At 39.2% G+C, this 41,535-nt stretch carries 39 protein-coding genes, 1 rRNA gene and 2 other annotated features (1 of these 42 cut by a window edge); of the genes, 36 read left to right on the top strand and 4 right to left on the bottom strand.

Translation table 11 applies throughout. The features are described from left to right. Positions 1-8: 8 nt before the first annotated feature. The 35 genes from rrf to AC4PG8_RS06930 all read left to right on the top strand — a co-directional run bounded on the left by rrf (position 9) and on the right by AC4PG8_RS06930 (position 37,089). Positions 9-124: ribosomal RNA gene (gene rrf / locus AC4PG8_RS07100) — 5S ribosomal RNA — on the top strand. Positions 125-269: 145 nt separating this feature from the next. Further along, positions 270-728, top strand: a complete 459-nt coding sequence (locus tag AC4PG8_RS07095; RefSeq protein WP_003760062.1) for a CtsR family transcriptional regulator — start codon at positions 270-272, stop codon at positions 726-728. 12 nt (positions 729-740) lie between these two features. Then, positions 741-1,259, top strand: a complete 519-nt coding sequence (locus AC4PG8_RS07090; RefSeq protein ID WP_160464354.1) for a UvrB/UvrC motif-containing protein — start codon at positions 741-743, stop codon at positions 1,257-1,259. Then, complete coding sequence (locus AC4PG8_RS07085) at positions 1,256-2,278, top strand: protein arginine kinase (RefSeq protein WP_010990301.1); 1,023 nt, start codon at positions 1,256-1,258, stop codon at positions 2,276-2,278. The genes AC4PG8_RS07090 and AC4PG8_RS07085 overlap by 4 nt, the downstream gene beginning before the upstream one ends. Positions 2,279-2,306: 28 nt before the next feature. Then, a complete protein-coding gene (locus AC4PG8_RS07080; RefSeq protein WP_492170199.1) occupies positions 2,307-4,769 on the top strand; it encodes an ATP-dependent Clp protease ATP-binding subunit in 2,463 nt (820 codons plus the stop codon). A 154-nt stretch (positions 4,770-4,923) separates the two neighbouring features. Continuing rightward, positions 4,924-6,297 (top strand): DNA repair protein RadA, encoded by a 1,374-nt coding sequence (radA, locus tag AC4PG8_RS07075; RefSeq protein ID WP_003765058.1) that lies wholly within the window; start codon positions 4,924-4,926, stop codon positions 6,295-6,297. 133 nt (positions 6,298-6,430) lie between these two features. After that, a complete protein-coding gene (locus AC4PG8_RS07070; protein ID WP_003770118.1) occupies positions 6,431-7,504 on the top strand; it encodes a PIN/TRAM domain-containing protein in 1,074 nt (357 codons plus the stop codon). Between the two features lie 19 nt (positions 7,505-7,523). Further along, positions 7,524-8,222, top strand: coding sequence for a 2-C-methyl-D-erythritol 4-phosphate cytidylyltransferase (gene ispD / locus AC4PG8_RS07065; RefSeq protein WP_003760078.1), 699 nt, complete (start codon positions 7,524-7,526; stop codon positions 8,220-8,222). Next, positions 8,215-8,688 carry a 2-C-methyl-D-erythritol 2,4-cyclodiphosphate synthase gene (ispF, locus tag AC4PG8_RS07060; protein WP_003760080.1) on the top strand — a complete coding sequence of 158 codons (474 nt, stop codon included), beginning with the start codon at positions 8,215-8,217 and terminating at the stop codon, positions 8,686-8,688. The genes ispD and ispF overlap by 8 nt, the downstream gene beginning before the upstream one ends. An 18-nt stretch (positions 8,689-8,706) precedes the next feature. Next, positions 8,707-10,182 (top strand): glutamate--tRNA ligase, encoded by a 1,476-nt coding sequence (gene gltX / locus AC4PG8_RS07055; protein ID WP_492170198.1) that lies wholly within the window; start codon positions 8,707-8,709, stop codon positions 10,180-10,182. A 102-nt stretch (positions 10,183-10,284) separates the two neighbouring features. Then, positions 10,285-10,510 (top strand) — a binding site (T-box leader). Between the two features lie 70 nt (positions 10,511-10,580). Beyond that, positions 10,581-11,195, top strand: coding sequence for a serine O-acetyltransferase EpsC (epsC, locus tag AC4PG8_RS07050; RefSeq protein WP_003760085.1), 615 nt, complete (start codon positions 10,581-10,583; stop codon positions 11,193-11,195). Between the two features lie 6 nt (positions 11,196-11,201). Continuing rightward, entirely contained in the window at positions 11,202-12,617 is a 1,416-nt protein-coding gene (gene cysS / locus AC4PG8_RS07045; RefSeq protein WP_010990303.1) for a cysteine--tRNA ligase, read from the top strand. Positions 12,618-12,620: 3 nt separating this feature from the next. Then, positions 12,621-13,031: a Mini-ribonuclease 3 gene (locus AC4PG8_RS07040; protein WP_003760089.1), complete on the top strand. Its 411-nt coding sequence runs from the start codon at positions 12,621-12,623 to the stop codon at positions 13,029-13,031. Next, on the top strand, positions 13,031-13,786 hold the full coding sequence (gene rlmB / locus AC4PG8_RS07035; RefSeq protein WP_003724085.1) for a 23S rRNA (guanosine(2251)-2'-O)-methyltransferase RlmB: 756 nt from the start codon (positions 13,031-13,033) through the stop codon (positions 13,784-13,786). Before AC4PG8_RS07040 ends, rlmB begins: the two co-directional genes overlap by 1 nt. A 2-nt stretch (positions 13,787-13,788) precedes the next feature. Further along, positions 13,789-14,301, top strand: coding sequence for an NYN domain-containing protein (locus tag AC4PG8_RS07030; protein WP_010990304.1), 513 nt, complete (start codon positions 13,789-13,791; stop codon positions 14,299-14,301). Positions 14,302-14,381: 80 nt separating this feature from the next. Next, positions 14,382-14,987, top strand: coding sequence for an RNA polymerase factor sigma-70 (locus AC4PG8_RS07025; RefSeq protein ID WP_185485025.1), 606 nt, complete (start codon positions 14,382-14,384; stop codon positions 14,985-14,987). A gap of 103 nt (positions 14,988-15,090) precedes the next feature. Beyond that, positions 15,091-15,240 carry a 50S ribosomal protein L33 gene (gene rpmG / locus AC4PG8_RS07020; RefSeq protein WP_003728079.1) on the top strand — a complete coding sequence of 50 codons (150 nt, stop codon included), beginning with the start codon at positions 15,091-15,093 and terminating at the stop codon, positions 15,238-15,240. A gap of 19 nt (positions 15,241-15,259) precedes the next feature. After that, positions 15,260-15,439 (top strand): preprotein translocase subunit SecE, encoded by a 180-nt coding sequence (gene secE, locus AC4PG8_RS07015; RefSeq protein ID WP_003765079.1) that lies wholly within the window; start codon positions 15,260-15,262, stop codon positions 15,437-15,439. A gap of 129 nt (positions 15,440-15,568) precedes the next feature. Continuing rightward, complete coding sequence (gene nusG, locus AC4PG8_RS07010) at positions 15,569-16,102, top strand: transcription termination/antitermination protein NusG (RefSeq protein WP_003760101.1); 534 nt, start codon at positions 15,569-15,571, stop codon at positions 16,100-16,102. A gap of 54 nt (positions 16,103-16,156) precedes the next feature. Beyond that, a complete protein-coding gene (locus AC4PG8_RS07005) occupies positions 16,157-16,627 on the top strand; it encodes an Imm63 family immunity protein (protein WP_492170197.1) in 471 nt (156 codons plus the stop codon). 126 nt (positions 16,628-16,753) lie between these two features. Continuing rightward, positions 16,754-17,179 carry a 50S ribosomal protein L11 gene (gene rplK / locus AC4PG8_RS07000; protein ID WP_003718336.1) on the top strand — a complete coding sequence of 142 codons (426 nt, stop codon included), beginning with the start codon at positions 16,754-16,756 and terminating at the stop codon, positions 17,177-17,179. 39 nt (positions 17,180-17,218) lie between these two features. Continuing rightward, positions 17,219-17,908: a 50S ribosomal protein L1 gene (gene rplA, locus AC4PG8_RS06995; protein WP_003726838.1), complete on the top strand. Its 690-nt coding sequence runs from the start codon at positions 17,219-17,221 to the stop codon at positions 17,906-17,908. Positions 17,909-17,956: 48 nt separating this feature from the next. Then, positions 17,957-18,100 (top strand) — a sequence feature (ribosomal protein L10 leader region). 55 nt (positions 18,101-18,155) lie between these two features. Continuing rightward, positions 18,156-18,656, top strand: coding sequence for a 50S ribosomal protein L10 (gene rplJ, locus AC4PG8_RS06990; protein ID WP_003732833.1), 501 nt, complete (start codon positions 18,156-18,158; stop codon positions 18,654-18,656). A 78-nt stretch (positions 18,657-18,734) separates the two neighbouring features. After that, complete coding sequence (gene rplL / locus AC4PG8_RS06985; protein WP_003765087.1) at positions 18,735-19,097, top strand: 50S ribosomal protein L7/L12; 363 nt, start codon at positions 18,735-18,737, stop codon at positions 19,095-19,097. A 142-nt stretch (positions 19,098-19,239) separates the two neighbouring features. Further along, positions 19,240-19,845, top strand: coding sequence for a class I SAM-dependent methyltransferase (locus AC4PG8_RS06980; RefSeq protein ID WP_185505360.1), 606 nt, complete (start codon positions 19,240-19,242; stop codon positions 19,843-19,845). Between the two features lie 569 nt (positions 19,846-20,414). Next, on the top strand, positions 20,415-23,969 hold the full coding sequence (gene rpoB / locus AC4PG8_RS06975; RefSeq protein ID WP_045553271.1) for a DNA-directed RNA polymerase subunit beta: 3,555 nt from the start codon (positions 20,415-20,417) through the stop codon (positions 23,967-23,969). Positions 23,970-24,139: 170 nt separating this feature from the next. Then, the gene (gene rpoC, locus AC4PG8_RS06970) at positions 24,140-27,745 is read left to right on the top strand and encodes a DNA-directed RNA polymerase subunit beta' (protein ID WP_112120231.1); all 3,606 of its coding nucleotides are present in this window, start codon (positions 24,140-24,142) and stop codon (positions 27,743-27,745) included. 75 nt (positions 27,746-27,820) lie between these two features. Next, positions 27,821-28,366, top strand: coding sequence for an HAD family hydrolase (locus AC4PG8_RS06965; protein ID WP_492170196.1), 546 nt, complete (start codon positions 27,821-27,823; stop codon positions 28,364-28,366). A 65-nt stretch (positions 28,367-28,431) separates the two neighbouring features. Further along, positions 28,432-29,892 carry a glycoside hydrolase family 1 protein gene (locus AC4PG8_RS06960; RefSeq protein WP_003770157.1) on the top strand — a complete coding sequence of 487 codons (1,461 nt, stop codon included), beginning with the start codon at positions 28,432-28,434 and terminating at the stop codon, positions 29,890-29,892. 162 nt (positions 29,893-30,054) lie between these two features. Further along, positions 30,055-31,191 carry an ArgE/DapE family deacylase gene (locus AC4PG8_RS06955; protein ID WP_492170195.1) on the top strand — a complete coding sequence of 379 codons (1,137 nt, stop codon included), beginning with the start codon at positions 30,055-30,057 and terminating at the stop codon, positions 31,189-31,191. Positions 31,192-31,458: 267 nt separating this feature from the next. Then, positions 31,459-32,931: a leucine-rich repeat domain-containing protein gene (locus tag AC4PG8_RS06950; RefSeq protein WP_492170194.1), complete on the top strand. Its 1,473-nt coding sequence runs from the start codon at positions 31,459-31,461 to the stop codon at positions 32,929-32,931. A 100-nt stretch (positions 32,932-33,031) separates the two neighbouring features. Continuing rightward, on the top strand, positions 33,032-33,448 hold the full coding sequence (locus AC4PG8_RS06945; RefSeq protein WP_003760140.1) for a MarR family winged helix-turn-helix transcriptional regulator: 417 nt from the start codon (positions 33,032-33,034) through the stop codon (positions 33,446-33,448). Between the two features lie 6 nt (positions 33,449-33,454). Continuing rightward, positions 33,455-34,414: a ring-cleaving dioxygenase gene (locus AC4PG8_RS06940; protein WP_194322588.1), complete on the top strand. Its 960-nt coding sequence runs from the start codon at positions 33,455-33,457 to the stop codon at positions 34,412-34,414. A 70-nt stretch (positions 34,415-34,484) separates the two neighbouring features. Continuing rightward, positions 34,485-35,120, top strand: coding sequence for a histidine phosphatase family protein (locus AC4PG8_RS06935; RefSeq protein ID WP_185325031.1), 636 nt, complete (start codon positions 34,485-34,487; stop codon positions 35,118-35,120). A gap of 82 nt (positions 35,121-35,202) precedes the next feature. Continuing rightward, complete coding sequence (locus AC4PG8_RS06930) at positions 35,203-37,089, top strand: ABC transporter permease subunit (RefSeq protein WP_492170193.1); 1,887 nt, start codon at positions 35,203-35,205, stop codon at positions 37,087-37,089. A 28-nt stretch (positions 37,090-37,117) separates the two neighbouring features. On the opposite strand, the gene AC4PG8_RS06925 is transcribed toward AC4PG8_RS06930, so the two are convergent. The 4 genes from AC4PG8_RS06925 to yidA form a co-directional block, all read right to left on the bottom strand. Continuing rightward, the gene (locus AC4PG8_RS06925; protein WP_185511423.1) at positions 37,118-38,203 is read right to left on the bottom strand and encodes a leucine-rich repeat domain-containing protein; all 1,086 of its coding nucleotides are present in this window, start codon (positions 38,201-38,203) and stop codon (positions 37,118-37,120) included. 134 nt (positions 38,204-38,337) lie between these two features. Then, positions 38,338-38,961, bottom strand: a complete 624-nt coding sequence (locus tag AC4PG8_RS06920; protein ID WP_185511460.1) for an SMI1/KNR4 family protein — start codon at positions 38,959-38,961, stop codon at positions 38,338-38,340. A gap of 3 nt (positions 38,962-38,964) precedes the next feature. Next, positions 38,965-40,401, bottom strand: coding sequence for a glycoside hydrolase family 1 protein (locus tag AC4PG8_RS06915; RefSeq protein ID WP_003729166.1), 1,437 nt, complete (start codon positions 40,399-40,401; stop codon positions 38,965-38,967). Between the two features lie 119 nt (positions 40,402-40,520). Then, a complete protein-coding gene (gene yidA, locus AC4PG8_RS06910) occupies positions 40,521-41,333 on the bottom strand; it encodes a sugar-phosphatase (protein ID WP_003770177.1) in 813 nt (270 codons plus the stop codon). Positions 41,334-41,469: 136 nt separating this feature from the next. Here yidA and AC4PG8_RS06905 point away from each other — a divergent pair, with 136 nt between their 5' ends. Then, positions 41,470-41,535 carry the 5' end (the start) of a GNAT family N-acetyltransferase gene (locus AC4PG8_RS06905; protein ID WP_003760151.1) on the top strand. The gene runs 438 nt beyond the window's last position, so only the first 66 of its 504 coding nucleotides appear in the window; its start codon is at positions 41,470-41,472; the stop codon falls past the right edge of the window.

The raw sequence follows: 41,535 nt of genomic DNA, 5'->3' as shown, positions 1-41,535 counted from the left end.
TCATATTGTCTGGTAGTTATGGCGAGAAGGTCACACCCGTTCCCATCCCGAACACGGTAGTTAAGCTTCTCTGCGCCAATGGTAGTTGGGGGCTTCCCCCTGCGAGAGTAGGTCGCTGCCGGGCAATATTAAAAGTCCTAATTATTTAGGGCTTTTTTTTGTTATAAAAAGATAAATAAATTGCTAAAAGGTACAGGTATCTAGTATAATTAAAGTCAAAAATAGTCAAAGTCAGTGATTTGGAAAATATGGAAAGGAGATTCCTTATAATGAAAAATATTTCTGATATTATAGAAGCTTATTTAAAGCAAGTGCTGGAGTCTAGTGAAGCAGTTGAAATTAAGAGAAGTGAAATTGCGGATAAGTTTGAATGTGTGCCTTCTCAAATCAACTATGTAATCAATACTAGATTTACAATGGAACGCGGGTATATTGTTGAAAGTAAACGCGGTGGCGGCGGATATATTCGGATCATCAAAGTGAAAATGAATGATAAGCTTCAATTATTAGAAGCTATTATATCTATGGTTCATGATAAAAAGGTATCTCAATCTTTTTCTGAAGATGTAATTTTGAGGTTACTTGAAGAAGATGTTATAACGAAGAAAGAAGCAAGACTGATGGTTGCTGCACTTGATCGTGAGGTTTTAATTTTACCTCTGCCAGATAGAGATATTTTGCGTAGTAGGATACTCGAATCAATGTTAGTTGCTTTGAAATATGATTAAGGTGTGATGGCTATGATTTGTCAAAAGTGTGGGGAAAACAAGGCGATAATTGCGCTTCAACAGTTAAATGAAGCTGGGAAAGTGGAGTCGTTATACTTGTGCGAGAATTGTGCTACTAAGGAGGCGCTTGCTTCTGAAAAAGACCTTGTTAAAGCAATGGATACTTTTAGTGAAGTAGCTCTGGATTTTTTGACGTTATTACAAAAAGAAGAATCTGCTCAGAAAAAAGTGGTTTGTGAAAATTGCAATCTAAGCTTTGAGGAGTTTTTACAAACTAATCGGGTTGGTTGTGCGCAGTGTTATTCGGCTTTTGAGGAGCAATTAGTTCCGATTATTGGTCGAGTGCAAAATGGTTATAAAAAGCATGTTGGAAAAGTACCTGTGGAAATTGAACGTGCGGAAGATGTGCAGAATGAGATAAACCGTCTTCAAGATAAGTTGGCTGACTTAGTGAAAAATGAAGAATTTGAGGAAGCTGCAGTTATTCGTGATGAAATAAGGGCTTTGAAAGCTGGGGGTGAGGATAAATGAATGTATTTGAACCTCGGCTCAGTTCTTGGTTAGAAAATGCTGGTGATGACGATGATGTTGTCCTGAGCTCACGTATTAGACTTGCTAGAAATTTAAAAGATGAGCAGTTTCCTATTTATGACCAAAAGGAAGAGGTTGTTGATAATATCGCGGAGGTATTTGATGATAATTTCACTTTAATCAAAATGAATCAGATTTCTAAGTTGCAAAAGGCTCTTTTAGTTGAAAAGCATTTAATTAGTCCTTATATGATGAATAAAAGTGAATATGGTGCAGTTCTCTTAAATGAAGAAGAAAATGTGAGTATTATGTTAAATGAAGAAGATCATTTGCGGATACAATGCATGACACCGGGATTAAGGTTGTTTGATGCTTTAGAGGCAGCATTGCAAATTGATGGATATGTGGAAGAAAAATTAACTTATGCTTTTGATAAACAGTTTGGCTATTTAACGAGTTGTGTGACGAACATTGGAACTGGGATGAGAGCTTCTGTAATGGTACATTTGCCAGGGCTTGTTACTACGAAAAGAATTAAAAGTGTGATTGAAGCGATTAGGAGCCTCGGTTTTGTGGTAAGAGGTATATACGGGGAAGGTAGCATGCCCGCTAGTAGTATTTTTCAAGTTTCTAATCAAGTGACTTTAGGCAAAACTGAGACGGAAATCGTGGAAGATTTAACGCAAGTCATGGAACAAATCATTATGCAAGAACGTGTGGCTAGGACTACTTTGAAGCAAAAGTTTCACATTGCACTTGAAGATAGGGTTTTTAGATCATATGGTTTATTAATGAATTGTCGAATTATATCTATGCAAGAAGCTTCGGATGCTATTTCTGATATTAGACTTGGTGTGGAATTAGGGTTTTTCGAGCATATTTCTCGCCAAAAAATGAATGAATTGGTACTATTCTCGCAACCAGCTTTTTTGAGAAAAGAAGCAGGACGAGATATGGATGAATTAGAAGAGAAAGTAATACGGGCCAAAGTGATTCGCGAGATTTTGGGCGATAAATAATTAGGCTTATGATAAGGAGGAAACAACAATGATGTTTGGACGGTTTACGCAAAGAGCTCAGAAAGTACTCGCGTTGTCACAAGAAGAGGCGATGCGTTTGAATCATAGTAATTTAGGAACGGAACATATACTTCTAGGCCTTGTAAGAGAAGGTGAAGGAATTGCGGCGAAAGCACTCTATGAACTTGGGATTAGTTCTGAAAAAGTGCAGCAAGAGGTGGAAGGCTTAATTGGTCATGGGGAAAAAGCTGTGACAACGATTCAATATACTCCTCGCGCGAAAAAAGTAATTGAACTTTCGATGGATGAGGCTCGGAAACTAGGGCATACTTACGTTGGAACAGAACATATCTTACTTGGGCTTATCCGTGAAGGAGAAGGCGTTGCAGCTCGCGTTTTAAGTAATCTAGGTATTAGTTTAAATAAAGCGCGTCAACAAGTTTTACAGCTTCTTGGTGGCGGAGATGCTACAGGTGCTGGTCGACAAACAAATACGCAGGCGACACCAACTTTAGATAGTTTGGCACGTGATTTAACGGTTATTGCTCGGGAAGAGAATTTGGACCCAGTGATTGGTCGTTCTAAGGAAATTCAACGTGTGATTGAGGTGCTTAGTCGTCGGACAAAAAATAACCCAGTTCTTATTGGTGAACCTGGTGTTGGTAAAACAGCCATTGCAGAAGGTCTAGCACAGCAAATTGTCCGCAATGAAGTACCTGAAACCTTGCGCGGAAAACGTGTTATGACGCTTGATATGGGAACTGTTGTAGCAGGTACAAAATATCGTGGTGAATTTGAAGACCGTTTGAAAAAAGTAATGGATGAAATTCGTCAAGCTGGTAATGTTATTCTATTTATTGACGAACTGCATACGTTAATTGGCGCTGGTGGGGCGGAAGGTGCGATTGATGCATCCAATATTTTGAAGCCACCTCTAGCTCGTGGTGAATTGCAATGTATTGGTGCAACAACCTTAGATGAATATCGCAAATACATTGAAAAAGATGCAGCGCTTGAAAGACGTTTCCAACCGATTAAAGTTGATGAACCGACTGTAGAAGAGTCTATCCAAATTTTACATGGGTTGCGTGATCGTTATGAAGCGCATCACCGAGTTGCGATTACGGATGAAGCTCTTGAGGCTGCTGTTCGTTTATCTGATCGCTATATTTCAGACCGTTTCTTACCTGATAAAGCGATTGATGTTATTGATGAATCTGGCTCAAAAGTTCGTTTAAAATCTTTTACAACTCCAAAAAATGTAAAAGAAATGGAAAACAATTTATCCGAATTGAAAAAAGAAAAAGATGCCGCTGTACAAGGGCAAGAGTTTGAAAAAGCAGCAGCATTACGTGATAAAGAACAGAAACTCAAGAAATCATTAGAAGAAACAAAAGCAAACTGGCAAGAGAAGCAAGGTCTTGATCATAGCGAAGTAACAGAAGATATTGTTGCTGAAGTAGTTGCTAGTTGGACTGGAATTCCGGTTGCTAAACTGGCTGAAACGGAAACAAACAAACTTCTTAATATGGAAAAACTTTTACATGAGCGAGTTATTGGCCAAGATGCAGCGGTAAAAGCCGTATCACTCGCTGTTCGCCGAGCTCGTGCAGGGCTTAAAGATCCGAAACGTCCGATTGGCTCCTTCATTTTCCTTGGTCCTACTGGGGTTGGTAAAACGGAACTTGCACGTGCACTTGCTGAGTCCATGTTTGGTGATGAGGATTCAATGATTCGGATTGATATGTCCGAGTACATGGAGAAATTCTCAACTGCTCGTTTAGTTGGGGCTCCTCCAGGTTATGTTGGCTATGAAGAAGGCGGCCAGCTGACAGAAAAAGTTCGTCAAAAACCTTATTCTGTAGTGCTTCTTGATGAAATTGAAAAAGCGCATCCTGATGTATTTAATATGTTGTTACAAGTACTTGATGATGGTCGTTTAACTGATTCTAAAGGTCGCGTGGTTGATTTTAGAAATACAGTTATTATTATGACTTCTAATATCGGTGCTCAAGAAATGAAACAAGATAAATCAATGGGCTTTAATGTGATTGATCCACTTAAAGATCATAAAGCAATGGAACATCGTGTTTTACAAGATTTAAAACAAGCTTTCCGCCCTGAATTTATTAACCGGATTGACGAAACAATTGTATTCCATTCTCTACAAAAAAAAGAATTGAAACAAATTGTTACGCTTCTTACTTCTCAATTAACTAAACGCCTAGCTGAACGTGATATTCATGTGAAATTAACAGAAGGCGCAAAAGCTAAAATTGCGAAAGATGGTTATGACCCAGAATACGGGGCGCGTCCTTTGAAACGAGCAATTCAAAAAGAAGTAGAAGATATGCTTTCTGAAGAATTACTTCGTGGCAATATCAAGGTAGGCGATAACGTTGAAATTGGCGTGAAAGACGGAAAATTAGAAGTTAGGAAAAAAGCAGCGACTAAAAAGAAAGCTGCTCCCAAAAAAGTAAAATCGAAATAAATGATGGACCTTCCTTAAATATTTAAGGAAGGTTTTTTTCTGAATAAGGGCTAAAAAGATAGAAAGAAGCTTGAAAATACGAATTTGGCTAAAAGGCTTAACGCGAACAGATGATCTGTGGTAAAATGAAGCATATGTATGGAGGGATGTAGAAATGGCTAAGGCAAAAAGGACGACCAAATTTGTGTGTCAGTCATGTGGGTATGAATCGGCAAAATGGATGGGTAAATGTCCGAATTGCAATGAGTGGAATCAGATGGTAGAGGCATTAGAGCCATCGAAAAAATCACGCTCAGCTTTTAATCATACAGGAGAACCATCAAAGGCGACTCCAATAACTCAAATTGCAAGTGAAGAAGAAGCTCGGGTAGAAACTAATATGCCTGAATTAAATAGAGTGCTTGGTGGCGGAGTTGTTCCGGGATCCATGGTGCTTGTTGGCGGCGATCCTGGTATTGGTAAATCCACGCTTTTACTACAAGTGTCGGCACAACTTACACTTACTAATAAGAAGGTATTATATATTTCCGGGGAAGAATCAATTAAGCAAACAAAACTTCGTGCGGAGCGGCTGCAAGTTTCCGGTGATAATTTGTATGTTTATGCAGAAACTAACCTAGAAGCGGTTCAAGAAACAATTGACTTTGTAAAACCAGATTTTGTTGTCATTGACTCTATTCAAACTGTTTATCACCCTGATGTCACGAGTGCTGCGGGAAGTGTATCACAGGTTCGAGAATGTACAGCTGCTTTAATGCGTATTGCTAAAATGCAAAATATTGCTATTTTCATCGTTGGTCATGTGACGAAAGAAGGCGCGATTGCTGGACCGCGTTTACTTGAACATATGGTAGATACAGTGCTTTATTTTGAAGGAGAACGTCATCATGCTTATCGAATTTTACGCGCAGTAAAAAACCGTTTTGGCTCGACAAATGAGATGGGGATATTTGAGATGCGTGATATTGGTCTTGTGGAAGTTGCCAATCCATCTGAGGTGTTCTTAGAGGAACGTCTAGAAGGAGCTTCGGGATCAACAGTTGTAGCTTCGATGGAAGGGACTCGTCCTGTGCTTGTAGAGATTCAAGCACTTGTATCGCCAACCATGTTTGGAAATGCAAAACGGATGGCAACTGGAATTGATTATAATAAAGTTTCTTTGATTATGGCTGTTTTAGAAAAAAGAGTAGGTTTAATGTTACAAAATCAAGATGCTTATTTGAAGGCAGCTGGTGGAGTTAAATTGGATGAACCAGCAGTTGATTTGGCGGTAGCAGTTAGTGTGGCTTCTAGTTATCGTGATAAACCGACAAGAAGTACGGATTGTTTTATTGGAGAACTTGGTCTAACTGGTGAGATTCGCCGTGTTGCAAGAATTGAACAACGCGTACAAGAAGCTGCTAAACTAGGCTTCAAACGAATTTTTATCCCTAAAAATAATGAAGGCACTTGGAAAATACCAAAAGACGTGCAAGTGGTTGGCGTAGAAACGATTGGAGAAGCTTTGAAGAAGGCTTTACCAGACTGAAAATAAATACTTCAGCGATTCCATGAGTACTATTTGCGGTATAGTCTTTTAATAGTGTAGAATAGTGCTATATGTATGTTTGGTAATAGCCCGATTATATGTATAAATATAAAAATGGAAAGGGGGAAACTAAATGCTTACATGGGTAATTCGAGTGTGTTTTTTAATCCTTGGCGGGACTACGGGAGTCTTTTCACTACCAGCACTATGGGTGAAACTTGGGATAGGACACATTTTGCTAATTAATAATCCTTATACTGATGCTTTGATTGGTGCACTTATATTTTATCTTATTACTTTCTGGGCGGTGAAATATGTAGAAGCCGCACTTAATTGGTTAGAGGAAAAATTAGCTAAAATTGCTATTGCAACGCTTATTTACGGGGGGTTAGGTTTATTTGTTGGTTTAGTTATTGCGTTTTTCGCGAGCAATGCTTTAAGTCAAACAAATATACCGCTTTTAAATTCAGTAGTACCAGTGATTTTAACGTTAGTACTAGGTTATTTAGGGTTCCGTATTGGAATTAGTCGTCGCAATGAATTTGGGAATTTTGTTAACAACAGAAATGCGAAGAAGAAAACGCCAGAAGAAGAGCAAACTGAGGAGAAATCTAAGAAAACCTATAAAATCTTGGATACGAGTGTTATTATTGATGGTCGTATTGCTGATATTTTAGCTACTGGGTTTTTAGATGGAACGGTTGTTATACCACTCTTTGTATTAGCTGAGCTTCAACATATCGCTGACTCTTCTGATACTTTAAAACGGACAAGAGGACGACGTGGATTAGATATTTTAAATCGAATTCAAAAAGAAGACTCTATCCAAGTGGAAATGTATGAAGGTGATTTTGAGGATACGCCAGAAGTGGACAGCAAACTTGTAAAACTTGCTAAAGTAATGGGCGGGATTGTCGTAACAAATGATTATAATTTAAACAAAGTATGCGAATTTCAAAATGTACCTGTTTTAAATATTAATGATTTGGCAAATGCGGTAAAACCTGTTGTATTACCAGGTGAGAAAATGACTGTTCTTATGGTGAAAGATGGTAAGGAGCATAATCAAGGCGTTGCATATTTAGATGATGGAACGATGATTGTTGTAGAAGATGGGCGTAAGTTTATTAATGAAACCATTCAAGTAGAAGTAACAAGTGTGCTTCAAACGTCAGCAGGAAGAATGATTTTTGCTAAACCATCCTGATTGGAAGGAGTAAACAAGCATGAATTATGAGCTGATTTTTTTAGCAGCAGGACAAGGCAAACGTATGAATGCGGAAAAAAATAAAATGTGGCTGGATTTAGTTGGTGAACCAATTTTCATTCATGCCTTGCGTCCTTTTTTGGCGGATAATCGTTGCTCGAAGGTGATTGTCGTGTGCCAGGAAACGGAAAGAAAACATGTGAGAAAGTTGATGCAACAACTTGATGTTGCAGAAGATAGAGTCGAGGTCGTAAAAGGCGGAAGTGAGCGTCAGTATAGTGTAGCTGCTGGACTTGAATGTTGTGGTTTAGAGAGCGTAGTACTTGTGCATGACGGAGCTAGGCCTTTTGTGACGCTAGATATTATTGATCGTCTGTTATTAGGTGTGAAACAAAATAAAGCTGCTATTTGTGCTGTTCAAGTGAAAGATACTGTAAAGCGAGTTATTCACGATGTTGTAAAGGAAACAGTTGATCGTGATAATCTCTGGCAGATTCAAACGCCACAAGCTTTTGAATTACACATTTTACAAAAGGCACATCGTCTCGCAAAAAAAGACCAATTTCTAGGAACTGATGAAGCTAGTTTGGTCGAGCGGATTCCATACCCTGTTGCTATTGTCCAAGGAAGCTATTATAATATAAAGCTGACAACTCCTGAAGATATGCCACTTGCAAAGGCGATTTTAGGAGAACTTGGAGGGAAATTAAATGATTAGGATTGGCCAAGGATATGACGTACATAAACTTGATTATGACCGTGAACTGATTATTGGCGGGATTAAGATTCCTTACGAAAAAGGTTTGCTAGGTCATAGTGATGCCGACGTACTACTTCATGCCGTTACAGATGCGATCATTGGTGCAATTGGTGCTTTGGATATTGGTCATTTTTTCCCGGATACGGATATGGCTTATAAAGACGCGGATTCAGCAGAGCTTCTTGCGGAAATTTGGCGACAGGTGGAAGCAGAGGGGTTCAAGCTTGGAAATTTAGATGCGACTATTATCGCTGAAAAACCGAAAATGGCTCCTTATGTGGAGTTGATGAAACGCCGGATTGCTGAGTTACTTCACGCAGAACCATCCCAAGTAAATGTAAAAGCAACCACGACGGAGAAATTAGGATTTACAGGTAGAGAAGAAGGAATCGCTAGTTTAGCGGTAGTCTTACTTGAAAAATAATTAAAGGAGTGAATAATTGTGAGTGAAACAAAACGAGTACGTGTACGTTATGCGCCTAGTCCAACTGGATTTTTGCATATTGGGAATGCGCGTACTGCCTTATTTAACTATTTATTTGCAAGACATAATGATGGAGACTTTATTATTCGAATTGAAGATACGGATGCGAAACGTAACGTAGCTGACGGCGAAGAAAGTCAAATGAAAAACCTAAAATGGCTAGGTATGGACTGGGATGAAGGTGTTGATGTTCCTGGGAAATATGGTCCTTACCGTCAATCAGAACGTCAATCAATTTATGAACCATTAATTCAACAACTTTTAGATAAAGGCTTGGCGTACAAATGTTATTGTACGGAAGAAGAATTAGAAGCAGAACGTGAAAAACAAAAAGCAAATGGTGAGATGCCGCGTTATAGCGGGAAATGCCGTCATTTAACAAAAGAGCAACAAGCAGAAAAAGAAGCACAAGGTTTTAAACCAAGTATTCGTTTCAAAGTACCAGCTAATGAAACAATTACTTTTAACGATATGGTTAAAGATGATGTTTCTTTTGAATCGAATGGTATTGGTGATTTTGTTATTGCGAAAAAAGATGGAATTCCTACTTATAATTTTGCTGTAGCAGTGGACGATCATTTAATGGAAATCTCGCATGTTCTTCGTGGTGATGACCATATTTCGAATACACCAAAACAAATTTTAATTTATAATGCTTTTGGCTGGGAACCTCCAATTTTCGGTCATATGACACTTATTGTGAATGAAAGCAGACGTAAATTAAGTAAACGTGACGGTTCGATTATTCAATTTATCGAGCAGTATCGTGACCTTGGATATTTACCAGAAGCGTTATTTAACTTTATTGCAATGCTTGGTTGGTCTCCTGAAGGGGAAGAAGAAATTTTCTCTAAAGAAGAATTTATTAAAATGTTTGATCCGAAGCGTTTATCTAAATCGCCAGCATTGTTCGATAATGTTAAATTGACTTGGGTTAATAACCAATATGTGAAAAAATTACCGCTAAATGATGTAGTGGAACTTTCTTTACCGCATTTACAAAAAGCCGGTGTTGTATCTGCTGATTTAGATCAAGCAGAACTTGACTGGGTGCACAAATTAGTTTCGCTTTATCACGAGCAAATGAGTTATGGTGCTGAAATTGTGCCACTTTCAGAAATGTTTTTCGCTGATGCTGAATCGATTACTTTTGACGAAGAAGAAAAGGCTGTTCTTGCTGAAGAAACAGTGCCGACAGTTATTTCTGCCTTCAAAAAAGAATTAGAAGCGCTAGATGTTCTTGAAGCGTCGGAAGTAAAAGCTGCCATCAAACGTGTTCAAAAAGAAACTGGCGTAAAAGGTAAAGGTTTATTTATGCCAATTCGTATCGTGACAACTGGCGAAATGCATGGTCCTGAATTGCCACTTGCAATCGAAGTTCTTGGTCTTGAAAAAGTACTAAATCGTTTAGATACATGGTTACAAAATAATTAATTTTAAATGAAAGTGCCTCGGCTATTTACGGGGCACTTTTTTATTTCGATATATTTCAGTTGCAAGGAATTTTATTGCTGTTATAATAGAACTAAATATACGGAAAAAGTGCTGATGGGAAGAAGTACGGAATTCTAAGCTTAAAGAGAGAGTCGCCGCGGCTGGAAGCGACTTAGCTGAACACTCCTGAAATGCCTCCCTGAATTCTGATGGGAAATTTAGTATCGTCAGACGAAATGTGGGTCGTTACCCCCACCCCTAGAGTTGGAGTATCTGCTAAAATTAGCAATACTCAAGTCAGAGTGGAACCGCGCAAAGCGTCTCTGTATTAGAGGGGCTTTTTTTGTTGGCGTAGGTTCAATGAAAAAATGTACGAACTTGAATAAGGAGGCAACAAAATGCCAACTCGCTTAAAAGAAGATATTGCAACAATTATAAAGAATGACCCTGCGACGAAGACTTTTTTTGATGCTTTTTTAACGAATCCGGGCTTACATGCACTTTGGTGGCACCGGGTGGCAAACTTTTTTTATCGTCACAAAATGGTTTTGTTTGGAAAAGTATTATCGCAGACTGCTCGTTTCTGGACTAATATAGAAATTCATCCCGGCGCAACAATTGGTAGAAGGCTTTTTATAGATCACGGTGCAGGGATTGTCATTGGAGAAACTGCTGAAATTGGTGATGATGTTACGATATTTCACGGAGTTACGCTTGGTGGGACCGGGAAGGACTGCGGGAAACGTCATCCAACGGTCGGTGATAGAGCGCTTGTTTCAGCGGGAGCCAAAGTACTTGGACCAGTTGATATTGGAGCAGATGCGCGAATTGGTGCGGGTGCGGTTGTTTTAAAAGACGTGCCACCAGGAGCAACTGTTGTCGGTATTCCAGCCAAAGTTGTTCGGCTTAATGGGCGTACGGTAGGGCACGCGGTTCCTAAAATGGATGAACTGACGTTACGAATTGCAGAATTAGAAAATATAGTAGAAAAACTTTTGAAGGAAAAGGAGTAGATCTGATTGTCGATACAAATTTTTAATACGTTAAAACGAGAGAAAGAGCCTTTTAAACCACTCAAAGATGGCGAAGTGAAAATGTATGTTTGCGGACCAACTGTGTACAACTACATTCATATCGGAAATGCGCGGCCGATTATTGTTTTCGATACAGTTCGACGTTATTTTACGTACCGCGGCTACGATGTGAAATTCGTGTCTAATTTTACGGATGTGGATGATAAATTGATTCGTGCGGCAAATGAGCTGAAGTTGACGGTTCCAGAAGTGGCGGATCGTTTTATTGGGGCTTACTTTGATGATGTGGATCAACTGAATGTGGCGAAAGCGACTGTGAATCCGCGTGTAACAGAAAATATGGATGAAATTATTCAATTAATCAGCACGCTAATCGAAAAAGGTTATGCTTATGAGTCAGCTGGCGATGTATATTTCCGTACGAAAAAATTCAAAGATTACGGGAAACTATCTGGGCAAGAATTATCGGAACTACAACACGGAGCACGGGTTGAATATAATGAGCGCAAGCAAGACGAACTTGATTTCACGCTTTGGAAAGCTGCTAAACCGGGTGAAATTTTCTGGGAAAGTCCGTTTGGAAATGGTCGTCCTGGTTGGCACATAGAATGCTCGGCGCTTGCGAAAAAATATCTTGGTGACACGATTGATATTCATGCGGGCGGGCAAGATTTAGTATTTCCTCACCATGAGGATGAGATTGCTCAATCCGAAGCGGCGACTGGAAAAACGTTCGCAAAATACTGGATGCACAATGCCTTTTTAAATATTGACGGGGAAAAAATGTCTAAATCGCTTGGGAATTTTATTACGCTGCATGATGTGTTAAAAGACAATGACCCAAATGTGATTCGTTTCTTCATGTTGTCCGTGCATTACCGTAAGCCGATTACATTAAATGATGCTATTTTAGAAGATGCCAAAAATGGGCTAGAGCGTTTGATGATTGCCTATCAAAATATTGACCACCGTATTCAAACAGATGACGGGGAATACGTGGAAGAAACCCACGAAGATGAATGGTTGGAGCAACTGACAGAATTAAAACAAGCATTTGAAGATGATATGGATGATGATTTTAATACTGCCAATGCGATTACTACTTTCCATGAGCTTGCGAAACGAGCGAATATTTATCTTTCAAAAGAAACTGTTTCTATTAATGTTTTGCGTGAATTTTTAAGTATGATGCGTTTATTTGCAGAAGTGCTAGGCTTGAAATTAGAAAATACGCAAACTGATTCACTGGATGATAGCGAAGTAGAAGCATTAATTGAAGAGCGTCTGCAAGCGAGAAATGAACGTAATTTTGCACGAGCTGACGAAATTCGTGACATTTTAAAAGAAAAAGATATTATTTTGGAAGATACTGCGCAAGGTACGCGGTTTAGACGGGGGTAAATCATGGCAGAAGTGAAAGACTACAAGCAACTTAATGGCCTCGCGCTTGCCTACATGGGCGATGCGGTGTACGAGAAATTTATCCGCGAATATTTACTTGCTGCTGGTAAAACAAAGCCGAATCAACTGCATAAAACTGCGACAAAATTCGTTTCTGCAAAAGGGCAGGCTGTAGCGCTTAAAGCTATGATTGCAGAAGGTTTTTTGACAGATGAAGAAGATCGGATTGCAAAGCGTGGCCGAAATGCCAAATCTTATACAATACCGAAAAATACAGATCCTGGGACATATAGCATGTCTACTTCTTTTGAAGCTGTACTTGGTTATCTTTATTTAGCAGGCGACATGGAGCGACTTCAAGAATGGATGGAAAAAGCGCTAGAAATAGTAGAAAAAGGAGTGGAAAATAACTAATGGAACAAGAAAATGAGCAAGAGTGGATTGGTGGGAGAAATCCTGTCCTTGAAGTATTACGATCTGATAGAGATATTCACAAAATCTATGTACAAGAAGGTTCGCAAAAAGGCGTTTTAAAACAAGTATTAACTTTAGCAAAAGAACGTAAAATTCAAGTTCAATTTGTACCAAAACAAAAAATTGAGAAGGTTGTAAGCGGCGCACATCAAGGGGTTGCAGCTCAAGTTGCGGCCTATCAATATGCTGAACTGGATGATTTATTTGCAGCAGCTGAAGCGAAAGACGAAATGCCGTTTTTCATTATTCTTGATGAGTTAGAAGATCCGCATAATTTAGGATCTATTATGCGTACGGCAGATTCTGTTGGTGCGCACGGGATTATTATTCCGAAACGCCGCTCTGTTGGCTTAACTCAAACGGTAGCTAAAGCTAGTACTGGTGCGATGGAGTATGTTCCAGTGGTACGTGTGACGAATATGGTACGTACAATGGAAGAATTACAAAAACGGGGACTATGGATTTTTGGAACCGATGCGAAAGGTAGTAGCGATTACCGGACAATGGATGTGGATATGCCGCTTGCTATTGTTATTGGAAGTGAAGGATTCGGAATGAGCCGCTTAGTCCGTGAAAAATGTGATTTCCTTGTTCATTTACCAATGCGCGGAAAAGTGACATCACTTAATGCCTCTGTTGCTGCAAGTTTGTTACTTTATGAAGTTTATCGGAAACGTTTCCCACTGGAGAAATAATGATGGAACAAATTCTGCTTGTTGACGGGTATAATGTGATTGGAGCTTGGCCAGAATTGAGTTTCTTAAAAGATCGCGATTTGGAAGCGGCGAGAGATAAGCTAATTGAGTGGATGGCGGAGTACCAAAGCTATACGGGATACCGAGTTGTAGTTGTATTTGATGCGCAGTTTGTTCGTGGAGTAAAGCGAAAAAGCAAGAAGCATCAAGTTGAGGTAGTGTTTACGCATGAAGATGAAACGGCAGACGAATATATTGAGCAAAAAGCAATTGAATGGAAAAATGCGCGGACGCAAATTATTGTAGCGACATCTGATTATACAGAACAGTGGGCTATTTTTGGACAAGGTGCGCTTCGGATTTCTTCACGTGAACTACTTTTTGAAATTCAAGAAATGAGTAAACAAATCGGACAGAAAATCAAACGAATTCAGGAAAAAATGCCAAAATCAAACCTCAATCTAGATTCTGATATTATTTCCCAGCTTGAAAAGTGGAGAAGAGGCGAGGAGTAAGGGATTGACGGGCTGTTTCTGACTATGTATAATGAAGCAACCAAAGAAGAAATCCTGTCGAAAAGGAGCCGATTAGCCTAGTGGAGAATTCAGTAAATCAAGAAGAAATGGCGATGCTTGAACTAGCTAGAAGCGGTGATACGGAAGCGTTAGAGTATTTTTTCAGTAAGTATCAGTCGGTTATTTACTGGAAATCGACGCAATATTTTTTACAAGGTGCAGAGCGAGATGATTTAATCCAAGAAGCAATGATTGGGCTTTTCAAAGCGATTCGAGATTACGATGAGTCAAAAGAAGCCTCGTTCCGTTCTTTTGCGGAAATGTGTATAAATAGGCAACTTCTTTCGGCGGTGAAGCGGGCATCTAGGCAGAAGAATATCCCTTTAAACAATTCAGTTTCGCTCGACACACCAATGGCTGAAGATGATGTAGACTGGACTTTGCTAGATGTTATTTCCGAAAAAGCAGCCGAAACCCCAGAAGATTTTCTAATTAAAAATGAAGATTTAACACATGTAGCGCGTCAACTTGAACAAGTCACAAGCGAATTTGAAAAAGAAGTATTAAAACAATATTTAGAAGGCAAAAGCTATCAAGAAATGGCGCTTTTCTTCAATAAAAAAGAGAAAGCTATCGATAATGCATTGCAACGAGTAAAAAAGAAAATGATGAAGCAGCTTGAATGAAAAAATAATTGACTAGCCAAGAGCCAAGTGTTATATTTATATGGATGAAATGTGCCTACTTTTTGGCATGGCATATTTAATGATTGCGGAGTTGAGATAATTTATGAAGAAGAAAACATCCCTCGCTTGTTCTGAGTGTGGTTCAAGAAACTATACAGTCAATGTTAGCGGGACACAGAAAGAAACTCGCTTAGAAGTGAAGAAATTCTGTCGACACTGCAATAAACATACATTACATCGAGAAACAAAATAGACGATATGGAGGTTTTGGTATGTCTGCAATAGCAAGATTCTTTCGGAATGTTTCATCCGAAATGCATAAAGTTACATGGCCAACTAGAAAAGAACTTTTAACATACACAGTAACAGTAGTTATCACAGTTATTTTATTTGCTTTATTCTTTATGTTAATTGATTTTGGTATCGAACAAATTATTAAACTTATCGTGTAGTGCTAGGAATTTTACAAAGATAATGATATACTATTACTTGAGACAAAACCCGTACAACTTTCGGGTTTTTTATTTTGGATTATACTAAAAGGAGGATGGCGGCAAAATAGGATTGCTGCCAACTAAACAATGGAAAAAAATTGGTATGTAGTTCATACTTACTCCGGTTATGAAAATAAAGTCAAAGCAAACCTAGAAAAACGTGTAGAATCAATGGGCATGTCAGATAAAATTTTCCGAGTTATTGTACCGGAAGAAGAAGAAACAGAAGTGAAAAATGGTAAAACAAAAACAATCAAACGTAAAGTTTTCCCAGGTTATGTATTAGTAGAAATCGTTATGACAGATGATTCTTGGTATGTCGTGCGTAATACTCCAGGAGTTACTGGATTTGTTGGTTCTTCAGGTTCTGGCTCGAAACCAACACCATTACTTCCAGAAGAAGCAGATCGTATTCTGAAAAGCATGGGTATGGTCGAAAAACGTGCTGAAGCTGACTTTGAAATCGGTGAAACAGTTATGGTCAAAGAAGGGCCATTCGCTGACTTCTCTGGTAAAGTGGATGAAATGGACAACGACAAAGGTAAAGCGAAAGTCATGGTTAACATGTTCGGTCGTGAAACTCCAGTCGAAGTGGATTTCAACCAAATCGAAAAACTTTAAAATGTGCAACCTCTACATTATTTGTGGAGGTTGTTTTGTTAGGGAGGCGAACAAATGGACAAGGCTAAGCAGATATATTTGGATTTTAAACGAGAAGCTATATTTTTAGATCTCGATTTCCCTTTATTCTTAGGTAATGGTCCAGGGTGCGGTGAACTTTGTATGGATTATAGCAAACAAGATGGCTATATGCTTTACGGTTATGAACGCGGCGAACGAAACAGTGAATTCAAAACAACTGATTTTGAAGAGTTTAAATATGAAGTTTTTCTGCATATTTGTTGGTATATGGGGATGGAATTTGAACTGCGCCATCGTAAAGAAGACATCGAACGCGACGATAACATTCTTGAAACGGATACCCGTAAAATCGCTTTTGAAAAAACATTGCAGTTATTAAAAACAGTAAACCCAGCTTGGATTGATAAGGCTGCGCAAGGTTACACAGCTTATTTGAACTTATGGCGGAAAGACCAAAACGTTTATTTCGATAAAACGACCATGGAATTTAAAGTAAATATCTAAAAAAATCTTGCAACGAAACGTTTAAGATGGTATCATATATAAGTACGTTTTTGACGTATGTTTTAACGTGGGAGGGGAAATATCAGCCCCAGTCAACCACATCACGGACTTAAGGAGGTATGTCTCGTGGCAAAAAAAGTGATTAAAGAAGTTAAACTTCAAATTCCAGCAGGTAAAGCAAATCCTGCACCTCCAGTTGGACCTGCATTAGGTCAAGCTGGCGTAAACATCATGGGATTCTGTAAAGAGTTTAATGCTCGCACAGCCGATCAAGCTGGTCTTATTATTCCTGTTGTGATCACTGTATTTGAAGACCGTTCGTTTACGTTCATCACTAAAACTCCACCAGCAGCTGTATTACTTAAAAAAGCAGCTAAAGTGGAAAAAGGATCCGGTGAACCAAACAAAACAAAAGTTGCATCTGTAACTCGCGCTCAAGTACAGGAAATTGCTGAAACAAAAATGCCAGACCTTAACGCTGCAAATGTTGAATCTGCAATGCTAATGGTTGAAGGTACTGCACGTTCTATGGGTATCACTATCCAAGACTAATCGTGTGTTTCACAATTTGACAATTAAGGAGGAAAAGAAATGGCTAAGAAAGGCAAAAAGTATCAAGATGCTTTAAAACAAATTGATGCAAACAAAGTTTACACTGCAGAAGAAGCAGTTGAACTTGCTAAAAAAATTGACTTCGCTAAATTCGATGCAACTGTTGAAGTAGCATTCCGTCTTGGCGTTGACCCTAAAAAAGCGGACCAACAAATCCGCGGTGCTGTTGTATTACCAAACGGTACTGGTAAAACTCAACGCGTATTAGTATTCGCAAAAGGTGAAAAAGCTAAAGAAGCTGAGGCTGCTGGAGCTGATTACGTTGGTGAATCTGAATTCGTTGAAAAAATCAACCAAGGTTGGTTTGAATTTGACGTTATCGTTGCTACACCTGACATGATGGGTGAAGTTGGTAAATTAGGCCGTGTCCTTGGACCAAAAGGTTTAATGCCAAACCCTAAAACTGGTACAGTAACTATGGACGTAACTAAAGCAGTAAACGAAATTAAAGCTGGTAAAGTAGAATACCGTGTTGATAAAGCTGGTAACGTCCACGCTGCAATCGGTAAAGTATCTTTTGATGCTGCTAAACTAGTAGAAAACTTCCGCACTGTGAATGACGTTCTACAAAAAGCAAAACCTGCTGCTGCGAAAGGTACTTACGTGAAAAATCTTTCCGTAACAACTACTTTCGGACCTGGAATCAAAGTCGACCCAGCTAGCTTATAAAATTTAACTTGACCAGCCCCTTGTCTTTTGATAAGATAGGCTAGTTGAAACAATCAAATATCCTTACCGTAGACAGTTGGCGCGTTTATCGCTTAAATATGCCACCCGAGGGATTTCTTTTGAAGTGTGCGTTCGCGCGCATTTCACAAAAACCTCTGGCGTCTACGGTGTCAGAGGTTTTTTGTTGCTGATCAAACGGAACTAGTGTCTGTTTAATTAGATTTAATTGTTGGACGGAGGTGGAAAAATGAGTAAAGTTCTTGAAGCTAAACAAAGTGCAGTTGAAGAAATTAAAACTAAATTATCAGCTAGTGCGTCTACAGTAATTGTTGATTACCGCGGCTTAAACGTTGGCGAAATCACTGACTTACGTAAACAATTGCGTGATGCTGGTATTGAATTTAAAGTCTACAAAAACTCACTAACTCGCCGTGCTGTTGAAGCTAACGGTTACGAAGGTTTAGAAGGAGCTCTAACTGGTCCTAACGCAATCGCATTCAGTAATGAAGACGTAGTTGCGCCTGCGAAAATCCTTAACGATTTCGCTAAAGATCACGAAGCACTAGAAATCAAAGCCGGTGTTATTGAAGGTAAAGTTGCTTCTCTTGAAGAAATTAAAGCACTTGCAACACTTCCATCACGCGAAGGATTGCTATCTATGCTTTGCAACGTACTTCAAGCTCCAGTTCGCGGTCTTGCTATCGCTACTAAAGCTGTTGCTGACCAAAAAGAAGGACAAGAAGCATAATCTGTTCTACCCAGGGGAAACCCTACAAACAAATCTCGGTTAAATCCGAAAAAATTATATTATTGGAGGAATTTCAAAATGGCTTTAAACATTGAAGAAATCATTGCTTCCGTAAAAGAAGCATCTGTATTAGAACTTAACGATTTAGTAAAAGCAATCGAAGAAGAATTTGGCGTAACTGCTGCTGCTCCTGTAGCTGTAGCTGCTGCTGGTGGCGGTGCTGCTGAGCAAACTGAATTCACTGTAGAACTAGCTTCTGCTGGAGATTCTAAAATCAAAGTTATCAAAGTGGTACGTGAAATCACTGGTCTTGGCTTAAAAGAAGCTAAAGAATTAGTTGACAACGCTCCTAAAGCTCTTAAAGAAGGCGTTGCTAAAGAAGAAGCTGAAGAAATCAAAGCTAAACTTGAAGAAGTTGGCGCTAACGTAGAAGTTAAGTAATTAACTTAAAGACCTTAGATACTTGTTATCTAAGGTCTTTTTTATTGCAATTAATCAAGTTTAAGATGAGTTACCGAAAATGCTACATCCGAGTAAGATTTTATGCTAAAATAGCTAGAGATACGAAAGGAAGGTGCGGTTCTTGACTAACAATCATTACTACACAAACGACGAAACAATTAAACACAACCGAAAAACATGGCAAGTGATGTTAAAAGGTTTTAATATGAGTTTTACAAGTGACAATGGCGTGTTTTCCAAAAATACGATCGATTTTGGCTCGAAATTATTGATTGAGTCTTTTGAGTTAGAAACGAAAACAGGAAAAATCTTGGATGTTGGTTGTGGCTATGGTCCGATGGGATTAACGGTAGCGAAAGCATTCCCTGATAGCCAAATTGAAATGGTAGATGTTAATTTGCGCGCACTAGAACTTGCGAAAGAAAATGCGGAAATCAATAAAATTACGAATATGCATATCTATGAAAGTTCGGTTTATGATAACGTAACGGCGAACGACTACCAAGCGATTATTAGTAATCCGCCAATTCGTGCAGGGAAAAAGATAGTTCACGCGATATTAGAAGGTGCTTATGATCACTTGCAAGAAACCGGAGAACTTTGGATTGTTATTCAAAAGAAACAAGGCGGTCCATCTGCTGAAAAGAAAATGGAAGAAGTTTTCGGTAACGTTGAAACAGTGGCGAGAGATAAAGGGTATTTTATTTTTAGAAGCGTTAAAAACTAAAATTTAGGTAGTTATGGAATTTTGCAAAACACTTGAATTAATGAGTGCTAATTAAATTTCAAAACATAATGAAAAAGAAGCGGCAAATATTATAACATGTCGCTTCTTATTTTTCTAGAAAAATATTTGACATAGGTGGAGAGATGTTGTATTATAGTATAATGCCAAAAGAATCTATACCGTTTTTTTGCGCTGCATTTTATTTCAAAATATGACAAAAAATGAAGCGTTTGCGCGGTTTTTGGTGCTATAAATAAACATGGATGTGGTTTTCAGAAATAGTTGATGAAATCCGCTTTCTTTTTGTCTAAAGCAGCAATTTTTTCTTTTTGAAGTTCCACTTGATTTCGACCTAGGTTTTGTCTGATTGCGATTATGCGAATCAGATGTACACAAGGTAGCAGGAAACTTTTGATGAACGATGTTTAAGGCTGATGAAGGAGTATGGAAGTACTTACTTTTGAACGATTTAACTTAAACATCGGGTGCGGGGGGTTCCACTGTTTTTGTGCCTAAAAGAGAAGTCAGTGTGCTTATAAATTTTTTAATTAATTTGAGGGGTGAATAGTTTGTCAGGACATTCAGGACATGATGTAAAATATGGACGGCATCGTACGCGTAGAAGTTTTGCGCGAATCAGTGAAGTACTTGAATTACCAAACTTAATTGAGATTCAAACAGCTTCTTACCAATGGTTCTTAGATGAAGGGCTACGTGAGATGTTCCGCGATATTTCGCCAATTGAGGATTTTGCGGGTAATTTATCTTTAGAATTCATTGATTACGATCTTGGAGAACCGAAATACTCGGTAGAAGAATCTAAGAACCGTGATGCAAACTATGCGGCTCCACTACGCGTGAAGTTGCGCCTAATCAACAAAGAAACCGGCGAAGTAAAAGACCAAGAAGTATTTATGGGTGATTTCCCACTAATGACTGAAATGGGTACGTTCATTATTAATGGGGCAGAACGTGTTATCGTTTCCCAATTAGTTCGTTCTCCAGGTGTTTACTTCAATGGAAAACTAGACAAAAATGGTAAAAAAGGCTTTGGTTCTACTGTCATCCCTAACCGTGGGGCTTGGCTTGAGTATGAAACAGATGCAAAAGACGTTGTACACGTTCGTATTGACCGTACACGTAAATTACCAGTAACTGTTTTACTTCGTGCACTAGGCTTTGGTTCCGATCAAGAAATTATTGATTTAATCGGGGACAATGACTACTTGCGCAACACGCTTGAAAAAGACAACACTGACAATGCTGAAAAAGCACTTCTAGAAATTTACGAAAGATTACGTCCGGGTGAACCCCCAACAGTTGATAACGCTAGAAGCTTACTAGTTTCTCGTTTCTTTGATCCAAAACGCTACGATCTTGCAAGCGTTGGACGTTATAAAATCAACAAAAAATTACATCTAAAAAACCGTCTATTCAACCAAACATTAGCAGAAACTTTAGTGGATCCAGAAACTGGTGAGATTATCGCTTCTAAAGGTGACATTTTGGATCGTCGTAATTTAGATCAAATTATTCCTAATTTAGAAAACGGTGTAGGTTTCCGCACACTTCGTCCAACTGATGGAGTTATGGAAGATAGCGTACTCGTTCAATCTATTAAAATTTACGCACCAAATGATGACGAAAAAGAAATCAACATCATTGGTAACGCGTATATTGAAGAAAATGTAAAACACATCACGCCTTCTGATATTATTTCATCCATTAGCTACTTCTTTAACTTGCTACATGGTGTTGGCGATACAGATGACATCGATCACCTAGGTAATCGTCGTCTTCGTTCTGTTGGTGAACTTTTACAAAACCAATTCCGTATCGGTTTATCCCGTATGGAACGTGTAGTTCGTGAGCGTATGTCTATTCAAGATATGACTACAATTACACCACAACAATTGATTAATATTCGCCCAGTAGTTGCTTCTATTAAAGAATTCTTTGGTAGCTCGCAGTTATCTCAGTTCATGGATCAAACAAATCCACTTGGCGAACTTACGCATAAACGTCGTCTTTCAGCGCTTGGACCTGGTGGTTTGACGCGTGAACGTGCTGGTTATGAAGTACGTGACGTGCATTACTCTCACTATGGTCGTATGTGTCCGATTGAAACGCCAGAGGGACCAAACATTGGTTTGATCAACTCCCTTTCTTCCTTTGCGAAGGTAAATAAATTCGGCTTTATCGAAACGCCTTACCGCCGCGTAGATCCTGAAACAAACCGTGTTACTGATAAAATCGATTATCTAACTGCGGATGAAGAGGATAATTACGTAGTAGCGCAAGCGAACTCGAAATTAGACGAACAAGGTACTTTCACAGAAGAAGAAGTTATGGCTCGTTTCCGTTCAGAAAACTTAGCGGTAGAAAAAGAACGTATTGACTACATGGATGTATCGCCTAAACAGGTTGTATCTGTTGCGACAGCATGTATTCCGTTCCTTGAAAACGATGATAGTAACCGTGCGCTAATGGGAGCGAACATGCAACGTCAAGCAGTTCCTCTTATGCACCCTGAAGCTCCATTTGTTGGAACAGGTATGGAACACGTATCTGCAAAAGACTCTGGTGCTGCTGTAACTGCCAAACATGACGGTATTGTAGAACACGTTGAAGCTCGCGAAATCTGGGTTCGTCGTGTATCTCTAGTGGATGGCAAAGAAGTAACTGGCGGAATTGATAAATATACATTACGTAAATTTGTTCGTTCTAACCAAGGTACTTGTTATAACCAACGTCCAAACGTAGCAGAAGGTGACCGCGTTGTTAAAGGAGAAATCCTTGGTAACGGTCCATCAATGGATTCCGGTGAACTTGCTCTTGGTCGTAACGTACTAGTTGCGTTCATGACTTGGGATGGTTATAACTACGAGGATGCGATCATCATGAGTGAACGTCTTGTAAAAGATGACGTTTATACTTCGATTCATATTGAAGAATTCGAATCAGAAGCTCGTGATACAAAACTCGGACCTGAAGAAATGACGCGTGATATTCCAAATGTTGGGGAAGACGCTTTACGCGACCTTGACGAACGTGGAATTATCCGTGTTGGTGCTGAAGTAAAAGACAACGACCTTCTAGTTGGTAAAGTAACACCAAAAGGAGTTACCGAATTAACTGCAGAAGAACGTTTATTACACGCTATCTTTGGTGAAAAAGCACGTGAAGTTCGCGATACTTCATTACGTGTACCTCATGGCGGCGGCGGAATCGTGCTTGACGTGAAGATCTTTACACGTGAAGCTGGCGACGAACTACCACCTGGTGTAAACCAATTAGTACGTGTTTATATTGTACAAAAACGTAAAATCCACGAAGGCGATAAAATGGCCGGACGTCACGGTAACAAAGGGGTTATCTCCCGTATTTTACCTGAAGAAGATATGCCATTTATGCCAGACGGAACACCTGTTGACATCATGCTTAACCCACTAGGGGTACCATCTCGTATGAATATCGGACAAGTACTTGAGCTGCACTTAGGTATGGCTGCTCGTGCTTTAGGAATTCACGTTGCAACTCCAGTATTTGATGGAGCGAATGAAGAAGATGTATGGAGCACTGTGGAAGAAGCCGGTATGGCCCGCGATGCGAAAACAGTTCTTTACGACGGACGTTCTGGTGAAGCATTTGATAACCGTATCTCTGTTGGTGTAATGTACATGATCAAACTTGCCCACATGGTTGATGATAAACTACATGCTCGTTCAACTGGACCTTACTCTCTAGTAACGCAACAACCGCTTGGTGGTAAAGCACAATTTGGTGGACAACGTTTTGGGGAAATGGAAGTATGGGCACTTGAAGCATATGGTGCCGCTTATACACTTCAAGAAATCCTAACGATTAAATCAGATGACGTGGTTGGTCGTGTGAAAACTTACGAAGCGATTGTTAAAGGCGAAAGCGTTCCAGAACCTGGTGTGCCAGAATCCTTCAAAGTACTCATCAAAGAGCTTCAAAGTCTTGGAATGGATGTTAAAATGCTTTCCGCAGACGAAGAAGAAATCGAGATGCGTGACATGGATGATGACGACTTTACTAATCAAAATGATGCCTTCAATATCGTACAACCGGAAAATGCAGCTGCTGAAAAGACTGAGTAATTCGGTTCGATAATTGAGACTCCAAAACAATAAGAAACAATGATTTGTTTTTTGCAAAATATAAAATTAAGCGATCGCTAAGACTTTACCTGAAAAGTCTGGGAAGTGTGCGGGAATCCCCAAGCGCTTCCTAAAGCGAATGCTCCAAACTAATTTAGGAGGTTGGGCACTTGTTAGATGTTAATAATTTTGAGTATATGAAAATCGGTCTGGCATCTCCAGATAAAATTCGTTCATGGTCTCACGGTGAAGTAAAAAAACCTGAAACCATCAACTACAGAACGCTGAAACCTGAACGTGACGGCTTATTCTGTGAAAGAATTTTTGGACCAATGAAAGACTGGGAATGTTCTTGTGGTAAATACAAACGTGTTCGCTATAAAGGCGTAGTTTGTGACCGTTGTGGAGTAGAAGTAACGAAATCAAAAGTGCGCCGTGAACGTATGGGCCATATTGAACTCGCAGCTCCTGTTTCTCACATCTGGTACTTCAAAGGAATTCCAAGCCGTATGGGTCTTGTTATGGATATGTCCCCACGTGCATTAGAAGAAATTATCTACTTTGCATCTTACGTGGTTACAGAACCAGGCGATACTCCACTTGAAAAGAAACAACTTTTATCTGAACGTGAATACCGCGTTTATCGCGAAAAATATGGTAAAGGTTTCTCAGCTGGTATGGGCGCAGAAGCTATCAAAAAAATCTTAGCCGATATCGACTTAGAAAAAGAAACAAATGATTTAAAAGAAGAACTAAAATCTGCACAAGGTCAACGTCGTACTCGTGCAATTCGTCGTTTGGAAGTTATGGAAGCTTTCCGTAATTCCGGCAACAACCCAAGCTGGATGGTACTTGACGTGCTACCAGTTATCCCACCAGAAATTCGTCCAATGGTACAACTTGAAGGTGGCCGTTTTGCAACAAGTGATTTGAATGACTTATATCGTCGGGTAATCAACCGGAACAACCGTTTGAAACGCCTTCTTGATTTAGGTGCACCAAACATTATCGTGCAAAATGAAAAACGGATGCTACAAGAAGCTGTCGATGCTTTAATTGACAACGGTCGTCGTGGTCGTCCAGTAACAGGTCCAGGTAACCGTCCGCTTAAATCCCTTTCTCATATGCTTAAAGGGAAACAAGGTCGTTTCCGTCAAAACTTACTAGGTAAACGTGTCGATTATTCTGGTCGTTCCGTTATCGTAGTTGGACCTAACTTAAAAATGTACCAATGTGGTCTTCCAAAAGAAATGGCACTTGAATTATTCAAACCATTTGTTATGAAAGAACTAGTTGGACGCGGCTTAGCACACAACATTAAGAGTGCTAAACGTAAAATCGAACGTATGTCACCAGAAATTTGGGACGTATTAGAAGAAGTTATCCGTGAACATCCGGTACTACTTAACCGGGCGCCTACGCTTCACAGACTTGGTATTCAAGCATTTGAACCAACTCTAGTTGAAGGTCGCGCAATTCGTCTTCACCCTCTTGTATGTACAGCTTACAACGCTGACTTTGATGGTGACCAAATGGCGGTTCACGTTCCTTTATCCGCAGAAGCACAAGCAGAAGCACGTATTTTAATGCTTGCAGCTCAAAACATTTTGAACCCTAAAGATGGTAAACCAGTTGTAACACCTTCCCAAGATATGGTGCTAGGTAACTACTACCTTACTTTAGAACGTGAAAATGCTGTCGGCGAAGGTACTATCTTCAAAGACATCAATGAAGCGCAACTTGCGTATCAAAACGGCTATGTACACTTACATTCACGTATTGCTGTATTTGCTGGTTCGATTCCAAATGAACGTTTCACTGATGAACAACGTAACCAATTATTAATTACGACTGTTGGTAAACTGATTTTCAACACAATCTTACCAAAATCGTTCCCTTATATTAATGAACCAACGAAATTCAACTTAGAAATCGAAACACCAGCGAAATATTTCGTTGATACAACAACTGATGTTCGTGCTCATATTGCGGCACAAGAACTAATCGATCCATTCAAGAAGAAAATCCTCGGTAACATTATCGCGGAAGTCTTCAAGAAATTCCATATTACCGAAACTTCAAAAATGCTTGACCGTATGAAAGATCTTGGTTTCAAAATCTCGACTAAGGCCGGCATGACAGTAGGTATTGCGGATATTCTAACACTTGAAGAAAAACATGAAATTCTTGAAAAAGCACATGATACTGTTGAAAAAATCACTAAATCATTCCGTCGTGGTTTGATTACAGATGATGAAAGATACGAACGCGTTATCGGTGTATGGAATGCTGCCAAAGACGAAATCCAAGGAAAACTGATCTTGAGTTTGGACCGCTTAAACCCAATCTTCATGATGCAAGATTCCGGAGCTCGTGGTAACATTTCCAACTTTACACAGCTAGCTGGTATGCGTGGACTGATGGCTGACCCATCCGGACGTATCGTAGAATTGCCGATTACATCTAACTTCCGTGAAGGTTTAACGGTCTTAGAGTACTTCATTTCTACCCATGGTGCGCGTAAAGGTCTTACCGATACAGCCCTTAAAACAGCCGATTCCGGTTACCTTACTCGTCGTCTTGTTGACGTGGCTCAAGATGTTATCATTCGTGAAGACGATTGTGGCACTGACCGCGGTCTTACAATTAAGGCTATCCGTGAAGGTACTGAAATCATCGAACCACTTGAAGAACGTCTGGAAGGTCGTTATTCTCGTAAAACAATTCGTCACCCAGAAACAAAAGAAGTTATTGCACGTGAAAATGACCTAATTACAGAAGCAATTGCCACTCAAATCGTTGACGCTGGTATTGAAGAAGTAACTATCCGTTCTGCATTCACATGTAATACAAAACACGGCGTATGTAAAAAATGTTATGGTAAAAACTTGGCAACTGGTACAGAAGTCGAAGTTGGAGAAGCAGTTGGTATCATCGCTGCCCAATCTATCGGGGAACCAGGAACTCAGCTTACTATGCGTACATTCCATACAGGTGGGGTTGCCGGAGACGATATCACGCAAGGTCTTCCACGTATTCAAGAAATCTTTGAAGCACGTAATCCGAAAGGGCAAGCTATCATCACTGAAGTTGGTGGTGAAGTTGTTTCTATCGAAGAAGGTCGTGATCGTCAACAAGAAATCACTATCCAAGGTACAGATGACCGCCGTTCTTACAACATTCCTTACACTGCTCGCTTGCGTGTAGAAGAAGGAAGTATTGTTGAACGTGGGGAAGCTCTAACTGAAGGTTCTGTGGATCCTAAAGCCTTGATTCGTGTTCGTGACGTATTATCCGTTCAAGAATATCTACTTGCTGAAGTACAAAAAGTTTACCGTATGCAAGGGGTAGAAATTGGCGATAAACACGTTGAAGTAATGGTTCGTCAAATGTTACGTAAAATCCGCGTAATGGATACTGGTGATACAAACATCTTACCAGGTACATTAATGGATATTCATACGTTTACAGAAGCCAACCGCGATGCTATCTTAAGTGGTAGCCAACCAGCAACAGGTCGTCCAGTTCTTCTAGGGATTACAAAAGCTTCCCTTGAAACTGATTCCTTCTTGTCTGCTGCATCATTCCAAGAAACAACTCGTGTCTTGACAGATGCTGCTATCAAAGGAAAACGTGACGAACTTCTAGGACTTAAAGAAAATGTTATCCTAGGTAAACTTGTTCCAGCTGGTACTGGTATTGGTCGTTACCGCAAACTGAAATCCGAAGTTATCAAGGAAACAGCTGAAGTAACTGACGAAATCACAAATATTTAATTTTACAAAGCCAAGTGTGTCGTTCGCGCGCACTTGGCTTTTTTTGTTATACTCTAGAAAAAGGAGTGAAGTGATTTGATTACACAGGTTATTTGGGATATGGGTGAAACATTAAATACTGTACCAAACACCAGATACGACCATCACCCTCTTGATACTTACCCGGAAGTAGTGCTGCGCAAAGACGCCAAAGAAACACTTGAAAAAGTAAATCAACTCGGATTCAAACAAGCAATTCTCAGCAACACCGCAACGAGCGACACAGAAGTAATTAAGCGCGTACTAACTAATTTTGGCATCATCGATTATTTTGATTTCATTTACGCATCCAATTCCGAGTTACAACCAGGGAAAATGGAAAAGCCAGACAAAACTATTTTTGATTTTACACTAAATGCTCTTCAAATTGATAAAACAGAAGCAGTCATGGTCGGAAATACATTTGAAAGTGATATTATTGGCGCAAATCGTGCAGGAATCCATGCGATATGGCTGCAAAATCCAGAAGTCTGTCTTCAAGATGAGCGTTTGCCCCTTGTCGCACCACCATTTGTTATCCCAGTTTGGGACTTAGCCGATGTTCCCGAAGCCCTTTTATTATTAAAGAAAATTTCTTCTTGACCTGTAATGCATTACACAAAGTAAACTAAAAAAGTAGAAGATATTAGCCGGAAGGGGCGAACGAAATGACTGAAGTGAAAAAACAATTTCCAAAAGGATTTTTATGGGGTGGAGCAACTGCTGCGAACCAAGTTGAAGGCGCTTACGATTTAGATGGTAAAGGCCTTTCCACAGCAGATATGGTAAAATTCATTCCAAAAGAAGAACGCACGAAAGATCACGCATTAGATGTATCTAAAGCAGAAATCGAAGCAATTATCGCAGGGAAAGTAGAGGGTAGATTCCCTAAACGTGATGGCGTTGATTTTTATCATCACTATAAAGAAGACATCGCATTATTTGCCGAAATGGGCTTTAAAACATTCCGACTATCACTAAACTGGGCGCGTATTTTCCCGAACGGTGATGACAAAGAGCCGAACGAAAAAGGTCTTGAATTTTATGATAAAGTGTTTGATGAATTATTAAAATATGACATTGAGCCACTTGTGACACTTTCTCACTATGAAACGCCACTAAATCTTACTTTAAAATATAACGGTTGGGCTGATCGTCGCGTTATCGGATTTTTCACGAACTACGCAGAAACAGTTTTCAAACGTTATAAAAACAAAGTAAAATATTGGCTAACGTTTAACGAAATCAATGTTATTTCACTTAGCGCATACACTGGTGGTGGCGTACTTTTAGAAGATGCTAAAAACCCACTAGAGCTTTCTTACCAAGCGGGACATCACCAATTCGTAGCCAGCGCACTTGCTACAAAATTGGCGCATGAAATTATTCCAGGATCACAAGTTGGGTGTATGCTAGCGCGTATGGCGACATATCCTGCGACTAACAACCCTGATGACATCTTAAAAGCACAATACGAAAACCAACAAAACCTATTTTTCACAGATGTTCATGCTCGCGGTGAATACCCAAGCTACATGAACCGCTTCTTCCAAGAAAACGACATTAACATCGTAAAAGAAGTTGGCGACGACGAAATCTTAAAAGCACACACAGTTGATTTCATCTCATTCAGCTATTACATGTCCCTATCCGCAACAGCTAGCCCAGAAGGCGACCGCTCTGCTGGGAACTTAATGGGTGGCGTGAAAAATGAATACTTGGAGTCCTCCGATTGGGGTTGGCAAATTGACCCGAAAGGCTTACGCTGGACATTAAACGATCTATATAGCCGCTATGAATTACCACTTTTCATCGTGGAAAATGGCTTAGGTGCTTATGATACAGTAGAAGAAGACGGCAAAATCCATGATGATTACCGAATTGACTACTTGCGCAAACACATCGAACAAATGAAAGAAGCAATTGCAGACGGCGTAGATTTAATGGGCTACACAAGCTGGGGTCCTATTGACCTAGTAAGTGCCTCCACAAGCGAAATGTCCAAACGCTACGGCTTCATCTACGTAGACCAAGATGACTGGGGCAAAGGAACATTAGAACGCTCTCGCAAAGATTCATTCTTCTGGTATAAAAAAGTAATTGAAACAAATGGTGAAGATTTAGATTAATAGAAAGTTAGCAGTCCCGCTTTGGCGGGGCTGTTTTTTATTTTTATATCAATTAATGGGATGAGAGCTAAGATAACCCCCGGGATATATAGTGATGTAGACGTTTGCCTTTTTCCATAACGGGAAAACATAGGATGGAATTCAAAGAAAGAGGGCGTAAACATGGAACGAGAAAGAAAAATTCAAATCTTAAAAGACATTGTGAATATTGATTCGACTAATGGGCATGAGGAACAGGTTGCGAACTACTTACAGAAGTTGTTTGCTGAGTATGGTATTGAGTCTGAAAAGGTGCAATATGATATAGACCGAGCTAGTCTTGTTAGTGAAATTGGTTCTAATGATGGAAAAGTTTTGGCGTTTTCAGGGCATATGGATGTGGTTGATGCTGGCGATGTATCTAAATGGAAGTTCCCGCCTTTTGAAGCAACGGAGCATGAAGGGAAAATATACGGACGTGGCGCGACGGATATGAAATCAGGCCTAGCTGCGATGGTTATTGCAATGATTGAGCTTCATGAAGAAAAACAAAAACTAAACGGTAAAATTAAATTATTAGCAACAGTTGGTGAAGAAGTCGGTGAACTTGGAGCCGAACAACTAACGCAAAAAGGTTACGCAGATGATTTAGATGGTTTGATTATCGGCGAACCAAGCGGACACCGGATTGTTTATGCGCATAAAGGTTCCATTAATTATACCGTTAAATCCACTGGTAAAAATGCCCATAGTTCGATGCCGGAATTTGGTGTTAATGCGATTGATAACTTGCTGCTATTTTATAATGAAGTAGAAAAGTTTGTGAAATCAATTGATGCTACTAACGAAATATTAGGCGATTTTATTCATAATGTCACTGTAATTGATGGTGGAAATCAAGTCAATAGTATTCCTGAAAAAGCGCAACTACAAGGGAATATTCGCTCGATTCCAGAAATGGATAATGAAACAGTGAAACAAGTGCTAGTGAAGATTATCAATAAGTTAAATAAACAGGAAAATGTGAATCTGGAGTTAATATTTGATTATGACAAACAACCAGTATTTAGTGATAAAAATTCGGATTTAGTAAATGTTGCTAAGCGTGTAGCAAGTGACATTGTCAAAGAAGAAATCCCATTACTCGGTATTTCCGGAACAACCGATGCAGCAGAATTCACGAAAGCCAAAAAAGCATTTCCAGTAATTATTTTTGGACCAGGAAACGAAACGCCTCACCAAGTAAATGAAAATGTTTCTGTAGAGAATTATTTAGAAATGGTGGATGTGTACAAACGAATTGCGATAGAATTTTTATAAATGCTGCGAAAACTAGTTCTGACAGTGCTTTTGGCGATAAACTGAATCTTAATTAAAACACATCTTAGTTTTTTAAAGGAATAAACGGACGAAAAATCGTCACTTTTAAAGAGAATTATGCTCTGAAAGGTCTTTTTTTAGCAAAAAATAATGGGCTCCTCGTGTTAATATTAGTTTTAAATGCAATAACTTAGTACATTAATTATTAGATAGGAGACTACTATGAACGTAAGAACTTTACTAGTTCGTGTTGGAGTAATATTAACTATGGCTTTAGGAATTAGTTTGTGGCTAGGCACGAGTCCGGGAATTGACGCACAAGCAGCAAGCCTTGCACAACCGACACCGATTAATGAAGTGTTTCCTGACACTCAAATGGCTTTAACAATGGCGAATAAACTAGGGAAAACAAAAGTTACTGATCTTGTTTCGCAAAGTGAATTGGATAGCCTGACCGAATTGAGATCTAATTTACCAATAGCTTCAATTGAAGGAATTCAGTATCTGACAAACTTAACAGAATTAAATATAAGTAATGCTGAAGTAAGTGATATAAGTGCTTTGAAAGATCTAACAAAATTAACAAAGTTAGAAATGTATCAGAATAATATTAGTGATATAAACGTTTTGGAAAACCTGACGAACATAACAGATTTAGACTTACATGATAATCAGATAACGGATATAAGCCCCGTAAGAAATTTGACTAATTTAGTTGTACTAAACTTATCTTATAATCAAATAAGTGATATTAGTGCAGTGTCAACTCTAAGTAAACTAAACGATTTAGGGTTTACTGATAATCAAGTAAGCGATATTAGCGCAGTTGCTGGATTAAACAATCTATCTAGTTTGGGTTTGGGTTATAACCAAATAAGCGACATAAGTATACTGACGAACTTAACCAATTTAGATGGTCTGAGTATAGACCATAATCAAATAAGTGACTTAACGCCAATAGCGAATTTGACCAATTTAACTTTCGTGGGTTTGCATAATAATCAAATAAGCGACTTAACTCCAATTGCAAATTTAACTAATTTAACAAGAATGTATTTATCAGGTCAGCAAATAACCAACAATCCAATACCTTTTCACAGCAATATTGCTATTCCTAACAATGTGAAAAATAATAAAAATGATGTTATCGCACCACTTGTAATAAGTAATGAAGGAACCTATGACAATTCTAATGTTATTTGGAATCTAGCTGATTATGTTAATAAAGTGAGTTATACTTTTTCACAACAGGTAACGATTGGTAGTGCCACAGAAACTTTCAATGGGACAGTAACACAGCCATTAGAGTTATATACTGTGACTTTTGATGTGGATGGAGTAACAACTAACGATACATTAGAGGCAGATACCCTACTAACCGAACCAACACCGCCAACAAAAGAAGGTTACACATTCACAGGCTGGTATGATGCAAAAACAAACGGTACTAAATGGGATTTTGAAACGGATAAAATGCCGGCGAAAGATATTACCTTATATGCTCAGTTTAGTGAGGATGAAAGCCCAGCAGATGATGATACGGACAAAGATACACCAAATGCCCCTGCTATAAACGATGGAGACGCGGTGCATTCTCTGGATAGTTCAGAACCACCTGCTGAGGAAAATGTAAATATATCGCTACCAAAAACAGGTGATAGTCAAAACCCATTAGTTATTTTCATGGGACTGTTTCTGCTTGGTACAGGGATTATTTCGCTTCACAAAATACGCAATTAAATAAAAGTCTAGTATTTGTTTGTAAACAGGTGCTAGGCTTTTTTCTTGCTTTTAATAAAGTTTAGTACTAAACTAATAGTATCAAGAGGAGGGGACGAGCATGGTTAAGAAAGAAGAACGGCTAGGGGTTTTGCTTTGGTTTCGATTTAGTCGATTTTATAATCGAAATATGAAGCTGACCAATCAGAATTTGCGAGCAGCAGGGATTTCGCCGGCGCAGTTTGATTGCATTGCCCAGATTGGTTTGGACAACGAGATTACGCAGCAACAGCTTGCCGAAAAATTAGTTGTAACGAAGGGAAATGTCACCCAACTCCTCGCAAAATTAGAGCAATTAGGCTATATTACGCGAACAAAAACGGGACGCGAGAAACATATTGCCCTCACCGAAAAAGGCCAAGCGTGTTACCGCGAAAACGTGCCAAAACAAGAAGCTTTTCAGCAATCTCAATTTGATAAATTAACAAGAGACGAACAAAAAGAACTACTCAAGTTATTAAAAAAATTAGGAGAGTGATTATCAATGAAATTAGCGGGAATTCACCATGTGTCTATTTTTACAGCGAATGCACGAGCTAACTTTGACTTTTATACAAAAATAATGGGGCTGCGGTTAGTGAAAAAATCGGTTAACCAAGATGATCCTTATACGTATCATTTATATTACGGAGACGAAATCGGTTCACCGGGAACAGCGCTGACGTTCTTTGAAGTACCCAATATGGCGAAAAATCATCCATCACGCAATGCGATTTCCGGACTTAGTTTGCGCGTGCCAAATGATGAGGCTTTACGTTATTGGGATAAAAGACTCGATGAGCATCGCATTTTCCACAGCAAACCAATCGACCAATTCGGGCGCAAAATTATTCGCCTAAAAGACACAGATGGCTTACCAGTGAGCTTAATTTCTGATGAAACAAGCACACAATTTACAGAAGTTTCCGCTTGGGAAGATAGCCCAGTTCCAGCCGAATACGCCATTCGCGGACTTGGCCCAGTGCGCTTTTCCGTTTTCAAAAAAGAAAAAACAGATCGTCTTTTGACAAAAATATTAGGCTTTGAGCGGGTTGGTGCCTATGAAGATGATGATAAATTAGTTACAGTATTCAAAACTGGCGACGTTGGACTCGGCGGGGAAGTGCATGTGGAGTCGCGACCTGATCTAGAACAAGGCAATTTAGGCGCTGGCGGGATTCATCATGTGGCGTTTCGTGTACCGACTGATGGCGATTTAATTGGTTGGACAGAAATGATACAAGACCTTGGCTATAAAAATTCGGGTTATGTGGATCGTTTTTATTTCCACTCTCTTTATTTCCGCGAAAGCAATGGGATTTTAATCGAACTTGCAACCGATGAACCAGGTTTCCAAACCGATTTCACGAAAGAACATGGTACTTACGTTGATTTACCACCACATTTAGAAAATCGCCGTGAAGATATTTTGGCGCATTTAAAACCACTTGATACGGATAAATAATAAGAAAACCTTGAAAATATGCCCATTCATGATACAATTTTAGAAGAATGTGTAATTAGGAGGCAGAATTTTGGCAGAGGGTTTACGAACGATTTATTTTGTAAGACATGGTAAAACAGAGTGGAATATGACTGGACAAATGCAAGGCTGGGGCGATTCTCCGCTAGTTGCAGAAGGTATTGACGGGGCAAAAGCAGTCGGTGAAGTGTTGAAAGATACACCAATTGATGCCGTTTATACAAGCACAAGTAAACGCACGCAAGATACAGCAGCCTACATTCTAGGCGACCGCGAAGTCGAAATTCAACCTCTTGAAGAACTAAAAGAAATGAGTTTTGGAACGTGGGAAGGCATTCGAGTAACTGAAATTGATGAACAATACCCTGAAGAACGTGCGAAAATTCTCCATAGTCCAGAAACCTACAAAGCAGAAGTGAACGGCGGCGAGACTTATTATGAACTTGCAGAACGACTGCTAGAAGGCGTCGAAAAAATCATCGCTGAAAATCCAAGTGGCAACATTCTCGTCGTTTCTCACGGAATGTCACTTACGTTATTATTATACTTGCTACAAGGCGGGACCATTGAAGATCACCGCAAAGAAGCACCAAGAATTTTGAACACAAGTATTAGCATCGTAGAATACCAAAACGGCGAATTTTCTCTTAAAAAATTAAATGAAGTTGGTCATTTAGACTTAAAATAAGTAGAATCTTGGGCATATCTCATTGGAGGTGTGTCCTAGATTTATACATAAGAGAAAGCTAGAAAAAGGAGAAAACATACATATGAAGATAATTGTCAAAATTTTTCTACATTATTTTTTAGGAATTTTAGGAATTATTTTAATCAGCTGTGTTCCAGCGATATTTAGCAAAGTAACTTCGTGGTCATCAAGTACGTACTGGGAGGCTCTTAAGTCGATTTTTACAGCGATTTTCCACCCGGCTAAATGGGAAATTAGTTACCAAGGAAGCGCAGAAGTTTTTCATATATCGTTGATGGATTTTATCACCGGACCATATTTCTACTCCATGAAAATTATCGTAGCGAGCTTGGTAATTTCCGCACTCCTTGCATATCTACTAGTTATAGCAACGTTCCGCGGGCCAAAATGGTTGCGCCGAGGATTGAACGGATTCTTATCAATACTTCAAGCATTTCCAGATTTTTCCTTTATATTCCTTATTCAAATGGCGGTCGTCTACATATATCAACAAACCGGCGTGTTCACCTTGAACTTTTACAGCTTAAACGGCGAGCAAATTTATGCCGCGCCAATCGTCTGCTTGTCCATCATACCAACCGTGCTCTTTTACAAAATGATGATGCTCCTCATGAAAAACGAATGGCAAGCTGACTATATCGAGTTAGCTCGCGGGAAAGGCTTAACAGATAGAGCGATACTACTTCGCCATGCTACACCCAATATGATGCAAAGTTTGTTTTACCAATCAAAAACCATCGTTTGGTTTATTTTAAGCGCCTACCTCGTTGTAGAATTTTTATTCGGTATCGAAGGCGTGCTCTACTACTTGCTAGCGGGATTTAGCCCATTAAATATTTTCCTAGTATTAGCACTCGTGTTCACCCCATTTTACTTCTTTTACGCACTAATAGACCTATGGATTAGCCGCGGGAAAAATACCGAGAGCGCAAATGTGACCCGAATTCCGCTGCACTGGAATAGTTTCCATAAGACCTTTACGGAAAAAGCAAACCTTAAAAGCAAATGGCGCAACTTTGTAGTAACGACCGGGCAGCTCCTAAAACGCCCATCTTTCAGCATACCGCTGGCAACACTTAGCATCTTACTAATCGCAAGCCTTATTTACGGGCTTATGGGAGACAAAATCAATTCGCTCAAATTCATCAGTGATGCGACCGGACGAGTAACCGATATGGCGCCTTTCAAGCCAAACGCGCAAGTATGGCTAGGCACCGACCAAGCCGGCAACTCCATTCTCGACCAATTGCTAGTCGGCATCAAGTACACGCTACTTATAGCGGTCATCATTGCAACGCTACGTGTCGTGATTGGCTATATTTTGGCAGTACCGCTCGCGTTTTTTAGCAAGCCACGAACCCGCAATTTTGTTCAAGCGATAGCGGACGGGATGCATTATTTACCACTGTCCCTGCTCGTCTTTATTATCATGGTCAACGAATTCATCAGCTATTCTGGCGTTTTCGAAACCAGCCTATTTACACGCATAACCTTCCAAATTTTAATCATGGTTGTCATCGTTTTACCAATTACAGCCAACCGAATCAGCAGCGAAATTTCCCAAGTGTTGAAAAAAGAGTTCGTCCTGAGTGCACTCGTTTTTGGCGGAAATGCGCGCTGGATTTTAACCAAGCATATCAATCCACAAATCTGGTCGAAATTAATTCTAATTTGGATTGAACAACTCATTCAAACGTTGCAGATGTTTGTCCATTTAGCTATCTTTGGAATTTTTATCGGTGGGGCAATTATGGGCGCCGATGACGGCATGCTCAACCCAGTTATTCCTGAATTATCTGGTTTAATCGCAAACGCTAAATTCGTGTTCGCCAACCACCAATTCTGGATAATTTTACCGCCATTAGTTGTATTTATGATTTTAATTCTTTGTTTCCAAATGATGGCAAATTCGCTTTTGAAAAGAGAAGAAGAAAGTAAAAAAGCCTAGTTCTATAAAAGAACTAGGCTTTTATTATTTATGGAGTGACTGTTTGATAGACAGTTACTGTGACAGAAGGGATAGTTGGATATTGTTTATTTAAAAAGTAAGCGGAATTATCGCCTGCATTTTCCCAAGTAAGTGTATCATTTGAGTAAGTTCCTGGAGTGTACCAAACCCAATCATGTAATGTTACTCCGAAGTTATCTTTAATTACAATATTAGTGGAATCACCGAGCGCAACATCTGGAAGGTATACATTTTGTCCAGCAGCTTCAAACAATTCTAAGCGATGACCTGCCAATGAGCTGAAATCACTAATCTGATTTTCTTCAATTTTTATTGACTTAATTGTTGGAATGGTACTGAGAGGTGTAACATCTTTAATTTGATTAAAATTAGCATCGAAGTATTCTAGTTGTGTTTTATTTCTTAATGGCTCAATAGAAGTCAGTTGATTGCTTTCGGCATAAAAAACTTGGAGATTATCGAATTCTGAAAGCACACTGATGTCTGATATATTATTTGCTGAAATAGATAAATTAGTTAATAGAGGAGTATCTTTTAGCGCCGAAATATCTTTTAGTTGATTGCTACTTAGATTTAATATTTTTAAATTAGTTAAATTTTCGAAGGATGGTAAGGTGGAGATCTGGTTAACACCTAATTCTAAGTTATTTAACTTAGATAAGTTCATTAGCGGAGTAATATCTGTAATTTGATTGTAGTTAAGTGATACTATTTCTAGTTCTGTTAAATTAGCGAGATTATCTAAGTTACTAATGTTATTTTGGCTTAAATCTACAAGTTTTAAGTTGTGTAAATATTCCATCCCTGTTAAATCTTCCACGCCGAAAGCTATATATACCATTGTTTTAATAGTATCTAGTTGTTCTTGGGTGACGACTGTATCCTGGGAAACACCTAGTTCCTGTGCGACTTTAAAAGCTAGAGCATCGTCTGGGAAAATTTGATCAACCGTGGCTGGAGGAGCTTCTTGTAAATTTTTTTCTGGGGCAGTTGCAATGTTTGTTGTAGCAGCATTTACTTCGACTTGCTCTGCTAAAGGACTAAAACTAATCAAGGCCGTACATGCAAGACTTGCTAGAATAAATTTTTTCATGTCATCCTACTCCTTTTCTATAATATAAATGGAGTATAGCATGCAAATTATTTGAAAATAAAAAGCAATCAGATATGAACATTGCATAAAAAAACCGCTGAAAAGAGTATGCTTCTTTTTAGCGGTTTTTTTCTTTATTCAATTTCCTCTATAGACTTATCTAACCATACCTCATACCATTCAAGAAAGCCTAAACGTTCTTCATTGCCAAAGTAAAAATCAGGATAGACGCCATTATCATTATTTCGGTCATCCACCCAAATTTCTCCATAAGAAGAACCATTTACGACAAGGTTAATCGAAACGCCACAACCAAAGTTAGCGATGCGCAGAAGTCCAAAAACTTCTTTATCTTGGAAGCATAGTTCTTGCCAAGCGTCATAATCTTCATCGGACATTCCTTCTTTATAACCAGGCGCAATCCAGTCATCTGTATGTGGAAAAGGCTCACTTAGCGTTTGCACCCCGTACTTTTTATCCTTGTAATCAAGTGATGAACAAAGCCCGTCCTCAAGCGTTTCTAAACCATAATAAGGGCCCGTTCCGCCGTTACCAATCTGTTCTAGAAAAGCACGATAATCTGGAGGTAACGTAATTTGATGCTCATTTTCAAACGTGGTAAGAGTTTGATTAGATAAAGGTTCGTTGAGTTTATAGACATGACTTTCTGAGCCAAATAAATTCAAATCGGGATCTTTTTCTTTTAAAGCAGTGATTTTTGCTTGGATTCTAGCTAGCCGATCTTGAAGGTCAGCCATCATTTATAAATCTGCTCCATTAGTTTCAATCACTTGTTTATACCAGTAATAACTTTTCTTCGGAATACGTGTCATTGGCGCATCATCTTCCACATCACGATCAACATAAACAAAACCGTAACGTTTTTGATAGCCATTTAACCAGCTTAGAAGGTCTGTGAAGCTCCAAGTACAATAGCCTAACATATCAACACCATCACTGATTGCATCGCGAATAGCGGTTGCATGCGCGCTTAGATAGTCAATACGGTAGTCGTCGTTTACTTCTCCGTCCACTAATTTATCAAATTCACCTAAACCGTTTTCGGTAATTAAAATTGGTAAAGCATAGCGGCTATTAATACGACGAAGCGCAATTTGTAAGCCTTTTGGATCGATTGTCCAATCCCAGTTGGTTGTTTTCACGAAAGGATTAACAACTTTTTTGTAAACGCCAGGGACACCAGTTTCTTTCGTGCTCCCTTTTTTACCAGTGAAGTTCATTTCGTTGTTTTGACCAACACCATCAAGCGGGTTGTAGGCTACAGTTGCGGATTGATAGTAGTTAACGCCCATGAAGTCAGGTTTTGCAGAAGCAAGAAGTTCCATATCGCCGTCTTCAATAACTGGCGCAATATCGTTTTCTTCTAAATATTTCCAAACCGCTTTCGGATAACGACCAAAAGCATACATATCCATCCAGAAATAGCTGTTTAATTCTTCTGCATCATCAGCAGCTTGAACGTTTTTAGGATCTGTGTCGATTGGATAATGTGGTGTGTAAGCAAAACTTGGTCCGATTTTTCCATCAGGAACGATTTCATGGAAAGCTTTGATAACACTAGCATTAGCTAAGTTCGCAATGTGGTTTACTGCGTACATTCTTTTTGGATCGCTAACTTTTGGTGGGTGAAGTGCTTGCCCGTAACCCATGCCTACAAAGATATTTTGTTCGTTCAAGGAAACCCAATATTTCACGCGGTCGCCGTAACGTTTGAATAGTGTTGTGGAATAATTTGTGAAATCTTCAATAACTTGGCGAGATTCCCAGCCACCATATTCATCAAATAATGCTTGCGGGATATCCCAGTGATACAAGGTTACAAGCGGTTCGATGTCATATTTAAGCAACTCATCAATTAAGTTGTCATAAAATTTCAACCCAGCTTCATTCACTTCGCCTTTACCATTTGGAAAAATACGAGTCCAAGCAATGGAGAAACGGTAAGCTTTTAGGCCAGCTTCTGCCATTAATTTTACGTCTTCTTTATAACGGTGATAATGATCAACTGCTACATCGCCATTTGTACCTTTGAAAGTAGTTCCAGGAATACGAACATACTCGTCCCAAACTGATTTACCTTTGCCGTCTGCGTCCCATGCTCCTTCGATTTGATAAGCTGCAGATGCAGAACCCCATAAGAAATCTTTCGGGAATGGTGAACGTTTTTGATGTTCCATTAATATAACCTCCATTAAAGCGATTTTTATTAAAAAACTCTACTAATATATTTTAAAGTATATTCTTTTAAAAAGATAGTTAAAAAACGCAGATTCGGAAAGGAATCTGCGTTTTTATATTATTTATCCAGCACAAATTTTTGAATTGCTTTTGCTACACCACTATCATTGTTCGATGCGGTCGTATAGTCAGCTAATTGCTTAATTCTTTCTGGCGCATTGCCCATTGCAATTCCAAGTCCAGCGAATTCAAGCATCGTTACATCATTTTCTTGGTCGCCAATACAGATAACTTCGCTTTGTTTAATCCCTAGTTTTTCGGAAAGTTCTTTGACCGCGTTGCCTTTACTAGCATCGCGATTTAGAATTTCTAAGTAGAAAGGGGTGCTGCGGACTAAATGGTATTTTTCGCGGAAGGATTCAGGCATTTTCGCAATACCAGCTTCCAGTTCGGGTGCTTCTTCAATAAACATTGCTTTCGACATAATAAAATCTTCTGGAACGTTTTCGATTTCTTTATAAATCAGTTGGCTTCCAGTAAGATAGGCTTCGACAATTGTGTATTTCCCGATTTCTCGGTTCGGCGTGTAAAGCGCTTTGTCATCAAAGAAATGCATGTGCAAATTACTATCTAAGCTCACTTGATAAATTTCTTTTAAGTCGTCGATGCCAAGCGTTAAGTGAGAAATAACTTCTTTTGTATACGTATCTTGAACAAACGCGCCATTAAAGCTAATCACGTAATCGCCTTCTTCACGTAATTCAAGGTCAGTTAAATAATTTTCTACACCAACGAGCGGGCGTCCAGTACAAAGAACCACTTTTACACCTTTTAATTTTGCTTGGCGAATGGCTTCTTTTACTTCATCTGTAACCTTATGATCATCTGTCAGTAGTGTTCCATCAATATCAATAGCAATTAATTTATACAATATACTAGCTCCTTTTCCATCATAAACTCATTCTAGTATAGCATAAATTAGGACAGATTTCCGGCTATCTATTGAAACGACAGGGAATTTATGGCATGATTGACATGGAAACTTGATAAAAGAAAAGAGTGAAATAATGAAACGTAATTATCATGTGAAATTTTTAAATGAAAAAGATGTAGAACTTGCAGAGGCAGTTTGC

The sequence above is a fragment of the Listeria sp. MAN/IMW/UF555 genome (assembly GCF_058684075.1).
Note: the sequence above shows the minus strand (reverse complement) of the source record. Positions and strands in the feature narration are given on the sequence as shown.

Coding starts and splice junctions, on each gene's coding strand:
- AC4PG8_RS06960 (WP_003770157.1), top strand. CDS start 28,432: ATGACTGAAGTGAAAAAACAATTTCCAAAAGGATTTTTATGGGGTGGA.
- rplL (WP_003765087.1), top strand. CDS start 18,735: ATGGCTTTAAACATTGAAGAAATCATTGCTTCCGTAAAAGAAGCATCT.
- AC4PG8_RS07040 (WP_003760089.1), top strand. CDS start 12,621: ATGGCAGAAGTGAAAGACTACAAGCAACTTAATGGCCTCGCGCTTGCC.
- AC4PG8_RS07090 (WP_160464354.1), top strand. CDS start 741: ATGATTTGTCAAAAGTGTGGGGAAAACAAGGCGATAATTGCGCTTCAA.
- rpmG (WP_003728079.1), top strand. CDS start 15,091: ATGAAGAAGAAAACATCCCTCGCTTGTTCTGAGTGTGGTTCAAGAAAC.
- AC4PG8_RS07005 (WP_492170197.1), top strand. CDS start 16,157: ATGGACAAGGCTAAGCAGATATATTTGGATTTTAAACGAGAAGCTATA.
- rplJ (WP_003732833.1), top strand. CDS start 18,156: ATGAGTAAAGTTCTTGAAGCTAAACAAAGTGCAGTTGAAGAAATTAAA.
- rlmB (WP_003724085.1), top strand. CDS start 13,031: ATGGAACAAGAAAATGAGCAAGAGTGGATTGGTGGGAGAAATCCTGTC.
- ispD (WP_003760078.1), top strand. CDS start 7,524: ATGAATTATGAGCTGATTTTTTTAGCAGCAGGACAAGGCAAACGTATG.
- ispF (WP_003760080.1), top strand. CDS start 8,215: ATGATTAGGATTGGCCAAGGATATGACGTACATAAACTTGATTATGAC.
- secE (WP_003765079.1), top strand. CDS start 15,260: ATGTCTGCAATAGCAAGATTCTTTCGGAATGTTTCATCCGAAATGCAT.
- radA (WP_003765058.1), top strand. CDS start 4,924: ATGGCTAAGGCAAAAAGGACGACCAAATTTGTGTGTCAGTCATGTGGG.
- AC4PG8_RS06920 (WP_185511460.1), bottom strand. CDS start 38,961: ATGGCTGACCTTCAAGATCGGCTAGCTAGAATCCAAGCAAAAATCACT.
- nusG (WP_003760101.1), top strand. CDS start 15,569: ATGGAAAAAAATTGGTATGTAGTTCATACTTACTCCGGTTATGAAAAT.
- AC4PG8_RS06950 (WP_492170194.1), top strand. CDS start 31,459: ATGGCTTTAGGAATTAGTTTGTGGCTAGGCACGAGTCCGGGAATTGAC.
- AC4PG8_RS06925 (WP_185511423.1), bottom strand. CDS start 38,203: ATGAAAAAATTTATTCTAGCAAGTCTTGCATGTACGGCCTTGATTAGT.
- AC4PG8_RS07080 (WP_492170199.1), top strand. CDS start 2,307: ATGATGTTTGGACGGTTTACGCAAAGAGCTCAGAAAGTACTCGCGTTG.
- AC4PG8_RS06915 (WP_003729166.1), bottom strand. CDS start 40,401: ATGGAACATCAAAAACGTTCACCATTCCCGAAAGATTTCTTATGGGGT.
- AC4PG8_RS07070 (WP_003770118.1), top strand. CDS start 6,431: ATGCTTACATGGGTAATTCGAGTGTGTTTTTTAATCCTTGGCGGGACT.
- AC4PG8_RS06945 (WP_003760140.1), top strand. CDS start 33,032: ATGGTTAAGAAAGAAGAACGGCTAGGGGTTTTGCTTTGGTTTCGATTT.
- AC4PG8_RS07095 (WP_003760062.1), top strand. CDS start 270: ATGAAAAATATTTCTGATATTATAGAAGCTTATTTAAAGCAAGTGCTG.
- AC4PG8_RS07085 (WP_010990301.1), top strand. CDS start 1,256: ATGAATGTATTTGAACCTCGGCTCAGTTCTTGGTTAGAAAATGCTGGT.
- AC4PG8_RS06930 (WP_492170193.1), top strand. CDS start 35,203: ATGAAGATAATTGTCAAAATTTTTCTACATTATTTTTTAGGAATTTTA.
- AC4PG8_RS06955 (WP_492170195.1), top strand. CDS start 30,055: ATGGAACGAGAAAGAAAAATTCAAATCTTAAAAGACATTGTGAATATT.
- AC4PG8_RS06940 (WP_194322588.1), top strand. CDS start 33,455: ATGAAATTAGCGGGAATTCACCATGTGTCTATTTTTACAGCGAATGCA.
- AC4PG8_RS07030 (WP_010990304.1), top strand. CDS start 13,789: ATGGAACAAATTCTGCTTGTTGACGGGTATAATGTGATTGGAGCTTGG.
- epsC (WP_003760085.1), top strand. CDS start 10,581: ATGCCAACTCGCTTAAAAGAAGATATTGCAACAATTATAAAGAATGAC.
- rplA (WP_003726838.1), top strand. CDS start 17,219: ATGGCTAAGAAAGGCAAAAAGTATCAAGATGCTTTAAAACAAATTGAT.